Source organism: Methylobacterium sp. E-012, from assembly GCF_057836545.1.
Genome location: NZ_JBYQEY010000001.1, coordinates 3827602 through 3883260, shown reverse-complemented (window position 1 = coordinate 3883260; position 55659 = coordinate 3827602). Strand labels below are relative to the sequence as shown.

At 66.2% G+C, this 55659-nt stretch carries 53 protein-coding genes, 1 tRNA gene and 3 pseudogenes (1 of these 57 only partly in view); 25 read left to right on the top strand and 32 right to left on the bottom strand.

The window, feature by feature from the left end; genetic code table 11:
- A protein-coding gene (locus AC3IF1_RS18800; RefSeq protein WP_489218828.1) for an FAD-binding protein crosses the window boundary here: on the bottom strand, positions 1-1429 show its 5' portion. The gene continues 215 nt to the left of window position 1, outside the view; 1429 of the gene's 1644 nt are visible here — the first part of the coding sequence; its start codon is at positions 1427-1429; its stop codon lies off the left edge, out of view.
- 107 nt (positions 1430-1536) lie between these two features.
- Here AC3IF1_RS18800 and gcvA point away from each other — a divergent pair, with 107 nt between their 5' ends.
- Positions 1537-2454 carry a transcriptional regulator GcvA gene (gene gcvA, locus AC3IF1_RS18795; RefSeq protein WP_489218827.1) on the top strand — a complete coding sequence of 306 codons (918 nt, stop codon included), beginning with the start codon at positions 1537-1539 and terminating at the stop codon, positions 2452-2454.
- Positions 2455-2641: 187 nt separating this feature from the next.
- Here gcvA and AC3IF1_RS18790 read toward each other — a convergent pair.
- A pseudogene (locus AC3IF1_RS18790) lies at positions 2642-2977 on the bottom strand (transposase); the annotation flags it as partial.
- Between AC3IF1_RS18790 and AC3IF1_RS18785 the strand changes: the two are divergent.
- Positions 2882-3151: pseudogene (locus AC3IF1_RS18785) on the top strand (DNA polymerase ligase N-terminal domain-containing protein); the annotation flags it as partial. The pseudogenes AC3IF1_RS18790 and AC3IF1_RS18785 overlap by 96 nt on opposite strands.
- 1437 nt (positions 3152-4588) lie before the next feature.
- Here the strand turns inward: AC3IF1_RS18785 and AC3IF1_RS18780 are convergent.
- The 3 genes from AC3IF1_RS18780 to AC3IF1_RS18770 all read right to left on the bottom strand — a co-directional run bounded on the left by AC3IF1_RS18780 (position 4589) and on the right by AC3IF1_RS18770 (position 5961).
- Positions 4589-4837: a hypothetical protein gene (locus AC3IF1_RS18780; RefSeq protein WP_489218826.1), complete on the bottom strand. Its 249-nt coding sequence runs from the start codon at positions 4835-4837 to the stop codon at positions 4589-4591.
- On the bottom strand, positions 4834-4971 hold the full coding sequence (locus AC3IF1_RS18775; protein WP_489218825.1) for a DUF2958 domain-containing protein: 138 nt from the start codon (positions 4969-4971) through the stop codon (positions 4834-4836). The genes AC3IF1_RS18780 and AC3IF1_RS18775 overlap by 4 nt, the downstream gene beginning before the upstream one ends.
- A 621-nt stretch (positions 4972-5592) precedes the next feature.
- Positions 5593-5961: an MFS transporter gene (locus tag AC3IF1_RS18770; RefSeq protein ID WP_489218824.1), complete on the bottom strand. Its 369-nt coding sequence runs from the start codon at positions 5959-5961 to the stop codon at positions 5593-5595.
- Positions 5962-6132: 171 nt separating this feature from the next.
- Between AC3IF1_RS18770 and AC3IF1_RS18765 the strand changes: the two genes are divergently transcribed.
- Positions 6133-7094 (top strand): IS630 family transposase gene (locus AC3IF1_RS18765; RefSeq protein ID WP_243969804.1). Its coding sequence is split into 2 segments (ribosomal slippage): positions 6133-6484 and positions 6484-7094, totalling 963 coding nucleotides; the frame shifts between segments, so codons are not numbered across the junction.
- On the opposite strand, the gene AC3IF1_RS18760 is transcribed toward AC3IF1_RS18765, so the two are convergent.
- Together AC3IF1_RS18760 and AC3IF1_RS18755 are read right to left on the bottom strand one after the other, a co-directional pair.
- Positions 7064-8299, bottom strand: coding sequence for an MFS transporter (locus AC3IF1_RS18760; protein ID WP_489218823.1), 1236 nt, complete (start codon positions 8297-8299; stop codon positions 7064-7066). The genes AC3IF1_RS18765 and AC3IF1_RS18760 overlap by 31 nt on opposite strands.
- Before the next feature lie 105 nt (positions 8300-8404).
- Positions 8405-9328, bottom strand: coding sequence for a LysR family transcriptional regulator (locus AC3IF1_RS18755; protein WP_489218822.1), 924 nt, complete (start codon positions 9326-9328; stop codon positions 8405-8407).
- A 123-nt stretch (positions 9329-9451) separates the two neighbouring features.
- On the opposite strand from AC3IF1_RS18755, the gene AC3IF1_RS18750 reads away from it, so the two are divergent.
- From AC3IF1_RS18750 to AC3IF1_RS18740, 3 genes are read left to right on the top strand one after another with little or no spacing between them, the layout of a single operon-like run.
- Positions 9452-10159 (top strand): haloacid dehalogenase type II, encoded by a 708-nt coding sequence (locus tag AC3IF1_RS18750; RefSeq protein ID WP_489218821.1) that lies wholly within the window; start codon positions 9452-9454, stop codon positions 10157-10159.
- Positions 10146-11366 carry a CaiB/BaiF CoA transferase family protein gene (locus AC3IF1_RS18745; protein ID WP_489218820.1) on the top strand — a complete coding sequence of 407 codons (1221 nt, stop codon included), beginning with the start codon at positions 10146-10148 and terminating at the stop codon, positions 11364-11366. The genes AC3IF1_RS18750 and AC3IF1_RS18745 overlap by 14 nt, the downstream gene beginning before the upstream one ends.
- A 44-nt stretch (positions 11367-11410) precedes the next feature.
- The gene (locus AC3IF1_RS18740) at positions 11411-11812 is read left to right on the top strand and encodes a PaaI family thioesterase (RefSeq protein WP_489218819.1); all 402 of its coding nucleotides are present in this window, start codon (positions 11411-11413) and stop codon (positions 11810-11812) included.
- Between the two features lie 462 nt (positions 11813-12274).
- Here AC3IF1_RS18740 and AC3IF1_RS18735 read toward each other — a convergent pair whose 3' ends face one another.
- From AC3IF1_RS18735 to AC3IF1_RS18695, 9 genes are all read right to left on the bottom strand, one after another.
- Entirely contained in the window at positions 12275-13435 is a 1161-nt protein-coding gene (locus AC3IF1_RS18735; protein WP_489218818.1) for a CaiB/BaiF CoA transferase family protein, read from the bottom strand.
- A 26-nt stretch (positions 13436-13461) separates the two neighbouring features.
- Positions 13462-14700: an acyl-CoA dehydrogenase gene (locus tag AC3IF1_RS18730; protein ID WP_489218817.1), complete on the bottom strand. Its 1239-nt coding sequence runs from the start codon at positions 14698-14700 to the stop codon at positions 13462-13464.
- A 112-nt stretch (positions 14701-14812) separates the two neighbouring features.
- Positions 14813-16072: a CaiB/BaiF CoA transferase family protein gene (locus tag AC3IF1_RS18725; RefSeq protein WP_489218816.1), complete on the bottom strand. Its 1260-nt coding sequence runs from the start codon at positions 16070-16072 to the stop codon at positions 14813-14815.
- The gene (locus tag AC3IF1_RS18720) at positions 16062-16787 is read right to left on the bottom strand and encodes a glutathione S-transferase family protein (protein ID WP_489220417.1); all 726 of its coding nucleotides are present in this window, start codon (positions 16785-16787) and stop codon (positions 16062-16064) included. Before AC3IF1_RS18720 ends, AC3IF1_RS18725 begins: the two co-directional genes overlap by 11 nt.
- Before the next feature lie 17 nt (positions 16788-16804).
- Positions 16805-17419, bottom strand: coding sequence for a 2-hydroxychromene-2-carboxylate isomerase (locus AC3IF1_RS18715; RefSeq protein ID WP_489218815.1), 615 nt, complete (start codon positions 17417-17419; stop codon positions 16805-16807).
- A 186-nt stretch (positions 17420-17605) separates the two neighbouring features.
- Positions 17606-18883 carry a TRAP transporter large permease gene (locus AC3IF1_RS18710; RefSeq protein ID WP_489218814.1) on the bottom strand — a complete coding sequence of 426 codons (1278 nt, stop codon included), beginning with the start codon at positions 18881-18883 and terminating at the stop codon, positions 17606-17608.
- Positions 18884-18890: 7 nt separating this feature from the next.
- A complete protein-coding gene (locus AC3IF1_RS18705) occupies positions 18891-19454 on the bottom strand; it encodes a TRAP transporter small permease (RefSeq protein ID WP_489218813.1) in 564 nt (187 codons plus the stop codon).
- On the bottom strand, positions 19444-20478 hold the full coding sequence (gene dctP, locus AC3IF1_RS18700; RefSeq protein ID WP_489218811.1) for a TRAP transporter substrate-binding protein DctP: 1035 nt from the start codon (positions 20476-20478) through the stop codon (positions 19444-19446). The genes AC3IF1_RS18705 and dctP overlap by 11 nt, the downstream gene beginning before the upstream one ends.
- A gap of 112 nt (positions 20479-20590) precedes the next feature.
- Positions 20591-21832 carry a CaiB/BaiF CoA transferase family protein gene (locus AC3IF1_RS18695; protein ID WP_489218810.1) on the bottom strand — a complete coding sequence of 414 codons (1242 nt, stop codon included), beginning with the start codon at positions 21830-21832 and terminating at the stop codon, positions 20591-20593.
- 126 nt (positions 21833-21958) lie between these two features.
- On the opposite strand from AC3IF1_RS18695, the gene AC3IF1_RS18690 reads away from it, so the two are divergent.
- The gene (locus AC3IF1_RS18690; RefSeq protein ID WP_489218809.1) at positions 21959-22912 is read left to right on the top strand and encodes a LysR family transcriptional regulator; all 954 of its coding nucleotides are present in this window, start codon (positions 21959-21961) and stop codon (positions 22910-22912) included.
- 186 nt (positions 22913-23098) lie between these two features.
- Here the strand turns inward: AC3IF1_RS18690 and AC3IF1_RS18685 are convergent, their stop codons facing one another.
- A complete protein-coding gene (locus AC3IF1_RS18685) occupies positions 23099-23392 on the bottom strand; it encodes a hypothetical protein (protein ID WP_489218808.1) in 294 nt (97 codons plus the stop codon).
- A 69-nt stretch (positions 23393-23461) separates the two neighbouring features.
- Positions 23462-23635 carry a hypothetical protein gene (locus AC3IF1_RS18680; RefSeq protein WP_489218807.1) on the bottom strand — a complete coding sequence of 58 codons (174 nt, stop codon included), beginning with the start codon at positions 23633-23635 and terminating at the stop codon, positions 23462-23464.
- A gap of 220 nt (positions 23636-23855) precedes the next feature.
- On the opposite strand from AC3IF1_RS18680, the gene AC3IF1_RS18675 reads away from it, so the two are divergent.
- The 7 genes from AC3IF1_RS18675 (at position 23856) to AC3IF1_RS18645 (ending at position 30313) form a co-directional block, all read left to right on the top strand.
- Positions 23856-24971, top strand: a complete 1116-nt coding sequence (locus AC3IF1_RS18675) for an XRE family transcriptional regulator (protein ID WP_489218805.1) — start codon at positions 23856-23858, stop codon at positions 24969-24971.
- A gap of 34 nt (positions 24972-25005) precedes the next feature.
- On the top strand, positions 25006-25353 hold the full coding sequence (locus AC3IF1_RS18670; RefSeq protein WP_489218804.1) for a hypothetical protein: 348 nt from the start codon (positions 25006-25008) through the stop codon (positions 25351-25353).
- Positions 25354-25495: 142 nt separating this feature from the next.
- Entirely contained in the window at positions 25496-26848 is a 1353-nt protein-coding gene (locus tag AC3IF1_RS18665; RefSeq protein ID WP_244039999.1) for a transposase, read from the top strand.
- Between the two features lie 210 nt (positions 26849-27058).
- Positions 27059-28117, top strand: coding sequence for a hypothetical protein (locus AC3IF1_RS18660; protein WP_489218803.1), 1059 nt, complete (start codon positions 27059-27061; stop codon positions 28115-28117).
- A gap of 234 nt (positions 28118-28351) precedes the next feature.
- Positions 28352-29032 (top strand): hypothetical protein, encoded by a 681-nt coding sequence (locus tag AC3IF1_RS18655; RefSeq protein WP_489218802.1) that lies wholly within the window; start codon positions 28352-28354, stop codon positions 29030-29032.
- Between the two features lie 12 nt (positions 29033-29044).
- Entirely contained in the window at positions 29045-29413 is a 369-nt protein-coding gene (locus AC3IF1_RS18650; protein WP_489218801.1) for a DUF3768 domain-containing protein, read from the top strand.
- Between the two features lie 186 nt (positions 29414-29599).
- Complete coding sequence (locus AC3IF1_RS18645) at positions 29600-30313, top strand: hypothetical protein (protein ID WP_489218800.1); 714 nt, start codon at positions 29600-29602, stop codon at positions 30311-30313.
- Positions 30314-30807: 494 nt separating this feature from the next.
- Here the strand turns inward: AC3IF1_RS18645 and AC3IF1_RS18640 are convergent, their stop codons facing one another.
- Positions 30808-31590 (bottom strand): hypothetical protein, encoded by a 783-nt coding sequence (locus AC3IF1_RS18640; protein WP_489218799.1) that lies wholly within the window; start codon positions 31588-31590, stop codon positions 30808-30810.
- A gap of 41 nt (positions 31591-31631) precedes the next feature.
- A complete protein-coding gene (locus tag AC3IF1_RS18635) occupies positions 31632-31997 on the bottom strand; it encodes a hypothetical protein (protein WP_489218797.1) in 366 nt (121 codons plus the stop codon).
- A gap of 166 nt (positions 31998-32163) precedes the next feature.
- Here AC3IF1_RS18635 and AC3IF1_RS18630 point away from each other — a divergent pair, with 166 nt between their 5' ends.
- Both AC3IF1_RS18630 and AC3IF1_RS18625 read left to right on the top strand, forming a co-directional pair.
- Positions 32164-32424, top strand: coding sequence for a helix-turn-helix transcriptional regulator (locus AC3IF1_RS18630; protein ID WP_489218796.1), 261 nt, complete (start codon positions 32164-32166; stop codon positions 32422-32424).
- A 357-nt stretch (positions 32425-32781) separates the two neighbouring features.
- Complete coding sequence (locus AC3IF1_RS18625; RefSeq protein WP_489218795.1) at positions 32782-33174, top strand: VOC family protein; 393 nt, start codon at positions 32782-32784, stop codon at positions 33172-33174.
- Positions 33175-33437: 263 nt separating this feature from the next.
- On the opposite strand, the gene AC3IF1_RS18620 is transcribed toward AC3IF1_RS18625, so the two are convergent.
- The 8 genes and pseudogenes from AC3IF1_RS18620 to AC3IF1_RS18585 all read right to left on the bottom strand — a co-directional run.
- A complete protein-coding gene (locus AC3IF1_RS18620) occupies positions 33438-33560 on the bottom strand; it encodes a hypothetical protein (protein ID WP_279600345.1) in 123 nt (40 codons plus the stop codon).
- A 281-nt stretch (positions 33561-33841) separates the two neighbouring features.
- Positions 33842-34375: a hypothetical protein gene (locus AC3IF1_RS18615; protein ID WP_243941882.1), complete on the bottom strand. Its 534-nt coding sequence runs from the start codon at positions 34373-34375 to the stop codon at positions 33842-33844.
- A 45-nt stretch (positions 34376-34420) separates the two neighbouring features.
- Entirely contained in the window at positions 34421-35197 is a 777-nt protein-coding gene (locus AC3IF1_RS18610) for a hypothetical protein (protein WP_489218794.1), read from the bottom strand.
- A 560-nt stretch (positions 35198-35757) separates the two neighbouring features.
- Positions 35758-36621 (bottom strand): hypothetical protein, encoded by an 864-nt coding sequence (locus tag AC3IF1_RS18605; RefSeq protein ID WP_489218793.1) that lies wholly within the window; start codon positions 36619-36621, stop codon positions 35758-35760.
- 141 nt (positions 36622-36762) lie between these two features.
- The gene (locus AC3IF1_RS18600) at positions 36763-37947 is read right to left on the bottom strand and encodes a tyrosine-type recombinase/integrase (protein ID WP_489218792.1); all 1185 of its coding nucleotides are present in this window, start codon (positions 37945-37947) and stop codon (positions 36763-36765) included.
- Positions 37948-38089: 142 nt separating this feature from the next.
- A tRNA-Sec gene (locus AC3IF1_RS18595) sits at positions 38090-38182 on the bottom strand.
- Positions 38183-38349: 167 nt separating this feature from the next.
- Positions 38350-39048 (bottom strand): Gfo/Idh/MocA family oxidoreductase, encoded by a 699-nt coding sequence (locus AC3IF1_RS18590; protein WP_489218791.1) that lies wholly within the window; start codon positions 39046-39048, stop codon positions 38350-38352.
- Between the two features lie 79 nt (positions 39049-39127).
- Positions 39128-39415: pseudogene (locus AC3IF1_RS18585) on the bottom strand (Gfo/Idh/MocA family oxidoreductase); the annotation flags it as partial.
- A gap of 196 nt (positions 39416-39611) precedes the next feature.
- Between AC3IF1_RS18585 and AC3IF1_RS18580 the strand changes: the two are divergent.
- The 6 genes from AC3IF1_RS18580 to AC3IF1_RS18555 all read left to right on the top strand — a co-directional run bounded on the left by AC3IF1_RS18580 (position 39612) and on the right by AC3IF1_RS18555 (position 47463).
- Positions 39612-41990 carry a sensor histidine kinase NtrY-like gene (locus tag AC3IF1_RS18580; protein WP_489218790.1) on the top strand — a complete coding sequence of 793 codons (2379 nt, stop codon included), beginning with the start codon at positions 39612-39614 and terminating at the stop codon, positions 41988-41990.
- Positions 41987-43351 carry a nitrogen assimilation response regulator NtrX gene (ntrX, locus tag AC3IF1_RS18575; protein WP_243973246.1) on the top strand — a complete coding sequence of 455 codons (1365 nt, stop codon included), beginning with the start codon at positions 41987-41989 and terminating at the stop codon, positions 43349-43351. Before AC3IF1_RS18580 ends, ntrX begins: the two co-directional genes overlap by 4 nt.
- Before the next feature lie 196 nt (positions 43352-43547).
- A complete protein-coding gene (gene hfq / locus AC3IF1_RS18570; protein ID WP_007563033.1) occupies positions 43548-43799 on the top strand; it encodes an RNA chaperone Hfq in 252 nt (83 codons plus the stop codon).
- A 519-nt stretch (positions 43800-44318) separates the two neighbouring features.
- The gene (hflX, locus tag AC3IF1_RS18565; protein ID WP_489218789.1) at positions 44319-45731 is read left to right on the top strand and encodes a GTPase HflX; all 1413 of its coding nucleotides are present in this window, start codon (positions 44319-44321) and stop codon (positions 45729-45731) included.
- Positions 45731-47056 carry an adenylate/guanylate cyclase domain-containing protein gene (locus AC3IF1_RS18560; RefSeq protein WP_489218787.1) on the top strand — a complete coding sequence of 442 codons (1326 nt, stop codon included), beginning with the start codon at positions 45731-45733 and terminating at the stop codon, positions 47054-47056. The genes hflX and AC3IF1_RS18560 overlap by 1 nt, the downstream gene beginning before the upstream one ends.
- A 179-nt stretch (positions 47057-47235) precedes the next feature.
- On the top strand, positions 47236-47463 hold the full coding sequence (locus AC3IF1_RS18555) for a hypothetical protein (protein ID WP_243973252.1): 228 nt from the start codon (positions 47236-47238) through the stop codon (positions 47461-47463).
- 94 nt (positions 47464-47557) lie between these two features.
- Here AC3IF1_RS18555 and AC3IF1_RS18550 read toward each other — a convergent pair whose 3' ends face one another.
- A complete protein-coding gene (locus AC3IF1_RS18550; protein WP_489218785.1) occupies positions 47558-49804 on the bottom strand; it encodes a TonB-dependent siderophore receptor in 2247 nt (748 codons plus the stop codon).
- Positions 49805-50052: 248 nt separating this feature from the next.
- On the bottom strand, positions 50053-51348 hold the full coding sequence (locus AC3IF1_RS18545; RefSeq protein WP_489218783.1) for an alpha/beta hydrolase: 1296 nt from the start codon (positions 51346-51348) through the stop codon (positions 50053-50055).
- Between the two features lie 295 nt (positions 51349-51643).
- Here AC3IF1_RS18545 and AC3IF1_RS18540 point away from each other — a divergent pair, with 295 nt between their 5' ends.
- On the top strand, positions 51644-51817 hold the full coding sequence (locus tag AC3IF1_RS18540) for a hypothetical protein (protein ID WP_489218782.1): 174 nt from the start codon (positions 51644-51646) through the stop codon (positions 51815-51817).
- 30 nt (positions 51818-51847) lie between these two features.
- Here the strand turns inward: AC3IF1_RS18540 and AC3IF1_RS18535 are convergent, their stop codons facing one another.
- Together AC3IF1_RS18535 and AC3IF1_RS18530 are read right to left on the bottom strand one after the other, a co-directional pair.
- A complete protein-coding gene (locus AC3IF1_RS18535; RefSeq protein ID WP_489218781.1) occupies positions 51848-53485 on the bottom strand; it encodes an acyl-CoA synthetase in 1638 nt (545 codons plus the stop codon).
- 186 nt (positions 53486-53671) lie between these two features.
- On the bottom strand, positions 53672-54232 hold the full coding sequence (locus AC3IF1_RS18530) for a PAS domain-containing protein (protein WP_243973260.1): 561 nt from the start codon (positions 54230-54232) through the stop codon (positions 53672-53674).
- A 371-nt stretch (positions 54233-54603) separates the two neighbouring features.
- Between AC3IF1_RS18530 and AC3IF1_RS18525 the strand changes: the two genes are divergently transcribed.
- Together AC3IF1_RS18525 and AC3IF1_RS18520 are read left to right on the top strand one after the other, a co-directional pair.
- Positions 54604-55251, top strand: coding sequence for a ParA family protein (locus AC3IF1_RS18525; RefSeq protein ID WP_243973262.1), 648 nt, complete (start codon positions 54604-54606; stop codon positions 55249-55251).
- Positions 55235-55561 carry a ribbon-helix-helix domain-containing protein gene (locus tag AC3IF1_RS18520; protein WP_243973264.1) on the top strand — a complete coding sequence of 109 codons (327 nt, stop codon included), beginning with the start codon at positions 55235-55237 and terminating at the stop codon, positions 55559-55561. Before AC3IF1_RS18525 ends, AC3IF1_RS18520 begins: the two co-directional genes overlap by 17 nt.
- Positions 55562-55659 lie beyond the last annotated feature (98 nt).

The window sequence follows — 55659 nt, the reverse complement described above, 5'->3', positions numbered from 1 at the left end:
GTATCGCGAGGGGCCCCTCGATATCGCGCGCGAGCCCGCGCAGGGCCGTGAGGCCGGCCGCGAGGGTCGCCTCCCGGCGCCAGATCGCGGCGGCGGACGAGACCGACCGGCACACCGCGGCTTTCGCCTCGACGGGATCAATGTCGCCACGCTGTCCGCTCAACGCGCGAAGCTGTTCGATCGCCCCGCGCAGGGCCAGCGCGCGGCTCGACCGCTCAGCGGGCAGGAGACCCGCCGCCGCGCCGCGCCCGGCGACGGCGCCGAGGACGATGGTGTCGGAGCAGCCGTTGCCGGCGATGCGGCTCGCCCCGTGCAATCCGCCGACCGCCTCGCCGCCCGCGTAGAGGCCCGGCACCCCGCACGACCCGGTCTCGTCGATGAAGATCCCACCCATCTGGCTGTGGGCCGCGGGGCGGACCCGCGGACCCTGCTCGCGCGGGTCAAGGCCGGCGGCGCGTAGGCGGCGGCAATGCGAGACGTAGCTCTCGAGCTGCGCCGGCGGCACTGGGCGGGTGTCGAACAGAACCGTGCCGTCCGGGAAGCCGCGGCCGGCGTCGATTTCGGTCTGGATGCACAGCGACATGCGCGCCTTCTCGATGTGGCGCTCGCCGTGCTCGGGGTTGTACCTGAACATGAACCGGTCGCCCTGCGCGTTCAGCAGGTGCGCGCCCGCCCCCAGCATCGCGGTCGGCATCTCCATGCCCGCACACCCGACGGGATGCACCGTGACGACCGGCTCGAACTGGACGAACTCCATATCAATCAACCGTGCGCCCGCCTGCAAGGCCAGGCCGTAGGCGCCCGCCGAAACGTCCGCTGGATAGGTGCTGTCGTCGAACAGACGACCTATGCCGCCCGCGGCCAGGACCACGGCCCGCGCGTGCACGGCCGTCAGATTCTGCTTCTGTGGATGCCACAGCAGTGCGCCTGTCACGGTCGCCCCGTGCCGGAGCAGCGTCAGCGCCTTCCATCCCGAAAGCGTCCGGATTCCGTCGCGCTGTACCTGACGGGCCAGCGCATCGATGATCGCTCGGCCGGTACCCTCGGCGACATACACCGAGCGGGGGACTCGATTCCCCGAGAGGTGCCGCAGTTGCACGCGATCCCCATCGCGCGCGAAGGACACACCGAGTTCGCAGAGCTCGCGAAACCCGCTCGTCGCCTCCTCGGCGACGAGACTCACCAAGCGGCGATCGTTCAGTCCGTACCCACCCCTGACCATATCCTCGGCGTAGATGGCCGGCGTATCGCCCGCATCGGGATCGAGCGGCACGTTGCAGCCGATCACGTAGGGGGACGCGCCCCGGGCTGGGTAGGCGATCGTGACCGCGGCACCCTGTTTGTGCGCGGCCAGCGCGGCCCGATGGCCGGCCATTCCGCCACCGAGGACGAGGACGTCTGTCTCGATCTGATCGATGTCCTCGTCCATCAACGTGGCGCCCCCCTCCGCGCGGTTCCCGCGTCGTCCGTTTCAGCCTGAAGCAGCTACCGATGGAGGGCAAACGATACTATCTTATGTGCTCATGACTTTTGCTCATGGCTACGGTGGGGATGACCTGGACACTGCCCTCTCTCTCCGCGTTGCGCGTGTTCGAAGCCGCGGGACGCCACATGAGTTTCACGCGCGCCGCGATGGAGCTCCACATCACCCAGAGCGCGGTGAGCCGGCAGATCCGCACGCTCGAAGATCACCTCGGCGTGCATCTGTTCGAGCGTTCCGTGCGCGGTATCGCGCTCACGCTCGCCGGCGAAGCCTACCTCAGGGACATCCGCGGTTCCCTAAACCGCATCCAAGAGGCGACGCTCAAGCTGCTGACGGAGCCGATGGGCGGCATGCTGAATGTCGCCACGCCCCCAGCTTTCGGGATGAGATGGCTGATCCCGCGGCTCGACCGCTTCCGCCGTGCCAATTCCGACATCCTCATCACGCTCGTGACACGGAGCAGCATCTTCGATTTCGCTCAAGAGAGGCTAGATGCGGCGATCCATTACGGACACAACGACTGGCCTGGTGTGACATCCGAGCCTTTGGTCGGCTCTCAAGTTGTGCTCATCGCGGCTCCACGGTACCTGTATAGTATCGGCGGAATTGATGACCCTTCTGATCTGGCGCGTGCTACCCTGCTTCAGCACATTCGCAAGCCTGATAGTTGGCGCCTCTTGCTGGAGGCGATCACCGCGCAGCATGTAAATGCTTGGGCTGGTCCGCGCTTCGAACACTTCTACATGATCATTCAGGCGGCCATCGCCGGCCTCGGGATTGGCCTAGTTCCTCGTGTAATAGCAGCGGACGATATCGAAGCCGGTCAACTCGTTGTTCCATTCGAGACCGAATATGTTAGTGATCAGAACTATTGCCTCGTTTACCCAGATAGCAAAGCTAACGACGTGCGGTTGAACCGTTTCCGAAGCTGGCTTGCTGAGGAGGCTCAAAATTATAATCTATGTATTTGATTTTATGTGACAAATCGACAGACGAAGGCATTCTCTCGGTAATATGTGATGGCCGATTTCTACTGTCACGAGGCGGATACCACCTCCAATGTCGTTCTGACGTCCGCGGTAATGTGCGTCCTGTCAATTGGTGGCTACTTCGTTGTAGCTGCAAGACTAAGCTGCATCTTATACTTATCCTCATTTATCAGGACCCATGTGCCCATTGGCGAAGTCCGATGGATATGATGCGCCAGAGCTGGGCGATGAGCTTTTTCCAGGCATCGCAGCAGGGATCGAGGATGTCGGCGTGGGATTTGAAGATCTGGTTGCCGAGCCAGTTGTCGCGCAGGAACTGCCAGAGGTTCTCGACCGGGTTGAGTTCGGGTGACCGAGCCGGAAGGGGCAACAGGGTGATGTTGTCCGGGACGGCGCGTTTCTTGGTGGTGTGCCAGCCGGCCTGGTCGAGCAGGAGCACGGCGTGGGCACCGGGAGCAACGGTCGTGGCGATCTCTTCGAGGTGGTGGGCCATCGCCTCGGTGGACCGAGCCTGGTGGCCGCCGACAAGCGTCTGGCCGTCGAGACGGAGGACCATCCGCTCGATTACCTGCGCTGGGAGGGTGCGATCCCGAAGGGCCAGTACGGCGGCGGTACCATGATCGTCTGGGACACCGGACAGTGGGAACCGGTCGGGGACCTCGCGGCCGGATTGGCGAAAGGTCACGTCGAGTTCGTCCTCCACGGTCAGCGGCTCAAGGGCCGCTGGCATCTCGTGAGGATGAAAGGCCGCGGCAGCGAGAAGAAGGAGCCGTGGCTGCTGCTGAAGGCCGAGGACGAGCATGCGCGCGTGAAGGGCGTCGCAGACATTCTCACGGAACACGACACCTCGGTCCTCTCGGGCCGCACCAACCGTGACCTCGCGTCAGGCGGACCAGTCAGGGCCGATCACGAAGCTCGTGCACAGGTCGCGGCCACTCGAGCCGCCTCACGCCGAGAGTTGCCCTCGATAAACACGAACTGCCGAACGGCCGCGTAAACTTCCACGGCGAACATCCCCGGCTCCTCTCGAAAGGGAAGCCTCTCCACTGGCCGGCTTTTACGCCGCCCGCATCAGCACGACGCCGACGCTCCAGTGGATGGTTTTGTCACCGCCCTACACAGCGGTCGAAGCGCTTGCCGCGCCGCGGCGGTGTCAGGCGCGCCACGGCGTTCCACAGTTCCGCATCCGGTCGCTTGCGACTTTCGACGACGGCAAATGCCCCCGGGGGTTCGGCGATGATCGAGAGGATGAAAGGGCCGTTCGGGGCGGTCGTGAGGGAGGTGGGACGCTGGGGCAATGTTATGCACTCCGAACCCCGCCGCCCACCGAATGGCGGGGTTTCTGCGGGGCGCGGTGATATAGCTGGCGGCGACCTCGAGGCTGCAGGCTGAAGAGGGGCTAAGGTTGAAGCGTTGGGGCGCCGCCGGTGCGGCGGGGTCTGCACCAGCACTTTGCCTCGGTCTCAGCTGACATCGAGGCAGCGCAGCCCGGACCGAGACCGTGTACGCAGAAGCCCTGATTGTGGATCGAGCGCGTCTGCACAGGAACGCGGGCCGATCAGATCAGATCAAATGAGGCCGGTCCGGCGTGCCTACAAGAGATGGGGGCGGACATGAAGTCTCGCACGCGCGAGCGGGGCGTCTGCATAGCGGGACGGGCTGCATCTCGATCGCGACGGAGGATTGCTGCCACGCTGCGCCTGCGGTCCGCGTCAATCGCCGCGAGGCGACCCGCAGCGTCACCGAGGGCGCGGTCGCCGGGATTAGCTCGGATGAGCTGCAGCGGTGGAAGCTCGGCTATAGTGGCGGCGCGGGCGTAGGTGCGCAGGTCGAGTTGTATCGGTGTAGGTAGACTGTTCAGCGACATAACAGGGTTGACGGACACGGACGGGTCGCGGTCGACGGACCTTTTGTGGATCGCGTGGCATCCGCGACGAACACATCCACACACCGGCTTACCGGGGACACATCAACTACTGCCTATACTGTAAATATGCCGAAAAGCAGCCGGACGACAGCCGCCGGAATAACCAATCGTAGCAACAGGTAGAGCGTTTCAAGCGCGGCCATCAGATCGCTCACGGCCGCGCTTTCAACCGAACAAGTCTGCTGGGCGTCAGATCACGCCGAGGCGGCACAGCCAGGAGGGGTGCCCGTGCTCGCAGGTGCCGTCCGGCTCGACGCGGCAGCCGTCGCTCGCCTCGGCGCAGGCGTCGACGATGAAGCCTGCGAGTATGATGAAGGGTGGCTCCGGTACCGTCGGCTCGGGCCAGTGCAGACCAGTGACGGGGTCGTGGGTCAGGTGCGGTACCGCTTCATCTTCGGGGTCGAGACCAGGTGCTGGTACGAAATGCGGATGCGTCATGCCGTAATCCTTCCCGCAGTTCGGGCCGCTCTGGCGTAGGCCGACAGTAGCTGACCGGCTACGAAGTGCCGATCGCGTTCGACCGTTAGTCGCTGACAGCCGCGTAGGCGTGCGAGTTCGTCGAGGTCATCCATACCCAATGCCGGCGCCAGCTTACTGGACGCCACCGGTGCTGGGCCCTTCCGCTCATACGCGTCAACTGATCCGCGCTCAGTTGAAGCGTGTTGCGGCACGCCGGTCAGAGCTCGGTCTGTATGATTAGTTGTCACGCCAGAACCGGGCGGGGTAATATGTCGAGATCCCGCCCGGGCGCTATCTGCGTAGCGACGCGCTGAAGTGCTGGCAGTGCTGCGTGCCTTACTGGCAGAAGCCAATCGGTTCTGAACTGTACATGACATACCAGCCGTCGGTCTGCATCCTGTTTGAAGTGCAGAGGCCGCTGCTCAGCTGACGAATTCAGGGAAAGATCTCAATACATTGCGTGCCGCTTTCCGGTCGCCGTGTGACTGTGGGGCGTCCGATGGTCAGCTCCCCATTCCGCCGGTCCGAAACCGCTCCACGAACATTGCGAAACGTAGCTGTCGTATCAGTAATCGTACGAGTCGGCCTGCTCGAACCTAACGTGCTTGAGATAGCTCTTCCGGCGGATGTGGCTTTGAACGCCACACCATGGTCGAGTCATGGTCCCCGGATAGAGGCATGTCGATCTTCAGCGGTTAAAACTGCCATGGACGCATAAGCAGAAGCTGTACAATTTAGTCTTTAGCAAATATATTAATACTGTGCGTCTCTCGGATGAAGATGGCGCCGATCAAGCACGAGATGGCAGCTACCGCAACCGGGTACCAAAGGCCCGCGAAAGCGTCACCGGTTTCTGCGACGACAGCGAAGCAAATTGCTGGGAGAAAGCCGCCGAAGTAGCCGTTACCGATATGGTAGGGGAATGACATGGCAGAGTATCTGATCCGCGTTGGGAACATCTCCACGAGGGCCGCCGAAATCGGTCCAAGCGTCATGGCGCCATAAGCCATCAGTATTGTAAGCAACAGGATGATTATCGGCTTATTGATCGCGGCAGGATCGGCGTGAGCGGGGTAGCCAACATCGGCGAGTGCCGTCTGCAACCGGGCGGCAAACGCTTGCTCCAGCCGCTTCGCCTCGACTGGTGGCTGGTCGGCGAGCGCAGGAACTTCGACAGTGGCTGCTCCGACTTTGACGTTCGCAGAGTTAGAGCTGTTCCCGGAGGCGTTGCGACGGAGCCGGGGTTGCCGCGTTGACCGGTTAAGGAGGCGGCAATGCCATCACCTTTATCAGTCGATCTGCGCGAGCGCGTTGTAGCGGCCGTGACCGAGGGCGCGTCTTTCCATCGAGCGGCGGCCCGGTTTGATGTGAGCGTGTCGAGTGCAAGCCGATGGTCGGCCCGGTTCGCGCAGGAAGGTCACGTCGCGCCCAACCCCACGCACAGCGGCGACCGCCTCTCGGGCATCGAAGCGCAGGCCGATCTGATCCTGTCCACCTACGAGGCCCGGCCCGAGATCTTCCTGCGCGAGTTGCGCGATGTCCTGGCCGCGCGGGGCGTGACGACCAGCACGAGCGGGCTGTCGCGCTTCTTCGCCCGCCACGGCATCAGCCGTAAAAAGGGGCTGTCTACGCGGCTGAGCAGGAGCGCGCGGATGTGAAAGCCGAGCGCCAAGCCTGGTTCGATGCCATGCCCGATCTCGACCCCGACACGCTGGTCTTCCTCGACGAGACCGCGGCCGCCACCAACATGGCCCGCCGCTACGGACGCGCCCCCCGCGGCGAGCGCTGCCGGCTGCTCGTGCCGCAGGGGCATTACAAGACCACGACCGTCACCGCGGCGCTGCGCACCACCGGCCTGTGCGCGCTCAGCCTCATGGATGGCGCCACGAACGGCCAGCGCTTCCGCAGTTACGTCGCCGACAACCTCGTCCCGGTGCTGCAAGCCGGCGACACCGTGATCCTCGACAACCTGCAGGCCCACAAGGTCGCTGGCGTGCGCGAGGCGATCGAGGCGGTGGGTGCCCGGGTCCTCTACCTTCCGCCCTACAGTCCCGACTTCAATCCCATCGAGCAGATCTTCGCCAAGCTGAAGCAGATGCTCAGGACTGCTGCCGCCCGCACCGTGCCCGACCTCTGGGCAACCATCCGCGAAGCCTTCACCGGCTTTACCTCAGACGAGTGCCGCAACTGCCTCACAGCTGCCGGTTACGAAAATGACTTGGCCGTCGCTACATAGGCGGGAACAGCTCTAGAGGGAACGCTCATGAGAGTGTAGTTCGCTGCGCTCGCGGCCAGGACCTTCCGCGCGATGTCACAAGGGCTCGTGAAGCGTGCCGTACCGATGGGATTGAACTGCAGGGAGCAGGCGGCCGCATTCGTGACTAGGATGATGGATGTTCCTTGGCGCGCTGTGGCAAGGGCCGGATTGGCAAACACCATCAGCCCGTTGAAGATCGGGAAGATGGTCAGTGCCGCCAAGAACAAGCCTCCCAGGATGACCGGCTTGCGTCCGATCCGGTCAGAGAGGCGTCCGAACAACACGTACATCGGTATGCTGATCACCAGCGCGGAACCGACAAGCAGGTTGGTGGTGGCCGGATCGACCTTGAGTGTCTGAGTCAAGAAGAACAGCGAATAGAATAGCGCCGTAAACCACACCACCGCTTGGCCGGCGAGTAGACCGAACAACCCTTGCAGCACGAGCCTGACGTTACTCCATTGTCCGAAAGCTTCACGCAGGGGGGCTGGAGAGGTGCGGCCGGCTCCTTTCACCCGCTCGAACGCGGGCGACTCGGACATCGAGCGGCGGATGTAGACCGAGATGACCAGAAGCAGGGCTGAGAACAGGAACGGGATCCGCCAGCCCCACCAATCGAACCCTGTTCCGGAGATCTGCCGAGCGGTCGTCACGACAATGAGAGAAAGAAGCAGGCCGATGGTGGAGGTCGTCTGGACCCACGCCGTGTAGGAACCCCGCCTGTCCTGAGGTGCATGCTCGGCAACGTACGCGGCCGCGGCACCGTATTCCCCGCCGATCGCAAATCCCTGGACCATGCGTAGCAGGATGAGGAGCGCCGGGGCCAAAACGCCGATCTGTCCGAAGGTCGGCAGGGCGCCGATAAGCACCGTCGCTCCGCCCATTAAAACCACGGTGAGCATGAAAGTGCGCTTACGTCCCTTCTGATCACCCATGCGTCCGAACACCAGCGCCCCGATCGGCCGAACGATGAAGCCCGCCGCAAACGTCAAAAGCGCGAAGATGAAACCGGTGTTGGCGTCGAGGCCGGTGAAGAAGTTGCTGGCGATAGTCGCCGCGAGTGCGGCAAATACGAAGAAATCGTACCATTCTAGGGCCGCGCCGACACAGGCGGCGAGCACGACCTGGCGCTCGGCGTGACCAATGGGGGCGGTAGCATCGCTAGCCAAGCTGTCGGCCGTCATACCGTCCTCCCTTTTCCTCCGGCTACTCTTGCGGTGGCCGGTTCCCGGAAAACTAGGAGGCTAAGGGGGGAGGTCCGGGCCCCCTAATCGTTTAATGGTATGTTGTCATTGACCGGCTGAATAAGCGCTCGGCGCTGCCGCCGCCGCTCTCAGTCGCTGTTTCAGCCAGCGTATCGCGTCATTGCCTTCATTTCGGCGGTGCCAGTAGATCGTCCAATCGAAGGGAGTAGATGGAAGCGGCAGGTCGCGTATTGTCAGCGCACCTCCCGTAATCGCGAGTGCGAATAGCCGCGGCATGACGGAAATCAGGTTTGAACGCTCGAGTACGTAGGGCACGAGCATCCAGTGCGGCAGATTAAGTACAACGTTGCGTGTTTTGCCGAGCCGCGACAGCACGTCGTCGGCGAAGCGGAGGTCGGTCGGCGACATCGACACCTTGAGATGCTTTGCGGCGAGAAACGTGTCGGGCGTCAATTCGACGAGTGCCGCTGGGTGCTCGGTGCGCATCACGCACACCATGCGGTCCTCCATCAGCGGTTCGGACTGGATCGAGGCCGCATGCTCAAGTCCCATACTAACTGCGAGATCGATCTCTTCGCGTTCCAGTGCGTCCGTGGTTCGCTGCGGCGACAGGTGAACGACGTCGAAGCGGATCGCCGAGGAACTCCCGGCGAGATCCTCAATGAGCGCAGGCAGCAGCAGTCGGCCGAGAAGGTCTGACAGACGGATCACAAAACGACGGTCTGACGAGATTGGGTTGAAGCGCGTGTCACCTTCCAACACGCGCTCGATAGAGCGTAGTACCTGCCGCACAGGCTCGGCAAGTTCACGCGCCCGCGGTGTAGCCTGCATGCCCTGCGGCGTGCGCACTAGCAGTTCATCCTTGAAAACGTGCCGCAGACGCGACAGCGCGTTGCTCATCGCTGGCTGGCTGAGACCGACCTTCTCAGCGGCACGTGTGACGTGAACTTCGCTGAGCAGAGCGTCGAGCGCCACCAGCAGGTTGAGGTCAACCGACCGTATGTTCATGCCCTCCAGTCTCCTTTCCTGGGTCATTCAGCCGGTGAATGTGAGCAGATCAAAAACCCATTTTACCGATCGCTCGAAATGCGGGCCTGATGGAGGCGGACAGAAATTTCGGGAGGATGAAGGATGGCAACGGACGCGGAGGCTCTGAAGACCAAGATCAAGGTTTGTATGTTCGATCAGTACGGCACGGTGGTCGATATGCAGGGCGGCCTCGTCAAGGTCGCGACCCCTTACCTCCAGAAAAAGGGCTGGACAGGCAAACCCAATTCCTTCGTGACTTGGTGGCGACGCACACACTTCGAGAACTCGATGATCGATGCCCTGCTCCATCGCAAGCACACACCCTACCGAGAAATCGGTTTTGCAGCGGTGTGCAGCGTGCTCGATCGCGCGAAGATCTCATACACCGACGACGAGGTGCGAGAGCTGGTTGCCGCAATCGAGAGGCTCGAGTGCTTCCCGGAGGTGCCGGAGGCACTGGCGCGTCTGCAGACCCGCTACAAGCTTGTGGTCCTCTCCAACGGTGACGCCGACATGCTGGAAACGGCGAAGCGCCACCACAACATGCCGTTTGACCAAGTCATCTCGGTTGCCGAGGCGAACGCGTTCAAGCCGCACATCGCGACCTACCGCAAGGCGGCCGAACTCGCGGGCGTTACCATGGACGAGGTGCTGTTCGTCGCCAACCACGAGTTTGATTGTGTCGGCGCCAAAGCAGCGGGCATGCACACTGCTTTCATCAACCGCCGCAATCGTCCATTCGTCAGGACTCCCTATCGACCGGACCTCACCGTACCCACCATGGCGGACTTGGCCGATGCAATGGTCTGACGCCAAGCCGCTCGAAGGCATCAGGGTGCTCGACCTGTGCCGGGTTGTCTCCGGTCCGTTCGCCACCATGCAGCTCGGCGACTTTGGCGCCGATGTGCTTAAAGTTGAAGAGCCGGTGCACGGAGACGAGTCCCGAACCTACGGTCCACCGTTCTGCGGCGGGGAGAGTGCCTACTTCCTGTCGATCAACCGCAACAAGCGCAGTTGCATCCTCGATTTGAAGTCCGAGGCCGGCCGGGATCTGGCGCTTCGGCTCGCCGCCGTCGCCGATGTCGTCATCGAGAATTTCCGGCCCGGCACGATGGAACGGTTGGGGCTCGGTTATGAAATCCTTACCGAGTCGAACCCGCGGCTGATCTACTGCGGCATCTCCGGCTTCGGCCGCGGCGGACCAGAGTCAGAGCGTCCGGGCTACGACCTCATCGTGCAGGGCGAGTCGGGCGTCATGGACATCACGGGCGAACCGGATGGCCCGCCGACAAAGGTTGGCACTTCGATCGCCGACTTGATCACGGGCCTATACGCTGCACAGGCCGTGTTGGCCGGTTTGGCGCAACGCGCCCGCACGGGCCAAGGTGGCCGAGTCGACGTATCTATGCTCGACGCCATGGCCTCGCTTCTCACTTTTAACGCGGGCATGTACTTCGCCACCGGTCAGAGCCCCAAGCGGCGGGGCAACGCCCATCCGACGATCAGCCCCTACGAGACATTTTTAGCCTCGGATGGATGGTTCAATGTCGGTGTGGCCAACGATCGTTTCTGGGCGGCTTTCACCCACGTGATCGGACGCCCGGACCTCCTCGCTGATCCCCGGTTCGGCAAGGCGACCGACCGCGTCGTTAACCGCCCGGCGCTGAAATCCATTCTCGACCCGCTGTTCGCTGCGCACGACCGCGATCATTGGACCGGTGTGCTGGGGGCAGCTGGTATCCCGTGCGGCGCCATCCGCACAGTGGGTGAAGTCTGCGAGAGCGAGCAGCTTGCGAGCCGCGGCGTCGCCCGAACGGTCGAGCATCCCCATGCCGGCCCAGTGCGTTACCTCGCGAGCGCGATCCGCTTTGACGACCGGCCGCCGCCCGACGCAGCACCTCCCCCGATGCTCGGTGAGCACACGAGGGAGGTCTTAGCTCGGTGGCTGTCGCTTGAGGATGCTGAGCAGGCGGTCTTCGCCGATCGAGGCGCATTCGGCGGGAAGGCTGGACTATGACAACGCTAGACGACCGCATTGAGTGTGCTCGGATAGGTGAGGCTATGCTCGCCCGCGCAGTGGGGGACCCTCGTCAGGAGTTCGGCTCCTTCTTCCTGTCGCGCCTTCTCGGCTTTGAGGTGAGCTACGGCGACGCGACATGCTCAGTGAGTTTTTCTGTCGAGCCGCCATTGTTCAATCCGCAAGGCACGTTGCACGGTGGTATACTTGCAACTGCGCTCGACATTTCTATGGGGCACCTACTCAACCATTTGAGCGGCCCTGGCGCGACGTTAGAGATGAAAGTGCAATACCTCGCGCCAATCACGACTGGTCAGGTCCGCTGTGAGGCTTCGGTGCTGCGGACTGGCCGCAGCGTTTCGTTCCTTCAAGCCTTTGCATTTCGCGAGGATGATGTCCTCGCCGCTCATGCGACAGCGACTTGGAAGCTTCTGAAGAGCGTTTAAGCATGCGATCTGCCATTGCGGCTGCGCGCCACTTCGAGACGCGGGTTCACTCCAAATAGCGGACGTTCGGCTTGGCGCCCACTTCGGTCATTCAGCCCGTTCAGGAGAATGCTCCGAAGCGGACGTAGCAATGGTCGAGGTCGCGAGCCTGGATTGCCATCACCGGACTTTTGCCAACGCGTTTCGGGTAGTCCACAGGCGATGCGGAAGCGGACCTCGATGTGGGTAATCGATACCTGGGGGCCAATCCCTGTGCAGGATTGCCGTTCAGCCGACCGGATCCTGAGCGCTGGCTCGGTCCGCCAGGGCTGATGAAGAAGCGGACCTCGAAGCACACTGGGCCAAGTTCTGCGGGCACCTGCCAGTTTAGATCCTGCGGTTGCAGGCCGGAAATACGGCGCTGTTTGGCCAAGCAGACTCAGAACGGTGCGTTGGGTCGATCGCGCCGTCCGTCAGTTGCGCTCAGGGGTCCATTCGAAACCGACACTGGCCGTCACCTAGCATCGGTGCCGTACGATCAAGGGCCAAGGAACTGCGGGAGAAGACGAGCGGGGTACGTAAGCCAGGGATACCCCCGGGTGCGACGACGAGCCCCCGCGCCGCGGCCTGCGGCTCGCGGAGAGCCTCCGCCACGGTGTTGATAGAGCCGCCGGGTACGCCCGTGGCCTCAAGTGCCGCGATGAGGTCGGCGCGGCTCCGATCTCGGGTCCGCGCAGCGATCTGCGCGCAGAGGATATCGCGGTGAAGGACCCGACCCGCATTGGTCGCGTAGGCGGGATCGAGGGCGAGGCCGTCGAGGTCAAGCACGCGGCACAGAGCCACGAATTGCCGATCGTTGCCACAAGCGATGATGAGGTGGCCGTCGGACGCCGGGAACAGTTGATATGGAACGATATTGGGATGGGCGTTGCCCATCCGGTGCGGCATCTGTCCGCCCGCAAGATAATTCATCGCTTGATTGGCGAGCACTGCGACGCCGGTATCGAATAGCGACAGGTCCACGTGCTGACCACGTCCCGACCGGGCTCGCTCGGCCAGCGCCGCCTGAATCCCGATGACCCCGTACAGGCCGGTCAGGACGTCGATCCAGGCGACACCGACTTTTTGCGGCTCGCGGTCCGACTCGCCGGTGAGGTCCATGATCCCGGACAGTCCTTGGATCAGGAAGTCGTAGCCTGGCTGCGCGGCGCGCGGCCCGGTTTGGCCAAAGCCGGTGACGGACGCGTAGATGACCCGCGGATTGATCTCGGAGACTCCCGGATAGTCGAGGCCGAAACGGGCCAAGCCTCCGACTTTGAAATTCTCCACCACGACGTCGGCCCGCGCGATCAGTTCCTTGAGACGAGTGAGATCCGCGGTATTCGAGAGATCGCAGGTGACCGAGGTCTTGCCACGGTTCGCCGCGTGGAAATACGCGGCGACCGGGATCGACTCGCCGTCCTTCCCCATACGCTCGATGAACGGGGGGCCCCAGTGACGGGTATCGTCGCCCTCTGGGCTCTCGACCTTGATGACCTCGGCGCCGAGATCGGCCAGCGTCTGTCCGATCCACGGTCCGGCCAAGATGCGCGCCAATTCAACCACCTTCAGTCCCCGCAGCGGCGGGTGGGTGTCGTCGCTCACGGCCATGCTCCGTCCCCGACCAGTCCTCAGAAGAATGCCTGCAGCCCCGTCTGAGCCCGGCCCAGGATCAGAGCGTGGACGTCGTGGGTGCCCTCGTAGGTGTTGACCGTCTCGAGGTTCTGGGCATGGCGCATCACGTGGTACTCGCCCATGATGCCGTTGCCGCCGTGCATGTCGCGGGCGGTCCGGGCGATGTCGAGCGCCTTACCGCAATTGTTGCGTTTGACCAGCGAGATCATCTCGGGCGCCATCCGGCCCTCGTCCATCAGCCGCCCGACCCGCAGCGAGGCCTGGAGGCCCAGCGTGATCTCGGTCTGCATGTCGGCGAGCTTCTTCTGGACCAGCTGGGTCTGTGCCAGCGGCCGCCCGAACTGCTTGCGCTCCAGCGTGTAGTTCCGCGCGCGGTGCCAGCAATCCTCGGCGGCGCCCATCGCCCCCCACGAGATGCCGTAACGGGCCCGGTTCAGGCAGCCGAACGGCCCCTTTAGGCCGGAGACGTTCGGCAGCAGCGCATCCTCGCCGACCTCGATGCCCTCCATGACGATCTCGCCGGTGGTGGAGGCGCGCAAGCTGAGCTTGCCCTTGAGGGTCGGCGCCGAGAGGCCCTTCATGCCCTTCTCCAGGACGAAGCCGCGGATGGCCCCGTCATGCGCCTCGGACTTCGCCCAGACCACGAACACGTCGGCGAACGGCGCGTTCGAGATCCACATCTTGGCGCCCGAGATCCGGTAGCCGCCGTCGATCTTCTCGGCCTTGGTCTTCATGCCGGCCGGGTCCGAGCCGGCATCCGGCTCTGTGAGGCCGAAGCAGCCGATCCACTCCCCCGAGGCGAGCTTCGGCAGGAACTTCTGCCGCTGCTCCTCGGAGCCGTAGGCGTGGATCGGGTACATCACCAGGGAGGATTGCACGCTCATCATCGAGCGGTAGCCGGAATCCACCGCCTCGACCGCCCGCGCCACGAGCCCGTAGGCGACGTAGGAGGCGCCGGCGCAGCCGTATTCCTCGGGCAGGGTTACGGCGAGAAGGCCGAGCGCGCCCATCTTCCGGAACAGGCCGGGATCGGTCTTCTCGGTAGCGTAGGCCTCGACGATCCCCGGCAGCAGCTGCTCCTGGGCGAAGCTCTGGGCGACGTCGCGGATCGCCCGCTCGTCTTCGGTGAGCTGGTCCTCCAGCAGGAACGGGTCTTCCCAGACGAAGCGCGTCGAAGGCGACTTCACCGTGGCGGGTTCATACGTCTCCGCCGCCTTCCACGGGTTGGCATCCATGGTGGCTTCTCCTTCGCCGATTGTCGTCGTAGTTGGTCTTGAACGGGTACGGGAGGCAGGCGCACGGATCGAGCCGAGCGTCTGCGCCGTGTGGCGGATCGTTTAGAACTGGTCAGGAGGCGACGTCCAAGAGCTTGTCGCGCACCACGATCCCAGCATCGTAGAGGCCGGCGATCTCCTCCTCGGACAAGCCGGCGACCTCGCGCAGCACGTTCTCGTTGTGCTCGCCCAGGAGATCGGCCTTGATGTCCGGGTTGGTGGGCCATGCCGAGAACCGGGCGGGCGGCCCCGGTATATCGAAGGCGCCCAGGTGCCGGTCGTCGACGGTGCGGACGCTGCCGCGCTCGCGCATATGTGGATGGTTCATGGCCTCGTGGACGGTCAGGACCGGCGCGCAGGGCACACGGTGGCGTTCGAGCGCGGCGACTGCGGCGTCGCGGGACGGGAATCGGCTCAGCCAACCTTCCAGGATATGACGCATGTCCTCCTTGTGGTCGCGCCGCGCCTGGGGCGAGGCGAAGCGCGGGTCCGTCTCCAGCTCCGGCATCCCCATCGCCGCCACGAGCTGCCGCCACTGGTGCGGCAGGACCATGATCGCGACGAAGGCGTCGTCCGCATAGCGGAAGACGCCCGTCGGCCCCCCGTCCGGGTGCAGCGACCCGCTGCGTGCCGGGGCCCCCCCGGACCCACGAAGCGAGACCCGCGGCAAATTGATCTCCTGCATGTGTAGGTAAGCATCGATCAATGCTGCCTCGATATACTGTCCTTCCCCCGTGCGCTCCCGGTGCAGGAGCGCGAAACCCACCGCCATGGCCGCGGCCACGCCGGTATAGCTGTCGCCGATCGCCATCGCGAATTGGATCGGCGGGCGGTCGGGCTCGCCGAACAAGCCCGTCGCCCCAGCATATGCTGCGGCCATGTAGTCGAACCCGGGAACTTGGCTGAGCGGCCCGCGCTGCCCGGCCATCGAGATCGAGCACATGACTAGCCCGGGATTTAGGGCCTTGAGATCCTCGTAGGCCAAGCCGTAGCGCGCCATGACGCCGGGGGCGAAGTTCTCCACCACGACGTCGACGTTCGGAACCATGCGCCGGACCACGTCCTGCGCTTGCGGGCTGCGCAAGTCGAGCGCGAGGCTCTTCTTCGAGTGGTTGTGTTGCACATAATGCGTGGACAGGGTCGAGCCCTTGTGCAGCGGATCGCGCGGCTTCAAGCCGCTCGACCGGCCGCGATCGCCGCCGGGAGCGAGCTCGACCTTGATGACCTCGGCCCCAGCCTCGGCTAGCAGGCGGGTGCAGGTCGGGCCGGCCACAATCTGCGTGATGTCCAGCACGCGGTAACCGGTCAGCATCGGGCGCTTATCAGGCGTCATCGGAGGCCCCCTCGGATCCCTTTTGCGATTTATCGGCCGGAGAGCGTTTCTGTCCCTGGCCGAACAAGGTGTTCCAGGCCTCCCCCTCGGGCTTGCGCCGGTTGCGCTCCAGGCGCTCCGACAGGACGGCGAGGCCGCGCTGGACGGCCGGGCGCCCCTTGACAGCATCGTACCAGCGCCGAATGTTCGGGTAGTTGGCCAGGTCCTGACCCTGCCATCGATAGGGCCTGATCCACGGGAAGACGGCGATGTCGGCGATTGAGTAGTCGCCGGCGAGGTACTCCGCCTCGCCGAGCCTCTCCTCCAACACGCCATACAGGCGCGTGGCCTCCCGGGTGTAGCGATCGACCGCGTACGGGATGGGTTCGGGGGCGTAGCGCCGGAAATGGTGGGCCTGCCCCAGCATCGGGCCGATCCCGCCCATCTGGAACATCAGCCACTGCAGAACGTCGTAACGCCGCCGCGGCTCCGCTGGGAGGAGCGGCCCTCCGTCCTTGTCGGCGAGGTAGATCAGAATCGCACCAGACTCGAACAGCGCGATCGGCGCGCCGCCCGGACCGTCGGGATCCAGGATCGCCGGAATCTTGCCGTTCGGGCTGATCCGCAGGAACTCGGGGGCGAACTGCTCGCCCTTGCCGATGTGGACTGGCACCGCACGATAGGGGACGCCCAGTTCCTCCAAGAGGATCGTGACCTTATAGCCGTTCGGCGTCATCCAGAAATAGACGTCGATCACAGCTGCCGCTCCAAACCCTTCTCCTTCAGGCGCATCTCCAGGAGGCCGATGCGGTCGTACCCCCAGAATTTCTCGCCATCGAGGACCATGATCGGCACGCCGAAGATCTCGTCAGTCGCCGACTCCTCCTGGATCCGCTCGTATTCCGCCAACCCCTCCCCAGCGAGGAAGTCACGGAACGCCGCCTCATCCAGGCCGAGTCGCGTCAGCACGCCCGCGATCGCGTCCGCCTCGTCGGCGGCGAGCTCGCGTTTGAAGAACGCCTCGTAGACCGTACGGCCGTACTCGACGAGCTTGCCGTGGCGCTCGGCGAACAGGCTGCCGATCAGGGCCGGCGTCGTGTCGAAGATCTTGAGCGGACCGCGCAACATGAGCCCCCCGCGCAGGTTCGCCCAGCGACGAGCGTCCATGTAAGAATACTTGACTTTGTACTCGGAATAGACGCTGCGCTGACCTTTGCCCTTGAGCCTCAGCTGAAAGGGCTTCCAAGAAATCTTTACCTGGTACCGTGACTCCAGGTCCATAACGGGATCGAAGGCGAGATACGCGTACGGACTCTTGAAATCAGTGTACAGTTTGATCTCGTGCAGCTTCTCGATCTCATCGGACATCACTTCCTCCTGAAAATGGACGCAGATCACTTCGTGGTCGTGGTGATGTATGGATTTGTCATCAGGCGGCGCCGCGATCGATTGGTGTTCGCAGCCGAACAGTAGGCTTCGAGGAACGACTTTAGTGCCGTCCGCTGCTATTGCAATTTGCTTTCAATGAAACGGATTGATGCGATTTCTGCATGCTCAGCCGAGCACGGCGTTGGGCAGCCACAGCGTCATGGCCGGCACGTAGGTGATCAGGATCAGAACCAGGATCAGCAGGACCAGGAAAGGCAGGATGCCCTGAATCACTTCGCCGATCCGGGCGGACGATATGGTCGAGAGGACGAACAGGTTGAGACCGACGGGCGGGTGAATCAGCCCGATCTCCATGTTGTGCGTGAAGATGATCGAGAAGTGGACCGGATCGACGCCCAGCGGCTTCAGGGCCGGTGCCAGGATCGGCAGCACTAGGAGGAGCGTCGCCGTCACCTCCAGGAAGCAGCCGAGGACGAGGAGCAGCAGGTTGATGACGAGCAGGAATTGCCAAGTCGCTAACTGATGATCGAGCGTCCAGCGCACGAGCTGCGCCGGGATCCCCGACTGCGTCATCCAATGGCCGAAGGCGAGCGCGGTGACGATGATGAGCATAATGCTGGCCGCGCTTCGGATCGCGTCGGCGACGACGCCGAGCGTCTGCGATGGCTTGAAGCCGCGGTAGACGAGCAGGCTGACGAGCATCGCGACGACCGCGGAGATCGCCGCGGCTTCCGTCACGGTGACGAGGCCGCCGTAGATTCCGACCAGCACGACCACCGGCACCGCGAGAGCCGGCAGCGCGCGTACCGTCACGCGGAGGCGCTCCCTCCAGGGCAGCGCAGGTTCTACCGGGAAGTTGCGGCGGCGCGCGTCGTACCAGACCCAGGCGAAGAAGACCGCGGCCTGCAGCAGTCCAGGCACGATGCCCGCGAGAAACAGGCGCGGCACCGACTGCTCCGCCACGATGCCGTACAGAATGAGCGGAAGGCTCGGCGGGATGACGATTCCGATCGTGCCCGAGGCGCCGATCACGCCCAGTGCGAAGGAGCGGGGATAGCCGCGCTCGATCATCGCCGGCAGCAGGATGGTCCCCATGGCGAAGGCGGTGGCGACCGAGGAGCCACAGATCGCCGCGAACAGGGTGCAGGCGACCACCGTGACGAGGCCGAGCGACCCGCGCACGCCGCCGAGCCAGGCGGTGGCGAGGTCGACCAGCGCCTTGGCCACGCCGCCCTGGCGCATGAAGGCCGCCGCCATCACGAAGAGGGGCAGCGCCATCAGCGTCGTCGAGTTGACTCGGTCAACGATGACCTGCGCGACCCCGACGAGGGGTTCGCCAGACAGCCAGAACAGGACGGCGCTGCATAACCCTAGGACGAGGAAGATCGGCGTCCCCGCCGCGAGCAGGCCGAAGAACAGGACGAAGAAGGCGAGCGTGATCATCCGCGTCTTACCGATCGTGGCCAGAAGGCGCGTCGATGGGCATCTCGTGGGCGGCAACGTGCCCGACCGTCATCCGATCGGGGTCGTAGCGCCACGCGAAGCGGGCGAGGCGGATGGCGTATCCGATGGCCATGGACGCGGCGCCGGCCGGCAAGGCCAAGTAGTAGAGCCACATCGGGAACTCGATGCCGCTGGAACTGCGCTCGTCGAGCAGCCAGCCTGTCTCGAAGACCTGCCAGCCGTACCAGGCAAGCCCCGCGCAGAAGGCGATTCCGACGACGCAGTTGAACAGTTCGAGGATCCGCTGCCGCCGGGGCGGCAGGAGATGGAGGAGCACGTCGGAGCGCACGTGTCCGTCGGTGCGCACGAGTTCACCTGCGGCGATCATCACGGCCCAGACCACGAGGTAGACGATCGCCTCCTCGGCCCAGCTGATCGCGTGGGCCGGCGCCGCGTAGCGCCCGAAAACCTGCAACAAGGCGATCGCCAGCGCGGCGGCGCCGAGCAGGCCGATGACGCCCCGCTCTATCCAAGCCAGCGCGTTCCGCCGGGGGGCAGGCTCAGGCAGCATCGCCAACCACCGCCTTGATGGCGGCCAGGAGATCCGGGGAGACCTTGACGCCGGCGGTCGCCCCGCCCGGCTCGGCGAGCATGCGTTTGCGCGTGACGGCGATCTCTTCCGCACTCGGGGCTGCGAAGGCGACCCTGTGCGCCAGCATGGTCTCGCGCGCCCGATCCTGCGCCGCCGCCATGTCGACGCGCCACTGGCCGATGCCGTCGGCCCAAACGGTGGTCATCTTCGCCTGCAGGTCGGGCGTCAGCCTGTTCCAGAACGCGAGGCTGACGAGGGGGATGTACTCGCCAACGAACTGATGGTCCTCCAGGGCATAGCCGATGCCCGACTCCCAGAACTGACCGCTGGCGATCGTCTCGTTGGTGGTGGCGATTCCGTCGAACGTCCCTTGGGACAGCGCGAGCGGTACGTCGGGCAGCGCCGTAGTGTTGGGGACCGCGCCGAAGAACCGGGCCCGCCAAGCCTGCCCTGCGCCGCCTGCGTTGCGGATCTTGAGGCCCTGCAGATCCACGAGCGATTTCAGTGGCTTGCGGGTGGTGTACCAGTTGAAGAACCCGAGATCGAGCCACGGCCCGAGGACCTGGACCTGCAGCTTCTTCGAGATTTCACCAGCCAGCAGCCGACCCGGCGATCCGTCGATGACACGGTGCACCTCCTCCAGGGTGCGGCCGTAGAGCGAGGGGATCTGGAAGAAGTCTGCGTCGGGAATGAAGCCCGTGAGCGTCCAGCTCCCCGGCACCGCCATATCGACCTGGCCCTGAAGAAGAGCCTTCGAGACCGCGAGATCGGGATAGAGCTGACCGCTCTCGAAGAGCTCCACCCGGACTGCGCCGGCCGCCGCCTCTTCGAACCGTTTGAGGAAGATCCGCACGCCGGCGTTGCGCGTGTGCGAGGGGACCGTATCAAGGGAGCAGCGCAGGCGCAGCGGCTCGGCCGCCGATGCCCGCCGCACGGCGGGAATCGCGAGCGGCAGCCCGAGACCGGCCGCCACGAGCCTGCGGCGCGTCATCGTCGCGTTCATATTCTGGCCCTCCCCATGCGCGCGGTAGACCGCGCTGATATCCGGAGCCGTACCCAGCCTCGATGGGCTCGGAGCGGCTCTCACCCGTACCGTCTCCTACGCGGCGTGCTCGTCAGATCACGCCGCGCCGCCTCAGGTCGTCGAGCTCGTCCGCGCGCAGGCCGAGACCGCGGCCCAGGATCTCGGCGTTGTGCTCCGCGATGGCTGGCGCGGCGCCGTAGCCGACCGCGGCTGCGCTGAACTTGATGGGGAAGCCCGGCGCGAGGACGTTACCGTCCGTGTCGCAGTCCGGGTGCCGTAGAGGCACGAGCATCTCGCGATGGCGCAGGTGGGGCCACGCCGCCAGGGCGTCGGCCGAGCGGACCGCGCTGCAGGGGATGTCGCGCCCGTTCAGGCGTTCAAGAGCTTCGGCACTCGTCAGGGCTGCCGTCCAGAGCGAGACCAGTTCATCGACGACCGCGTTGTTCGCGAGGCGCCAGGAAAGGCTCATGTATTGCGCCGATGTCAGCAGGTCCTCGCGGTGGATCACCTTCAGCAACGCGACCCAGTCCCGGGGGGTCGCAGCGCCGAGGGCCACAGTACCGTCAAGCGTCGGATAGGTGTTGAACGGGGAGAAACGAGCAATTCGGTTGCCCTGGCGCAGGTTGAGTCCGAGGCGGTGATAGATGTCGAACGGCTCGTCCATCATCAGCGACACGAGGCAGTCGACCATCGACACGTCGATGGACTGACCGCGGCCGGTGCGCTCTCGCTGCAGCAAGGCGGCCAAGATCCCCGACAGGGCGAACGTGCCGGCGATGCCGTCGGAGAGGGAGGAGCCGGTCTTCGAGGGCGGCGAGTCGGGCGAGCCGGTTATGCTCATGATGCCGCAAGCCGCCTGCACCATGAGGTCGAAGGCCTTACGCGGCGCGTCCGGCCCGGTCGCGCCGTAGCCGGTGATGCGGCAATGGACCAGGCGGGGGTTGCGCTCCCGCAGGGCGTCCCACGCGATGCCAAGCCGTTCCGTCACGCCCACCCTGAAGTTCTCGACGAGGACGTCTGCCCCATCGACGAGCCGCAACAGGAGTTCGCGACCCTCGGGTGCTTTGAGGTTTAGCGTGATCGCCTTCTTCCCACGCGCGCGCTTGAGGTAGGCGATGCCGAGATCGTCCGGCGTCTGGCGTTCGAGCGAGACGCCGTGGGGGCCGAGCAGCGGGGGCGCGGATGCCGTCGGATCGCCGGCGGGTTCATCGATGCGGATCACCTCCGCGCCGAGGCCGGCTAGGAACAAGGTGGCCTGTGGACCAGAGAGAAACCGCGTCAGGTCGAGAACGCGAACGCCGTCCAAGATGGCGACATGACCAGCGTCGTCCAACGCGCGTCCTCCCTCGGCGATCGGTTGCCCCGACTTACCGGCGACGAGACTTCCCCAGAAGGCCGGGCTATGTCAATAAACTAGAAATACCATTGATTGATGCGAAGTTCGCATAGGTGTTCGCTCATGGACGAGTTGCCGGATCTGACTGTGAAGCAGCTTCGCGCGGTGGTGACGCTGAGCAAGAGCGGCAAGTTCACGGCCGCGGCAGCGGAACTGGGCATCTCGCAGCCCGGTTTGAGCCGGCTCATCCAGCAGACCGAGGAGCTTCTAGGTGTTGCGCTATTCCTCAGAGGGACGCGCACCGTGGCCCAGACGGAGGCCGGACGCGCGTTCATCCCAACAGCGGAGAAGACCTTGGACGAGCTCGTCCAGCAAGTCCGCAACGTCCGTACGCTGGACGGGGAACTCCGCGGTCAGATCGTAGTATCGTCGCTGATGTCGATCTCGCATCATGTGCTGCCGATCGCACTGTCCAAGTTCCGCACGCGTTATCCCAAGATGCATATCCGCATACGGGAGGGTTTGCAGAGCAGCGTTTTGGAGGACGTCCGCAGCGGTGTCGCGGATTTTGGCGTCGGAAGTCCGCCCACGTCGCGGCACGGCATCGACGTGCAATCATTGATCGACGAGAGTTGCTACGCGATCTTGCCGCGTTCACATCCGCTCTCGCAGTCTGCAGTCGTGACGCTCGGCGACCTCAGTCGAGATACGTTCGTATCCATGCCAACCGATTCCGGCCTGCGGCGCCTCGTGGACGCCGCAGCAGCTGCGCAGGGCGTGACGCTGGACCACGGCATCGTCATCAACCAATATCAATCGCTGTTCGACTTTGTGACCAACGGTCTCGGCGTCTCCATCGTCCCTGCATCTGCCCTGTCTCCCTCCCGCGAACCGGCTCTTGGCGTATGCCGCCTGCGGCCGCAAATTCAACGACAGGTCGGCATCCTTCACCGAGCAGAGAGGCCTCTATCCGTGAATTCGAACGAGTTCCTCAAGATATTCCAGCCGATGTTCGTCGAGGCAGCAGAGCGCCCCGTCGGCGGCCCTAGTCGATCAAAATTAGAGCCTGAGCTCTGAGCTGCGCTTGCAATGTTTTGTAGCAGCGTCCCGAGAAGGCTGATTCTGTGGAGCGCTCCGCCCCGAAGCTATTTCCGGAAGCCTTCGAGTCGAGGAGATCAGCATCTTTGGCCGGCACGTCCGATCTTCGAACAAGGCATGAGGTGAGTTGGGCTGCCGAACCGATACGAAGGCCAAATGTCTACTTTAGGACGTCAGCCGCTCCGCAGCAGAACAGCCGCTTTCCGCCGATTGTGTTGAAGAACTCCGAGGCGGCGCTTCAAATGTCGCCTGAGGCACCACGCTGGAGAATATTCGTGTTAAGCCGACCACATAATCCTGCGATGACGGGCTGTTCTCGGCCATGAGATAGTAGGATTTTCTCCAACCAGCGCGCTTCACCGCGTTGCGTTGGCACTGCCCAGAGTTTTTCAACAAAATCGGCCATGTCCGGTCTTCCTGGCCGGTGCCGTCCGAGAAGACGACGATGTTCTTGGGCATGACGCAACTCGCCTCTCGGTGCTGCTCGGGCGGCGGACCCGGACAATGCCCGGGTCCGCCGCGATGGTCTCAGCGCTCCTTGCGGACACCCTTGAACGGGGTCCCGTCTTTCTTGCCGTCCATGAACCGGCCGGTGTCGGAGTCCCGCTTCGTCCAGGTATCCGTCTTCGGGTTGTGGACCTGGGAGCGGTCCCTGACCGCTCCGTTGCGGTGGCCGTCGCCGGCGGGGGGATTGGTAGCCATCATCGTCTCCGTCGAATGCACCGGGGCATCGCCACCGGTCCTGGGATACGTCAGGATGCATCCGCTTTTTCGGGGCCGATGGCCCCGGGGCGGCCGAGGGGTCCTGACGCGGAGCCCTCGGTCCGAGGAAGGGATGCGGCATAGGGACTGAACGCCGACGCAGCCTCGTGGGTTTCGTTAATATCTTGCAAACTGGCATCTTGCAAGATAGGCCGAGCGGATGGGGCACAACATGACACCAGCATCGACCGGCACCCGACTGAAGGCGCTTCGCGAGCGACGCGGTCTGTCGCAGGAGCAGCTCGCCCAGACGTTCGGATTCAAGAACCATCAGACCGTCGCCCAGATCGAGGGCGGGCAACGGAAGCTGTCCGCAGAGGAACTCGTCGTCGCCGTCCAGACGTTCGGGGTCGATCTGGACTATTTCACAAACCCCTTCCTGATCGTCGGGGAGGCTCGGTTCTCCTGGCGCCGTCGAACCGAGCTCGAAGCGACCGAGCTCGACGCGTTCGAGAGCAAGGCTGGTGAGTGGATCGGGGCGTATCGCGAACTCTGCGTGACGACCGGCCGTGGCCTATCGCCCATCGTGCATCGGCTGAATTTGACCCGCTTCGACAGCTACGAAGCCGCCGAAGCCGCAGGCGAGGGCGTCGCCGCCTTCCTCGAACTTGGACCGGTCCCGTCGCGCAACCTCGCCGAGGCGATGCAGGAGAAGCTCTCCACGCTGGTGCTGATGGTCGACGCCCAGAACGGCATCTCCGGGGCGTCGTGCCTGGTGCGCGACCTGGGCGCCGTTCTGGTCAATCGGAACGAGTCCGTCGGGCGTCGCAACTTCGATCTCGCGCATGAGCTTTTCCACGTCCTCACCTGGGACGCGATGCCCCCTGACCGGCTCGACGACGGGGTCGGTTCCGGCAAGATCCAGAAGCGGATCGAGACGATGGCGGAAAAGTTCGCCTCCGCGCTGCTGATGCCCCGGGACGTGCTCGGCCGTCATCACGAGGCGTCGGTCGACTATGGATGGTTGAACCGGACGGCGACCGCGCTCGGCGTTTCTTCGGTGGCGCTGAAGTGGCGGCTGGTCAATCTCGGACTGATGGACGCCGATACCGCTAGGACCTTCGACGACAGGCTATTGTGGAACAACGGATCGCCGGGCGGGATGGACGACGGGTTGCCGCCGCTCTTCGGGAGGCAGTTCATGACGGTCATGGCCGCCGGCATCGAGAAGGGACAGGTCTCGGTGCGTCGCGTGGCCAAGCTGCTCGCAGTGAGCATCGACGGGCTCGGGGAGCTTTTCGACGTCCACGGCATTCCGCGCCCGTTCGACATGTGAGGCGTGATTGCCGGTTCATCGCGGGCCCGTCCTGATGGATGCGAACTCGGTCATCGAGGCGCATCGCGTGGGTGCCTGGGGGGCGCTCGCGTCCCGCTACCACCTCGTCATGGTCGACAAGTGCATCGACGAGACCCAGACCGGTCATCAGCAGCGCAACCCCGAGGAGACCATCGATCAGGCCGCCACGGTGGGCATCCTGGCCGCGAGCTTGCCGCTGGGGACGGCAATGGGCGCCTGCGCCCTCTGCGCCTACGGGGTCGCCTTCTGCGCGGCGCTGCTCATGCCAGAAACGGCCGGAACGGATCTCCACGACCAGAGTGGCGGGCAGGCATCAGCAATCGGTCAAACTCAACACGCATCGCGCGTCGTGTCGGCCTAGATCTGCAACCGAGCGGCCGCGTCTCAACCTTGGGGGCTGAAAGCCGCTGGTCCGCTTTCGGCCGATTCTGTTGAAAAACTCGGGTGTTGCAGCGGTTGTGATGAGGTGATTCACTCTTGTCGAGAGACGGAGATCGAAGCAGATGATGGGACCTCGGCAAGTCGAGCAGGGTGCCTTGTTCTACGAGTTCTCGCTCGACACTCACGTTCCCGCCGACCATCTGCTTCGCTCCATCGACCGCTTCGTCGACCTTGCCGGCCTGCGCCAGGAGCTAGCCCCGTTCTACGCTTCGACGGGCCGCCCCTCCGTCGATCCCGAGTTGATGATCCGCATGCTGATCGTCGGCTACTGCCTCGGCATCCGCTCGGAGCGCCGGCTGTGCGACGAGGTCCACCTCAACCTCGCCTACCGCTGGTTCTGCCGGCTCGGACTCGACGGCCGGGTGCCGGATCATTCCACCTTCTCCAAGAACCGCCATGGCCGCTTCCGCGACAGTGACCTCCTGCGTCGTCTGTTCGAGACTGTGCTCGCTCGCTGCATCGCCGAGGGCCTCGTGGGTGGCGAAGGCTTTGCCGTCGATGGCAGCCTGATCAGAGCCGATGCCAATCGGCAGAAGGGGGTCGAAGGCTCTGCCGGCCTGCCGCCTGAGGTCGTGAGCCGCGCCGCTCAGGAGTACCTCGCCGTCCTCGACGAGGCCGCCTTCGGGGCCGCAACGCCGGTGCCGCCCAAGTTCATCTCGCCCGCCGATCCGGCCGCGCGCTGGACCGGAGCGCACGGCGGGCAGGCGTTCTTCGCCTACACAGCCAACTATCTGATCGACCTCGACCACGCGATCATCGTCGACGTCGAGGCGACCACGGCCATCCGGCAAGCCGAGGTCACAGCGGCTAAACGCATGATCGCGCGTTCGCGCGAGCGCTTCGACCTCTATCCGGCCCGGCTTGCCGGCGACAGCGGTTACGGTTCGGCCGCGATGCTGGGCTGGCTCGTCTACGAGCAGGGCATCGAGCCGCATATCAGCGTGTTCGACAAGTCGGCCCGCACCGACGGCACCTTCTCACGCGCCGACTTTACCTACGACCAGCCGGGCGACGTCTACCGCTGCCCGGCGGGCCAGGTGCTGACCACGACCGGCACCCTGGTCAATGACGGGGCGACGCTGCTGTACCGCGCGAGCAAGTTCGACTGCGCGCCATGCCCGTTGAAGGCGCGGTGCTGCCCGAACGAGGCGGTGCGCAAGGTTCCGCGCTCGATCTACGAGGGCGCACGGGACATGGCCCGCGACATCGCGCGCTCCGAGGAAGGCAAAACCTCGCGGCGCGAGCGCAAGAAGGTTGAGATGCTGTTTGCCCACCTCAAGCGTATCCTGAAGCTGGACCGCCTCCGGCTGCGAGGGCCGAACGGAGCAAGAGACGAGTTCCACCTCGCAGCCGCCGCCCAGAACCTGAGGAAGCTCGCAAAGCTCCTCCCGATCCCGCAGCCGAGCCCGGCCTGACCGGCTGGCGACACCCAGCTCGAGGGCGGGGGCTCATCCCGCCCCTCTCCGATCTCGGCCGCCAACGAGTTTTTCAACGAAATCGGCCATAACCGGTCATTCGGCACCGCACCGCCTGCCATCAAAAACTTTCGCGGTGATCGCCTGCCAGAATTTGATTCAAGTTTCCGATCGGCCATTGCGCCGGCAAAAATGACTATAAATTAGAAGTTGTTTGACAGGCTTATTGCGGCAATTGATAAAGTTGCCAGCATGAAGCTAATTTATAGCGATGCAAATCAATCTAGCACAGATCTATGGGCTCATCTTTATCGCGTGGTTGAACCTGCGCTTGCCCTCGCTCCGGCCACCTTTCTAAACCACCTAGAGGACCATCAAAAATCAAACGGTGTTTCGCAAGCAGTCGCGACTTACGACAGCGCTCCGATCTTCGACTGGATGATGAGCCTCGTGCCGCTTCAGGGTATCTCCGATCAGATCGCATCCCGCTACGCCGAACAGCATGGCGGGGTGACAAACGCCGAAATCCAGGCGGCCTTGTCGGTACCTCAGAGGTGCACACGCCTTACGAGCTACTGGCATTTCGCTGAGTGCGGGTATCGCAGGGTCGACCGGACCTGCGCCGAACCGGCTCACATCGACGCCTGCACCTTACCCCTCCCGAGGCTGAGGAAAGGATCGCTGAACCAGGCCGCCTACAGCCTCGCCCTCTTCATTCGCGATGTCTGCGACAACGACTTCGTCGGCTGGATCGATAAACGGCTCGCCGAGGCCGATCCCGGCCCTGGGGCACGGGAGCGTGCTCCGCGCATGCGGGAGGCCGTTCTCAGTCCCCTCTGCGAAATCTACGGCATCGGACCGAAGCTCTGGGCGATGATGCTGGCTGACCTTCTGCTCGGCGCCGACCAGAACCGGGAACGCTGGGTCACAGCTGGATCGTGGATGATCGCCGTCGACTCCCTCGTCCATAATTTCCTGCGTCGGACCGGCACCTTGGCGCGCTTCAACGCCGAACACGCCTTCGGGCCGGCCTGTACGTCGCCTGGCGGCTGCGCGGAGATCATCGAAGGCTTGGCCTGCAGGATCGATGCCCGGGCCTACAACCCGGACTTCCCAGCGACCTTCCCGCGTTTTGTTCAAGCAGCGCTGTGGGGCTTTTGCTCAGAAGCTGGTTGGGACATCTGCAACGGCAATCGCATCGACGATCGGGCCAGCTGTCAGCAGCGGCAGTGCCCAGCTTTCGAGGTCTGCGACCGTCGCCAGAACTGACGCGCGAACGCGCAACCCTGCTAAGCAGGTTGACAACAAGACTAAATTCCTATATGTGTTGTGGCGGGTGATGCGAAGCTGCCCAAACCCCGAGGCCATGATGATTCGACCGCCGCCCACTCGAAAGCCACAACATTGCCGGCAATGGTCACGGTCTGCATTGAGCCTCACCTACCCATCCACACCGAGCAAGGGGTCCCATCCGGGGCCCCTTTCGCATTTCAGGAACTTGCCATGATCGCGATCGTCACCAAGGCCGAAGAGCAGTCGACGAATCCCGACCCAGCGAGGGGCCCCGACATCGACGCTCAGGCGGAAACCCCGGCTGCCAAGCCCACGCCAGCGCTGATTGTGTTCGGCGCCGATAAGGATGGGAAACCGCACGCCTCCTGGTTCGCCGAGCCCGACGCTGCCCTCGCAATGAAGGCCGCGGAGGTGATGAACATGTGGACGCTGCCGCTCAGTACCGAGGCGCATCGAACCCTTGCGACAGAGCTTCCCCAGGGCCGGGTGTTCGCCTCGGGGCGGGCCTTCGTGCCTTTCGTCAAAAAGGGCGTGTACGACCGCTTAAGTGCCTTGGCTGGGCCTGCCGAGGCACAGTCAACAGCGGCAGGCAAAACCGTTGCGCAGGGGCCAACTACGGCGACGGGCGATGTAGGCGACCAAACCTCGAAAGCGACCGCAACCGGCGAAGCCCGATATCCGCGGAGCTGGGCCGGCGTCGCGATCGGCAGCCTCGTGCTGATCTCTGAAGGCGAGCAGGACGGCTGGTACGAGGCCGAGGTGATCGAGGCGAAGACCGGCGGGATCTACACCCTACGCTGGCGCGACTGGCCGGACCTGCCCCTCCTCGTGCGCCGGCGCGAGCATATGGCCCTGCTGCACCCCAACACCGCAGCGATCGAAGCGGCCTGAGGGGGATCGGTTATGTACACCCAGATCCATAACGCTGGGTCGAACCCCGCGGCGGCTGACCCTGTCGCGCGGGTGCGGGCCCTGAACGATGCATTCCGGCGCAGCTTCGCCGGGGGGCAGGTCGTTGAAACCCCGGGGGTGGTCGACCTGCGCGAGGCCGACCGCATCGCCCTGTTGCTGGCCGTGCGCCGCTTCGATCGCTTCGACGCCGAAAACGATCCTCACGGCGAGCACGACTTCGGCGCGGTCGAGGTCGGGGGCGAGCAGTTCTTCTGGAAGATCGACGCCTACGACCGGGCACAGCTCGGTCATTCGCCGGACCCAACCGACCCCGCGGTGACGACCCGCGTGCTGACCATCATGCGCGCCGATGAGTACTGACGTGGCCCCCCTCTGCAAGGTGCCGCGGGTGACCCGAAGCGATCTGCCTCATGCCAGTGACGCCATACGCCCGCAGCCGCGGGGCGAGGCCGAGCTCGATGCCGACACCGAGTGGGACGCGGACCGGCCGGCCGATGACGACGGCGACTGGTCCGGCTGTGCCCGTGACGGCGACCGTGAGGGAGGTTGAAGGTGCGTCCCAGCCCTCCCGACGGAATCAGGTTTGTCACCGCAGTTCTCACCACCGAACCCGATGCGGTGGACGGACAAGCGGTATCGCTGGGCCCGTCACCGACACGACGACGCCTGCTCGCCCTGATCGCCATGCTGCCAGCGACCAGTCCATTTGGCAGCACAAGAAAAGCCATGTCGCGGTCAGAAGTCCTACTGCGACCAGACTCGACACCTCGTCTGTTCGCCGCCTTCCAAGCCCGTCTGGCGGAGCACGAGCAGGCTCTACGGCATTGTGACCGCCTCAAAGGACGGCTGGTGTCCGAGATTGGCTACCTGCGGGTGCGATTGCCAACGCGGTCCGAAGTGCCGGTCCGCTACGCGATCAATACCGATACCCTTGATCGGCATGCCCCGTCCGGACGGCGGCGCGAGCGGATGCAGCAGGTACTCAAGCAACGGCAGAAGCGATGGGTCGAGGCCGCGCAAGCTTGCGGGCTCACGCAGGCCCAGGCGCGGGAGGAAATCCTGTTCCGCGGCGTCCGGGCCGCGGCCGATACCCTGTACGCGATGCCGGCGACGACGCCGAGGGGAATCCTACTCAAGCTACTCGTGCTCTTGAGTTTGGAGGAGCCCGGTGAGTCATTCCGCGAAGCGTCGCCCTGGCGCGAGCTGCGTTTCGTCCTCGCAGACCTCAACATTATGGCCGCCGGCGGCAAAAACTCATGATTTTGTGAGGGGGGGGGGGGGGGGGGGGGGGGGGCGGGTTGCTGTACCGGTTCGGTAGCGGCAAACGCCCGTGCTCCCGCCAGAGATAGCTCCGAGGCCCCCGTTTCGAAGGACAGCCTCCGGCTTCGATCCTGCCGCTCGCAATCAGTAGCAGTGAGTGGTGCAGGTCCGATTGTTACCATTGCCGGAGCAATGCGTCGTACAGGTTCGTGCCGAGGCGGGAACGCTGATCGCCAGTAGCGAGAGCGCACCCATAACGATGATGATCTTAGTCATTTCCGCTTCCTATTTAACTTTAGAACAGCTGTAGTTTGATAGTAATAAATTGCAAGTTTTCAATGTTACTCAGAACTGCAGAAAGCCACTCTCTCATATAATCATCGTTGCTGCGGGCGTGGTCGTCGTAGAGCTGAGCGGCCGGCGCTCGGTTCGGCAGCGACGATTTCCATTAGCCTGATACGTCGTTTGAATGACGCGCGCCCGGCCTTGCTTGCCTAAGGCTCGTCGCCAAGCTCGCGCAGTCCAGTGACAGTGATCCGCACGGTAGACTCGGTGAGGTCCCCGACTGTGGTGTCGACACCTATGAGTTGGCGTGTGCCGTTCCGACGGAATACGAAGGTGCAGCTGGCGCCGGTCAGTGCCTCACTCTCGCACAGGGCCTCGGGCCAAGTATCGCATAGCCCTTCGAGCAACGGCGTGCATCGCTGCGTCACCGACTCCGGGACTGTGACGGCGCTGTAACCCCGCTGGAGCAGCGAAGCGCGGACCAAGCCGTAACTCTGCATCCAGTAGGCTCCGGCCACCGCATCAAGCGGTGATGGCGGGCGCGGCTTGACCGGCACATCCTTGCCCTCGAGCCCGGCATCGAGCCACAGCTTATTGAGGAACTGTGGCTGGTCGAAGCCGCAAACCACCTGCTTGGGCTCGTTGCCGGTGTAGACCCGATATCGATCCTCACCCACGGGTTCGATGAAGACGCTCTCGAGATCGACGTATTGCACGGGCCGCAAGCGTTCGGCGTAGGCGTGTTCGACGAAGGAAGCAGCCTTATCCTTACCCTTCACGGTCGTGAGTGCCTTACCCTCCGCGCGCAGATCGTCGAAGGTTTGCATCGCCTCAGGCCATGCTTTGCAGTCCGGCGACTTGGCGTAGGCGGCCTTGTCGCCGTTAAAGTAGAAGACGTGGTTGAGTTCGAGCGTGTGCGGCGATGCCTGCCCGAACTGAGCTGAGGCGGGGCCTGATCCCGCAAGGGCGGAACCGACGAAGCCGGCCGCCAACACAGCTATCGAAACGCGTGAGCGAGGGGAGCGGGGCGGCATCACGGGCTCACCCCCGTTCCGCCGATGGGGGATTTGCGCCGGCGCTGCTCGCGCACGCCAAGGTAGGCCATGGCGGCAAGGGCGAGGGCGACGAAACCCCAGATCCGCAGGTCATGAAAGCCCGAGCTGCTGCCGACGATAATGCCGAGCGGGGCGGCGATCAGGAACATGGCGACCGAAGCCCGCGGCAGGCCGAGGGCGAAGGCCGAGCCGAGCAGGTAAAGCAGAGCGACGAGGACACCGACGGCTCCGCCCGCGCTGATTGCCTGATCCTTGGCCATGCCGCCACCCAGGCTGACGGCACAGGATTGCAGGCCGACGGCGAGGGACAAGCACAGTCCGATGATCAGCACGGCGATGCGCATGGTTGGTCCTTGGCTGCGCTGATGGGGATCGGAGTTCTGGCAATTGAGCTTTGAAGATACCGAAGTCGCCGATGGGAGCGGTCAGGCGACAGGCGAAACCTGACGTCCGATTCATGTCGAATATATTCGGTGTTTTTAAGCTGGGCAAGGTGATGCCAGTGCCGGCATGGAAGGCCGAGCGCGCGTCGCCTGGAACCTGCGGCGTCTGCGGGTTGAGCGCGGCATTACCCAGGAAGGTCTGGCGGTCGATGCCGGCGTGGACCGCACCTACGTCAGCGGCATCGAACGGCGCGAATTTAACCCGAGCGTGGATCTGCTCGATCGCTTGGCGACGGCTTTGGCGGTCGACATCCTCGACCTGCTGGCAGTGCCGGCGCGCGATGAGACTGCACCGTCACCCCTGCCGGCGGGACGAAAGCGGCGTTGATCAGACCCTGCACGGGATGCACGCGATGCACGGGCTTTTGCGAGGGTGGGTAGGGGGGCAGACATCGGCGGGGTGCAGTTGCCCAACCCCATTAACCAGCTCCTCGCTACCCTCAAACCCGCCTCTGATCGGCTCAACCGGGTCGAAGACGCCAGCAACGAGGGTCTTGGTGGTTGTCTGCCTTTAAGTCTCGTCATGGTCGATGGGACGCATATGGCCAAGCTCGGCTGGGGCGGCGTGGCAAGTATAGGTGCTCGGGCCGGCTGAACCTCGGCCCTAACTCCGTCGATCGGTTCGTCGACGGTTTCAGACCCGTCCTTTATGCCGTTGCCTACGGGGACTGATTGGAGTTGGGACTTGCGATTCAACCACGTCGCCACCCGGGTGAACCCGGCTCATTTCCAGACCGTCGTGGACATGTTCGCCCGGCAGCTGGGGTTTGTGGAGCTGCGGCGCACCGAACGCGCCGTGTGGTTGCGGCAACCCGGGGCCAACGTCGACCTGCAGCTCAGCCGTAGCGACACCGGGCACCGAGATCATGACCGGGAGCGCTCGCAGATCTCATTCCTCAGTGACACACCGGAAGCCGACCTCGCCCGGCTGGCCTCGTGGTTCACAGCGAGGGGGCTGCCAGCTCATGTCGGTGCCTACTCTGATCGCGAGTTCTACCTGGACGTGCCGGCAGCTTTCGTCGATTTCGTCGTCGAGGCGATGCTGCCTGAACTCGCCGATTACGATCTCGCGACATGATGATCGCCTGTCCTGTATGGTAGTTGCGATGTTCCCGCGGAGCATCAGAGGCGATACCAACCGGACGTGTAAGGGGCCTTCGCATAGCGCTGCAGTGATCGCGCTCTAACCAGGCAAACAGCATGAGCAGCACCGGGCGGAACTGACCCTTTGCGGACCTCCCGCCCCGCCTATTCGAATGTCCGCTTGGAAGGCGAAGCAGCCCTGGAAGCTGGTACTACGCCTAGGACCAGACGGACCTGGTCTTGAACCGCGGACTGGACCTATGAGGCCACGGGCATGTGCATCACGCGCGCCGGCGTGTTCTCGTCGGCTAGCTTGCGCAGGGTCCGCGTGTCCTCGGGCGTCCAGGGTTGCCCGGACTTCGGCAGTGTATTCGCCATCATGCTCTCCTGCGTTTCCTCACGCCGCGGCCTTCACGGCCGGCAGCCGGTGGAAGGGTTCGAACTCCGGGGCGACCTCCCCGAAGAAGTGACGGCGCAGGTCGGGGAGTTGCTCATGCGCGCGAGCAGGTTGATGAGGTAGGCCTTGCGGTGTGCCAAGCGCTGATCAACGAACATGCGCATCTCCATCGAGATGGGCGGCGCGCCAATCTCCATAATTGAAGCCATTTATGGGGGTGCGGCCGAACGTCGTCAAGGGTCCGTTTATCACGAACCCCGGCGGCTTAGGCGATACGCTGGTAGACGAACTCGACGCCGCCCGTATCGGCAACGCTTTCCCGCCGCAGCAGGAAGCCGCTCGACCAGAGCTGCTTGAGCTTCATGGAGGCGTTCGCCACCGTGACGTGGATCGCGTCCGCGATTTCGGCGGCACGTGCGTGCGACCGTGCCACGACGAAATCGAGTGCGGCCTTCGATCCGGCGCTGGGCTCGGAACCGATGAAACGATGACCCTTCGCATCGGCGACAACCAATGGCTGCTCGACACGTCGGGCTGCCGCGTCGACATTTTCCTCGATGTAGGGCGTGGCGATCTCGAACAGGTAGAACCCCTTCTCACCCTTGTAGCGGCGGGCGAGCTGAACGACCGTCTCGGACGCGAAGGAGTAGTCGACCTGCTTCACGCCCTTGAAGGAGATTGGGAAAATTGTCTGGTCGGGATTGCGTTCGACATGCTCGACGAGCTTCGAGAAAACCGGTCGACCCATCTCCCGGCCCCAGCCCTCGGACTTGGGCATCATATCGCGAAGCACGATCATCGGAGCACCTGGTTCATGTCCGTCATTTAAGCGGTGATGATGGCGTCAGACAAGAGACAGCTCGAAAGCGATGTGAGTTCCGGCGAGCTTCGGTAACTCCGATGATAGGATGGCGGTGTTTGGAATGTACGCCTCCCCCGAGGGCACCAGCGTCACCGCTTGCGACCTCAGCCGCACATCGAGCGTAGCTCGATATTTGATTGCTTTGGTCGCGCACCCCTTCAGGCCATTTCCGTGAGAGGGGTCGTCGAAACGCGACAAGCCATCGCGGAACATCTCCACGAGCAAGTCTACGTCCCGGACGTGGCGATAGCTCGGGTCTCGATCTTCCAAGGGGGGCCGGATGGTTTGCATCAGCCCACGCCCATTATCAGAGACCACGACACGCGCCTTGTTGGAGGCAGGGTACGATTGGAAGGCCGCATGCCCGGTCGCACCGTCGCCACCGTGCAGGTACACGTTCTCGATGAGCTCCGAGAGGATTGTCGACATCGCATCCTCGAATTGCGGAAAATCGGTCCTGGCCCCGCAGGTGGCGCCAATGGTCTCCTTCAGCTTAGAGATCAGGTCATGGGCATCGATCCCCGGGCGGATGGCACAGATTTCCACGAGGCCCCGATTGTTGCCTCCGAACACATACGCGCCGGACACGACAGGACGATCCGGCGACACCTCAACCTCAGGCGTGAGGTGATCGAAAAACCCCATCCGGTCGAGGTACCCCATCGCAGGGCCGTCTTCGAACACGAGCCGGACTGGGATGCCTTCCGCGATAATTTGGTTCGAATAGGCAAGGAGGCGAACGCAAGCGTCGAGCAGCATCTTGGTCCCGCTCGTCACCTGGAAGGTGACCGGCGCAGGGGAGGCGAAGGGATCTCCCCCCGAACGTACCGCCCTGTCGACATCACTCGCCCTGAGCCAATTCCCCCACAGTCGGATCAACATGCTCGACGGCGCTCTTGGAGACGAATCGGCGATGATGCCTGGGCGGCCGGGATACCGGCCTCTGACCCACGCCACAGCTACAACTAGGCGCTCAACCCAAGGTTCGTGAGGCTTTCGTCGATCACGAGCCCCTTCTCGGCCGCCCACTTATCAGCGGCCTCTCGCTGCCGGCGGAGGCTGTCGCCGTGCATCTGCTCCGGGTGCGGGAAGCGGATGTATGAGTATGCCATGGCCATGACGGCGACCGTATCGACGCCCAAAGGTTAGGGTCAACTTTATGGGGCACGACATGAGGACGTTGTGGTCGCCGGACCGACCATTCCATCTCAACGGCAGCTATCGGACTCCAAGCGGCCATTCAGGTGGTTTTGCCCGAAGGTCCGCTGATGGCGCATTCCAGAAGCGAGGTTGATCACAGCGCTCCGCCGTCGGCTCAGTCAGCGAGTCGAAGCTTCGCGCTTGGCCACCATTTGAAGACCTTTCAAGCGCCGTCGCAGCCCCACGATCTCAGCCCCCAACAGGCCGGTGATCGCGTAGCGGCGCTGTGCCTTCCGGGAGCCGTCCGGCCGCCGCGTCGTGATCGCTACCTCATGGATCAGCGCCCGTTGCCGTGCCTCAACCTTCGCTTGACGCGCCTCCGCGATGGCATTCGGCGGGGACACGGACACTCGCTTCGCCACTGCCCTCTGGCGCGCCCAGGCATGCAACCCCTCGCCTGGGATAGCTGCCAGCGCCTGAACCCGGCTCGGCAGCACCTTGGCAGATTCGAGGTGCTGAATCGCTCGGACGTCCCGGCTAATCAGCTTACGCGCCGCCAGCCGCTCGGCCGCAGTTTCACCGCCGTAAGAGACGAATCGCTCGACGATGAGGTGCAGGTCGTGAGTGGTCCGCGAGCGTTTGCGCCCGCTCAGGGTCTCAAGCTCGGCCATAATCGCGACATTTAGCGGGCTCGTGCTGATGCGGATATAGGTAGCGTAGGCCAGGGCGATGGCTTCGAGGTGCTGGGCGTCGGATGCCTTGCGGATGTTGAGACCGGCTCGCTGCAACCAGTCCGCGCTGCCAAGCGGCTGAGACCCATTACCCTTGGCTTGGTGCAGGAAGCGTTCGGCGTCGGCGGCCACGGCGTCGCGGCTGCCGGCCTCAGCGTTGGTTCGAAGTGACGCGGCCGGCTTGCTTGCAGGCTTTGCGGCCATCGACCCGTTAGTCGCTTTCACCGGATCGTTTCGACGCGGCGGCTCGGTCGAAGGGGAGGGGGGACGAAGTCGGTTAAACCGAAAGGCTGGAACCGTATCGTTGAGCATGGCCTGCATCCATCCCGAGTGAGTCACCGCGCTTCGAGTGAGGGCACGGCTTTGTCGGTATGAATTGGCGTGACCCCAAACAAAGCTCTGCCCGGCACCAATTAAATAAAACTGGAATTTAGAAAAATAAGCTTATTATTTTTATATTACTTCGCAAAAATTAGCCCAATCATCCATTAATTCGCGCCGCTTCTCGAACAAATCACCCCGCCTATAAGCTCGCTCGACCTTTGATTCGACGACGTGAGCTAGCGCCATCTCAACTACTTCGGATGGATAGTGCGTGATCTCGCTAGCCCAATCCCGGAACGAGGATCGAAAGCCGTGAACGGTCAGGTCGCTACGATCCATGCGCCGCAACAGCACCAGCATCGCCATGTTGCTAAGAGGACGACCATACCGGCCGCCGGGAAAGACAAATTCGCTGGCACACACCACGGCCATTTCGGTCAAAATGGCTTGCGTGGCAGCGGAGATGGGCACCCGATGCTCAACACCGCCCTTCATCCGTTCGGCTGGCACAGTCCAGGTTCCGGCCGCTAGGTCGAACTCGCACCACCGGGCACCGAGAGCCTCGCCTGTGCGAGCAGCTGTAAGAACCGTGAACTTTAAGAGCCGAGCCGCGATGCCCGGTTGCTCGGCAACACGCCTTAAGAATTCCGGCACCTCAGCGAAGGGCAGGGCAGGGTGGTGGGTGACGCGCTGAATTTTGGTTTTGCGGGGCAGGAGATTTTGAAGATGCCCTCGCCAACGCGCTGGGTTTTCACCAGCCCGGAAACCTCGGGCCTTTGCCCAATCGAGGATCGACTCGATTCTACCACGCACGCGAACAGCGGTTTCCGGCTTTGTGGTCCAGATCGGCTCGATCGCCTTGATAACGAGACCGGTGTCGATGGCTTGAACCGACAAATCACCGAATATGGGGTGCACGTAAGCTTCGAGGGTGGCGAGCCACTGAGCGCCGTGTTTCTCGTTCCGCCAACCCGCCTTGTGTGATTCGATGTAAGCTGCGGCGCACTGCCGAAACGTCATGGCACGCGCTGATTCGAGGGCCGCCGCTTGGCGCTGCTGACGGCGAGCTTCGATCGGATCGATACCCTCGTAGCAGAGCTTGCGGCACGTCAGAGCTTTGTCACGCGCTTCAGCCAACGAAAACGTGCCCGCCGAACCGAGGCCCATCTCACGCGATTTACCGCCCAGCGTGAACCGGAAGATCCAACTCTTGGCACCGTTGCCGGTAACTTGAAGCCACAAGCCACCCCCATCCCCGTACATGCCGGGGACCTTGAGCTTCGTAACTCCAAGGGCAGTCAGCTTACCCGGCACAGCATTCGCACCCACCCCGTTACCCACATCATAATTGTGGATTTGGCCAAACGCCAGCAGACACTCTCGGACGACTGATCCGATAAACCGCTTGGAGGTCAGGGGGTTAATGGACGAACGTGGACGTCGATGGATACGTCCTTGGCGGAAGCGGATGGGAATCGAACCCACCGTACGCTGTTGGCGTACCGCTGGTTTTGAAGACCAGGAGGGCCACCAGACCCCGTTCGCCTCCATAATCGGAGCTAGGGGCCGCGGCCGCCGGGGTCAAGGTCCCGGCCGCCACGTCCCGACGCGACGGCAGGGCCGCGTCCCGACGCGACGGCAGGGCCGCGCGCAAAGGTCGCGGCCGGCCGGATCCCGCCCCCGAATGCCCCGACCGTCGGGATCGACGCCGCCCGCTCAAGGCCCCCGCTCGTCCGGCGCCAGCGCCAGGCCGACCGACGCCCCGGTCCGGGCCGACGTGAGCGCCGCCTCGAGGCAGGCCATCACGCGAACGGCCTCCAGCGCCGCCGCGTCGTCGACCGGCCCCCGGGCGATCGTCTCGGCCACGCCCTGGTAGAATCGGCGCTGGTCCCCGGCCACGGCCGGCACACGCGTCACCCGCCCGGCCCCGTCATGGATCTCCAGCGCGTCCGGATCCGCGCCCCATCCCGGCGCCCCGGGGGCGAGGCCCGCCAGCAGCTGCCGTTCCTGGAGGTCCGGCCCGTGCTTGATCAGGCTGCCGGCCTCGCCGTGCACGCGGAAGCGGGGCGACCCGCCGGCGACGAGCATGCTGGCGTGCAGCACCACGCGCAGGCCCGGATAGTCCAGCACCACGTGGGCCCAGTCGTCGGACCGCGCCCCGGGCCGGAGCCGCGCCAGGGCGGCGGTCACCCGGTCGGGCAGGCCGAAGAGAAGGAGCGCCTGATCGAGGAGATGGGGCCCGAGATCGTACCAGATCCCGCTCCCGGGGCCGTCGCCCTCGCGCCACCGGTCGCGGACCTGGGGGCGGAACCGGTCGAGATGCGATTCGAAATGCCGGACCGGTCCGATCACGCCCCCGGCGATGGCTCTGCCGACGGTCAGGACATCGCTGTCCCAGCGCCGGTTGTGGAACACCGCGAGCAGCCTGCCCCGGCGCCGCGCCGCGTAGGGTGCGCGCCTCCGCGAGGTCGAGGGTGAAGGGCTTGTCGACCACCACGTGCTTGCCCGCCGCCAGGGCCGCCCGCGCCAGGGGGGCGTGGGTGTCGTTGGGGGTGGCGATCACCACGAGGTCGACCGCCGCCGCGGTGGCGACCGCCACGGGATCGGCGACGACCGCCAGACCGGGCAGGTCGGCCTCGACCCGGGCGGGATCGCGCGAGCCGACCATCCGGAGATCGAGGCCGGCGACGGCGCGGATCAGGGGCGCGTGGAAGGTCCGGCCGGCATAGCCGTAGCCGATCAGGCCGACCCGGATCGCGGCGGCGGGGGAAACGCCGGTCATGCCTCGGTCCTCCTCCGGCCCCGCCGCGCGGCCGGCCCCGGGTTACGCCCGGGGCCGGCCGAGTCGCCACCGGAAAATCCCGGCGCCGCGGCGTGGCGTGCGGTGGTGGACCCGCGATGAATTCAACTTGCGCGCGTCGTCACCGACGGGCCGAGTCGTATTAATTCCGCCACACTGTTGTGGCCCTGCACCAGTCATGCCGTTCCTGCAGCGCTCACCGACAGAGGAAGGCCCCGCGCCGGACCCGGAAGGGCCGGGCGAGGGGACGGGTCAGGACGCGGCGCTGGCGGAATCGCTGCGGCCGGGCCCCCGCGGTCCGGGCTGGGTCGGGGCCGCCGTGGTGGTCACCGCCCTGATCTCGGCGCTGGCGACCTTCCTGATCCTGGCCGGGGTGATCCGGGTGACGCCGACGCCCGCCTACGGCGTGACGCTGCTCGGCATCAACGCCGCCCTGGTGCTCGGCCTCGCCTTCATCATCGCCTGGGAGGCGCGGGTCTTCCTGCACGCCCGCAAGGCCAACGCCGCGGTGGCGCGGCTGCACACCCGCATCGTCGGCCTGTTCTCGCTGATCGCGATCCTGCCGACGATCCTGCTCGCGGTGGTCGCCTCCGTGACCATCGACCGCGGCCTGTCGCTCGGCTTCACCGACCGGGTCCGCGACGTGGTGCTGAAATCCGTGGAGGTGGCCGACGCCTACCAGGAGAACCAGTGTCAGAGCCTCGCCCGGGAGATCCGCATCCTGGCCGACGACCTCACCCGGGCGCGGCCGAACTTCGACGTGAACCGCGACTGGTTCCAGACCTTCCTGACGACCCGGGCGACCAATCTCGGCCTGCCGGTCGCCCAGATCATGCGCGGACCCACCGAGGTGGTGGCCCGGGCCAAGATCGACGTCCTCAAGACGAACCGCCTGCCCTCGGCGGCGGCCTTCGAGGACGCGGCGACCTCCGCCGACCCGATCTGCCTGCTGCCCACCGAGGGGCGGGTCTTCGCCGCCCTGGTGCGGATGCCCGCCTACGACGACGCCGTGCTGATGGTGCAGCGGGAGGTGAGCCAGCTCGCCATCGAGTTCCCCGGCGTGTCCCGGGCGGCGGCGGCCGAGTACCTGACCTACGATTCCCTGCGCCGCTCGATCCAGATCACCTTCGCGTCGGTGTTCCTGCTGATCGCCCTGATCGCGCTCCTGTCGGCGGTGTGGTTCGGCATGAACTTCGCCAACCGGTTCGTGGCCCCGATCCGGCGGCTGATCAACGCCGCCGACCAGGTCGCGTCGGGCAATTTCTACGCCCAGGTGCCGACCAGGAAGACCAGCGGCGACCTCGCCCATCTGGGCGAGGCCTTCAACAAGATGACCCAGGAACTGCGCCGCCAGCATGCCGGCCTGCTCGCGGCGAGCGACCTGATCGACACCCGCCGCCGGTTCACGGAGGCCGTGCTGTCGGGGGTCTCGCCCGGGGTGATCGGCCTCGACGCGTCGGGCTTCGTCACCATCGCCAACCCGGCCGCCGAGCGGATGCTCGACCTGGAGAGCGACGCCCTGGTCGGCCAGTCCCTGGCCCGGGCCGTGCCGGAACTCGCCCCGGTGCTCGCCGAGAGCGAGGCCCGCCCGCGCAGCCTCCAGCAGCAGCAGATCCAGCTCGCCCGGTCGCGGGGCGAGCGCACCATCACGGTGCGGGTGACGAGCGAGCAGGCGCAAGGCTCGTCCCGGGGCTCGGTGGTGACCCTCGACGACATCACCGACCTCGTCCAGGCGCAGCGCAGCTCCGCCTGGGGCGACGTCGCCCGCCGGATCGCCCACGAGATCAAGAACCCCCTGACGCCGATCCAGCTCTCGGCCGAGCGGATCCGGCGCAAGTACGGCAAGGTCATCACCGCCGACAAGGAGGTGTTCGACCAGTGCACCGCCACGATCGTGCGCCAGGTCGACGAGATCAAGCGCATGGTCGACGAGTTCTCGGCCTTCGCGCGGATGCCCAAGCCGGCGATCGCCCCGAACGACCTCACCGAGATCGCCAAGCAGAACCTGTTCATGATGCGGGTCGCGCATCCGGACATCGACTTCGCCTTCTCGGCCGAGACGGGCGCGGCGGAGGGCGGCGCGGCGAACTCGGAAAAGATCGTGGCGGCCTTCGACATCCGGCTGCTCAGCCAGGTGATCACCAACATCCTCAAGAACGCCGTCGAGGCGGTGGCCGAGGTGCCGGAGGCCGAGCTCGGCAAGGGCAAGATCGGCTTGAGCCTCGCCGTCGAGGACGGGTTCGCGGTGATCGCCGTCACCGACAACGGCAAGGGATTTCCCGCCGAGGGACGCCAGCGGCTGCTCGAGCCCTACATGACCACCCGCGAGGGCGGCACCGGGCTGGGGCTTGCCATCGTCAGCAAGGTGCTTGAGGAGCACGGCGGCGGGATCGAGCTGAACGACAATCCCGCCGGCCGCGGCGGCCAGGTGCGGATGCGGATCCCGCGCGAGCACGGGCCCGAGCCGGCCGGGGCGAACCCCGGCACCAGTCCCGTCACGACAGAGGAGAAGGGCGCCGCGCCGACGGCCCCCCGGATCGCGGAGATGCACGCATGAGCGCCGATATCCTGATCGTCGACGACGAGGCCGACATCCGCGACCTCGTGGCCGGGATCCTGGACGACGAGGGCCACCGCTGCCGCACGGCCGGCGGCTCGGACGAGGCGCTGGCCGCCATCGAGGCGCGCCGGCCCCACCTGGTGTTCCTCGACATCTGGCTGCAGGGCTCCCGGCTCGACGGCCTGCAGGTGCTCGACCTGATCAAGGCGGCCAATCCCGACCTGCCGGTGGTGATGATCTCCGGCCACGGCAACATCGAGACCGCGGTCTCGGCCATCAAGGCGGGGGCCTACGACTTCATCGAGAAGCCGTTCAAGGCCGACCGGCTGATCCTGGTGGCCGAGCGGGCGCTGGAGGCCTCGCGGCTGCGGCGCGAGGTCCGCGACCTGACGGCGCGCTCCGGCACCACCAACCGCATCGTCGGCGCCTCCCTGGCGATCAACCAGCTGCGCCAGACCCTCGACCGGGTGGCCCCGACCAACGCCCGGGTGATGATCACCGGGGCGCTGGGCTCGGGCAAGGAACTCGCCGCCCGCAGCCTGCACAAGGCCTCGGCCCGGTCGAACGGCCCGTTCGTGCTGCTCAACGCCGCCGCGATCCTGCCCGAGACCATGGAGGCGGAGCTGTTCGGGGTCGAGGGCGAGACCGGCCGGCGGGTCGGCGCCCTGGAGGAGGCCCATGGCGGCACCCTCTACCTCGACGAGGTCGCCGACATGCCGCGCGAGACCCAGAGCCGGATCCTGCGCGTCCTGGTCGACCAGAATTTTCAAAGGGTCGGCGGCACGACGCGGGTCCACGTGGATGTCCGGATCATCTCCTCGTCCTCCCGGGACCTGCAGGAGGAGATCGCGGCGGGCCGGTTCCGCGAGGACCTGTTCCACCGGCTCTCGGTGGTGCCGATCCGGGTGCCGGCCCTGTCCGAGCGCCGCGAGGACGTGCCCGAGCTGATCCAGTTCTTCATGGACAACATCTCGTCCCAGACCGGCCTGCCCAAGCGCCGGATCGCCGAGGACGCGATGGCGGTGCTGCAGTCGCACAACTGGCCGGGCAACGTCCGCCAGCTCAAGAACAACGTCGAGCGGCTGATGATCCTGACCCAGGCCGATCCGGAGCAGGAGGTCACCTCCGAGATGCTGCCCTCCGAGATCGGCGCCCTGGTGCCGACGACGCCGGGGGGCGCGGGCGGCGAGAAGCTGATGAGCCTCGCGCTCCGGGAGGCCCGGGAGATCTTCGAGCGCGAGTACCTCGTGGCGCAGATCGCCCGGTTCTCGGGCAACATCTCGCGCACCGCCGAGTTCATCGGCATGGAGCGCTCGGCCCTGCACCGGAAGTTGAAGTCCCTGGGTATCGGCCCGTGAGCGGGAGAGTCGGGCCGACGCGGTGAGAGTGGTGCCGATCCGTCACGGATGACGCCGAAGCGGGGGTTGCTTGCACCCACGCTTTCACCAAGTCATGGTGCTTGTATACAAAGCCGCGGGCGGGATGGTCGGTGATCCGGCCCGCGACATACCCATCCCGGGCGGATCGAGCCGGGACAACAAGAAGGCCAAGAAGATGGCGGGCGAACGCGCACAGAACCTTCAGGACACGTTTCTCAATCATGTCCGCAAGAACAAGATCCCGCTGACCATCTTCCTCGTCAACGGCGTCAAGCTCCAGGGCGTGGTGACCTGGTTCGACAACTTCTGCGTGCTGCTGCGCCGGGACGGGCATTCCCAGCTGGTCTACAAGCACGCGATCTCCACGATCATGCCGGGCCATCCGGTGCAGCTGTTCGAGCCGGACGAGACCGCCGAGAAGGCGTGATTTTCGCGGGAGGGCGGCACCGTCCCGAACCGCCCTGGGCTTGGACGGCGCGGGTCCGGTCTCCCGGGCGGGCCACGCGGTTCAAACATCGGCATTTGTATCGCTCCGGCTGGACTTCAGGCCCGCTCCGGAGCTGACACCCGCCCTGCCTCCCCCCTCTGCGTCAGCAGGGGGCGGGAGAGGGGCAGCGCGACGGTTCAGGATGGATCGAGCGGCGCGACATTTCCTACAGCGGCGTTCCCCTCTCCCGACCCCTGCTGACGCAGAGGGCGCCCATTGGGCCACCCGCCCCCGCAGAGGGGGGAGGGGGACGCACCTGGGGGCTGGCCGTTGGCCTCATCTGGAGGCGGCGTGTGAACGTCACAGCCTCTGCGGGGGGCGGGTGAGGGCCCCATCCCGCCGTGGGATATCTGCGGCGGTTCCCGGCCGGCATCTTGGCCGGGCCCGCCCGCATCCCCATTTCGTCGAATCCGACTTCTCGAACGAAGCCGCCGGCGTTCCGGCGGCGCTAAAGGCTGCATGAGCGAGACGCTGACGTCCGGCGAAGCCCGCCTCCAGGCGCAGGCCGCCCCCGAGGGCGAGATCGCCGCGGCGACCCACACCCTGGTGATCGGCCCCTACCTCGCGCGCGGCGCATCGGGGTCCGGGCACGGGCCGGCGGCGCCCACGCGCTCCGTGGAGGCGCGCCTCGACGAGGCCACCGGCCTGGCCGCCGCCATCGAGCTCGACGTCGTCGAGAGCCTCGCCGTCAGCCTGCCGCGGATCCGCCCCGCGACCTATCTCGGCAAGGGCCGGGTCGAGGAGATCGCCGGCCTGATCCGCGCCCGGGAGATCGGCCTCGTGGTGATGGACTGCGCCCTGTCGCCGGTGCAGCAGCGCAACCTGGAAAAGGAATGGGGCGCGAAGGTCATCGACCGCACCGGCCTGATCCTGGAGATCTTTGGCCGCCGCGCCTCGACCCGGGAGGGCACGCTCCAGGTCGAGCACGCGCACCTCGCCTACCAGAAGTCGCGCCTCGTCCGCTCCTGGACTCACCTGGAGCGCCAGCGCGGCGGCTTCGGCTTCCTGGGCGGCCCCGGCGAGACCCAGATCGAGGCCGACCGGCGCATGATCCAGGAACGCATGACCCGGATCGAGCGCGACCTCGACGCGGTGGTGCGGACCCGCGGCCTGCACCGGCAGAGCCGGGCGCGGGTGCCGTACCCGATCGTGGCGCTCGTCGGCTACACGAACGCCGGAAAGTCGAGCCTGTTCAACGCCCTGACCCGGGCCGAGGTCACCGCCAAGGACATGCTGTTCGCCACCCTCGACCCCACCGCCCGGGCGACCAAGCTGCCCCACGGCGAGACCGTGATCCTGTCCGACACGGTGGGCTTCATCTCCGACCTGCCGACGCCCCTGATCGCGGCCTTCCGGGCCACCCTGGAGGACGCCATCGAGGCCGACGTGCTGCTGCACGTGCGCGACGTCAGCCACGTCGATTCCGAGGCCCAGGCCGAGGATGTCGGCGAGGTGCTGCGGGAACTCGGCATCGAGACCAGTGCCGAGCGGATCATCGAGGTCTGGAACAAGGCCGACCTGCTCGACGACGACGAGCGCACCCGGCTGATGAATCTCAGCGGCCAGGGCAAGGTCCGCAACGACCGCGACAGCGCCGCGCCGGTCCTGGTCTCGGCGCTGACCGGGGAGGGGCTCGCCGCCCTCAACAGCCGGATCGAGGCGCGGATCGGGCGCCACCGGGCGAGCTTCGCCGTGGCGCTGCCGCCGGAGGACGGGGCGGCGCTGAACTGGCTCTACGAGAACGCCGAGATCCTCGACCGGCGCGCGGAGGCGGACGGCACGCTGCACCTCGCGGTGCGGATCGCCCCCGAGAAGGAGCCGCGCTTCCTCAACCGGTTCGCGGCGGCCCGGCGCCTCGACCGGGGCGGCTGATGGCCCCGGGCGGCGCCGAGAGGCCGCCGCTTCCCGCCCCGCTCCCCGCCCGGGCGCAGGCCGAGGGCCGGGCGGCCGCGGGTTCGGACGACGCGGCGGTGCTGCGTGCGATGCAGGCGGGCGGGGGCCTGCGCCTGCTCGGGCTGCGCGCCATCATCGTGCTGGTGCTGCTGATGGCGGCCCAGGCCTATGACGGCTCCCTGCACGCCCTCAGCCACTGGTTCATCCTCGGCCTCTATGGCTTCGGGACGGTCTGGTTCGGGCTCGGCGAGCGGAGCGGCGGCGCGCGCGCCACACGCTGCAGCTGGGCCGGCACCGGGCTGAATGCCGGGCTCGCGGTCTACGTGATCATCGAGCACATGCTGGCCGGGGGCGGGGCGGGCCTCGGCGCCGACGCGGTGAGCCGCCTGCCGGCCTTCCTGCTCCTGCTCCAGACCGGCCTGAGCATGCGGGTGGCGCAGACCCTGGTGTTCTGCGGGCTCGTGACCGCCTGCTGGAGTGCGGCCTTCCTGGCCGGCCTGATGCGGCCGGACCTGTTCCCGGGGCCCGACACGTTCCCGACCGCGCAGGTGACCGGGCTCGCCACCTTCGTGGCGGCGGGGCTCCTGGTGGTCGACGGCGTGAGCCGCCTGCGCGGGGCGGTGACCCGGGCGCTGCGGATGGAGCACGAACGGGCCCGGCTCGCCCGCTTCGTGCCGGATCCGGTCGCCCTCGATCTGGCCGCCGAGGAGGGCGGTTCGGCGCCGGGCGTCCACCGGCGCCACGCCTGCCTGATGATCCTCGACATCCGCGGCTTCTCCTGGCTCTCCCGGGAGCACCCGCCCGAGACCATGGTGGCGGCCCTGCTCGCCGTCCGGGCGGCCGCGCAGGCGGCGGTGGCCGAGCGGGGCGGCCTCGTGGACAAGTATATCGGCGATGCGGTGCTGGTGCAGTTCGTGGTCGGCCCGCCCGCCGCGCAGGCGCGGGCGGCGCTGGCCTGCGCCCTGTCGCTCCGCCGCCGGATCGCCGCCCTCAACGCGGCCCGGGCGGCGGAGGGGCTGTTCACCCTGCGGGTCGTGGTCGCCCTGCACGCGGGCGACCTCCTGGTCGGGGTGTTCGACGACGGGGTCCGGGCCGAGTACACGGTGCTGGGCCCGGCCATGAACGCCCTGTCGCGGATCGAGGCCCAGGCCAAGGCCGCCGAGATCGAGGTCGCCGCCTCGGGGGATTTTTTGGATCTGCTCCGGGGCGCCCTGCCGGCCGGCATTCGGGCCGTCCCGGTGCCGCAGGCGACCCTGCCCGAACCCCTCACCCTGTGGGCCATCGCGGCGGGTCCGGGGGCCTGATCCGGCCCTCCCCCCGGGCGGGTGAGGCGAGGCGGGGATCGGAGGAAGCGGTCGCGGCCGGGGCGACCCTGCGCCCTGTCACAGGATGCCGCGCCGCGATTCCGGGCCGCATCCGGAACCGGATCGCCCGCAACCCGTTCGGTCGGCGCGGCGCAGGGTCGCGGAGAGATACTCGTCCCATGAACAAGATCATCCTCGGCGCGACGCTCGCGCTCGGCCTCGTCCTCGGCACGGCGGCCCCGGTCCTGGCCGCCCCCGGCGACGGCCTCGACCGGAACGCCGCCGCCCAGGGCAACGGCAATTTCGGCGGCATGCACCGCAACGCCCGGATGCAGTCGGGGATGATGCGCCATCGCATGATGCACCGCCATCACCGCCACCACATGATGCGCCGGCACATGCGCTGACCGATTGGCCCCCGCCCGCTCCTCGGAGAGCGGCGGGCCGGGGGCCTCGACCGGGACCGGGCGCGGCTCTACCGCGGAGACGCGGTGACCCTTCTCACCACTTGTAGCTGACCTTCGCCAGGACGCGCCGGGCGTCGCCGTAGAAGCAGGAATTCTCCGCCTGACAGGAGGAGACGAAGCGCCGGTCGGCGAGGTTCGTGGCGTTCACCTGGAAGCGCCAGTTCTCGTAATCGTAGTGGACCTGCGCGTCGAACAGCACGTAGTCGGGCAACCGCAGGGTGTTGGCGACGTCGGCGAAGGAGCGCCCGATGTAGCGCACGCCGCCGCCGAAGCCGAAGCCGCGCCAGTCGCCGGCCGGGATCGTGTAGTCGAAGAACAGGTTGGCGAGGTTCTCCGGCGTGTTCACCGGGACGCGGCCGATCTGGTCGGCATTGCCCCGTACGCTGTTGATCCCGAACACCGTGTAGGAGGCGACCACGTTGAGGCCGTCGAGCACGTTGGCCACCAGCTGCGCCTCGAAGCCGGTGGAGCGCACTTCGCCGATCTGGGTCTGGAACAGGGTGTTGACCGGGTTCGGGGTCTGCACGTTGCTGCGGTGGATGTCGAAGCCGGCCAGCGTCAGGAAATAGCCCTGGCCCGGCGGCTCGAACTTCACGCCGCCCTCGATCTGGTCGCCCGTCTCGGGCTTGAAGGTCTGGCCGTTGATGTCGGTGCCGATCAGCGGCTGGAACGAGGTCGCATACATCACGTACGGCGCGAGGCCGAAGTCGAAATTGTAGATCGCGGCCGCCCGGTAGGTGAAGGCGCTGTCGTTGCGGCCGTTGGTGTTCGACGGGGTCAGCCGGTCGTAGACTGTGTTCTCGACGAAGTCCTGGCGGCCGCCGAGGATCAGGCTCAGCTCCGGCGTGAGCTTGATCTGGTCCTGGAAGTAGAGCCCGATCTGCTGGAACGAGTCCGCCTGGATCAGGTAGGGCGTGGCCGAGACCGTCTGCGGGCCGTAGATCGGCGCGAGGATATTGAGGTTCGGGCCGGGGAAGCCCGAGGCCTGGTTGTCGTGGATCTGGAAGTTCCGGTACTCGACGCCCATCAGGACATCGTGTCGGAAGAAGCCGTCGGAGAACTTGGCCTCGGCCTGGGTGTCGACGTCGAGCTGGGCGACCTTGGCGTGGTCGCGGAACAGGTAGCGGGCGAGCTGGGTCTGCTGGGCGTCGGCGTAGCCGAGCTGGCCGATATAGGAATTCTGGTTGCTCTCCGCGAAGGCGTAGCGGGCGTTCTGGCGCACCGCCCAGGTGTCGTCGAAGACGTGCTCGAACTCGTAGCCGATGGAGGCCTGGTCGCGCTGGAAGGTGTTGAAGCCGGCGTCACCCACGTTGAGGGAGCGCGGGATGCGCAGGCCCAGCACCGTGGGCTTCACCGTGCCGTAATAGGGCAGGAAGTTCGAGGTCACCGCCGTGTTGTCGTGCTGGACGCTCGACAGGATGGTGAGCTTGGTCGACCCGTCCGGCTTATAGGTGAAGGCCGGGGCGATGTAGTAGCTGTCGTCCGGCGCGCCCTGGACCTGTGTGCCGCCGTTGCGGGCATAGCCGGTCAGGCGGGTGAACCAATGGCCCTCCTGGTCGGCCGGGCCGCCGACGTCGAAGGCGGCGTAGCGCTGGTCGAAGGAACCGCCGCCGACCTCGATGGAGCCGAACGGGGTCTCGGTCGGGCGCTTGGTGACCTGGTTGATCAGGCCGCCGGGATTGCCGGCGCCGAACAGCACCGCGGCGGGGCCGCGCAGCACCTCGACCCGCTCCAGCCCGTAGGTGTCGACCCGGTAATAGGCGAAGCCGTAGTTCAGGAGCTGCAGGCCGTCCCGGTAGAGGCCGTAATCGCTGGCCACGAAGCCGCGCAGCTGGAAATAGTCGAGGCGCGTGTCGGCGCCGAAGGTGCCCGCATAGGTGCCGGCGACGTATTGCGTCGCCTGCTGCAGGGTCTGGGCGTTCTGGGTGTCGAGCTGCTGGCGGCCCACCACGGTGATCGATTGCGGGGTCTCGATCAGCGGCGTGTTGGTCTTGGTGGCGGTGGCCGAGCGCCTGGCCACGTAGCCGTCGACCGGGCCGGTCGGGCTCTCCACCGCCCGCGCGGTCGCGCCCGCCCGGGCCACGGGGACCGGCGCGCCGCCCCCCTGGCTCTCGACGCTCAGTTCCCCGAGCTGCACGCTGCTCCCGGCCGGCGAACCGACGCCGCGGCGGGGCGCGTCCTGGGCCAGGCTCGGCGCGGCCTGCGCCAGGACCGCGAACGAGGCACCGGCCAGCAGGGTGCGGGCGAGCGGGGTGCGGCAACGGGGGTGAGCAACTCTCATGGGACCTGGCCGGATGCGACGCCACGGGCAGCCGGCCGCGATCGCCGGGATGGCCCCCGCCGCCGATGCCGCGCTGTTTAGAATTGTGCTAAACTACTGTTTTGATTGGTCTTTCGTCTTCAAGACCTACGCGCAGCCATGCGCGGCCGCAAGCGGCCCTCGCGCATCGGGCGAGGGCTGTTGCGGTCGAGACACGCATCGGTGGCAAGCCGGGCCGGGCCCGGCGGGGCGGATAGGGGAGGGGCGGCCTACCGGACGCGCCCCGCGAGCCAGCCGGCCACGAGATCGGCCACGGCGTCGCTGTTGGTTTCCAGCATCATCATGTGGCCGTTGCCGCCCAGACCCCGGTCGGCCAGCGGGATCACGTCGGGCTTGGCGCCCGCCTGGGTCAGGAAGGCGGCCGTGCAGGCATCGTAGGGGGCGTGGAAGGAAGCCTCCGCGGTCACCAGCACGGTCGGGACCTTCGCGAGGTTCGGCAGGGTGCGGACGGGCTCGCCCTGGAGCCAGCAGCGCACCCGCCCCTCCGCCGCCTTGCTGTCGGGCCCCTTGTCGGGCCCCTTGTCGGGCCCCTTGGCCTCCTGCGCCACGATCAGGTCCTCGGGCGCCCTCACGGCCGGCGCGAAGGTCAGCGGCATGCGGGTCAGCCCGTAGGCGCGGGCGCGCCCGTCCCCGGCCTTCTCCCAGAACTCCTTGCCGCCGCGGAACTGCACGTCGAAGAAGGGCGGTCCGCTCGGCTCCACCGCCACATGCGCCTTCACGAGGTCCGGCCGGGCATCGGAGGCCGCCCAGCCGAACAGGGCCCCCTGGCCGTGGGTGAGCAGGATCGCCGGGCCGATCCGGTCGAGGAGCGCGATCAGGGCGGGATCGACCAGCTCCTCGGTCTGCTGGCTGTTGGCGAGGAACGGGACCTGGCTGGCGAAGAACTGGTCGAAGCCGGCATTGCCCTGCACGCCGGCCCCGCCCGGCCAGCGGGTGTGGAGCTTGGCCTGCGGGTACAGGTCGTAGACCTCCGGCGCCGTGTGGGTCCTCTCGAGGCTGCGCGTGCCGAGCCGGTCGTAGGGGCCGTAGACCTCCGGGTTGGTCCCCGAGCGCCCGCGCCCGACCTGATCGAGCACGTAGACCTGATAGCCCTTCTCGACGAAGCGCTGCACCCAGCCGGGCCGTCCGTCCGCGGTGGCGAGGAAGTTCACCCCGGTCTGGGCGAGCCCGTGGACCATCACCACCGGGTAGGGCTGGGTGACCCGCTCCGGGGTCCGCGACTGCACGAACATCTGGCCGATCATCACGGTCTTGTCGCCGAGCTTCGCGTAGCGGCCGCCGACGTAGAAATAGCCGGCCCGGGTCACGGGCTCGCCCGGGGCCGGGCCGGAGGCCAGCGATGCCGGCGTCGGGACCTTTCCTGGCTCGGGCACTTGCGTAGGCACTTGCGTAGGCACCTGCGCCGGCACCGTTTCCTGGGCGCGGGATGGCCCCGCGGTCAGGATCGCCGCCTGAAGGGCGAACCAGGCCGCGAGGGCGCCGTTCGCGATGCCGTTGCCGGCCATGCCGTCTCTCCCGGATGCACCCCGCTCCGCGCGGGGGGCTTATTGCGGGAAACGCAACGCTCGGCCACCTCGGAAAGCTGCACGGTCCCGGTCTTCGCGCCGCCGCCGCACCAGTGCCGGCGGGGCGCAGGCCGTCCGGGACCCGGCGAGCCCGAACGTGGGCGCATGCCAGGCGCGACCATGCGGCGCTGGCGGCGCGGGGCCGGCACGCCCACCTTGGGATAGTGCCGACGCCGTGATCGTGGGCGCCTCGCCCGGACCGTCCGCGGCGCGATTCAGCTAAGGACTCCCCGCCGTGGACCCCGCAACCGCCAAGACCCTGGTCTCCGCCGCCCTGGTCGCCTCGATCGCCCTGTTCAGCCTGGTGTCGTTCCAGGCGTTCTTCGCCCAGGTCCTGGCCGACCTGCGCGACGCCCGGGCCGTGCGCGTCCCGGTGCGCGCCGACCGCCGGGATCCCCCGCGGACCTGACCGGCCGGGCGGTTCCGGCGAGCCTCGGTCTCAGGCCTCCTCCTCCCGGGCCCGCGCGCGCAGGACGAACTTCTGCACCTTGCCGGTGGAGGTCTTGGGCAGCTCGCCGAACACCACGTGGCGGGGGAGCTTGTAGGATGCGAGCCGGCCCCGGCACCATTGGATCAGCTCGTCGGCGGTGGGCGTCGCCCCGGGCTTCAGCTCCACGAAGGCGCAGGGCGTCTCGCCCCATTTCGCATCGGGCTTGGCCACCACGGCGGCGCCCGCCACCGCCGGGTGCTTGAACAGGGCATCCTCGACCTCGATCGACGAGATGTTCTCGCCGCCCGAGATGATGATGTCCTTCGAGCGGTCCTTGAGCTGGATGTAGCCGTCCGGGTGCTTCACCCCGAGGTCGCCGGTGCGGAACCAGCCGCCTGTGAAGGCGGCCTGCGTGGCGGCCGGGTTCTTGAGGTATCCGCGCATCACCACGTTGCCGCGCATCATCACCTCGCCGATCGTCGTGCCGTCGGCCGGCACCGGCGCCAGCGTGTCCGGATCGCGCACGTCGAGGGCCTCCAGCACGGGATAGCGCACCCCCTGGCGGGCTTTTTTGGCCGCCCGCTGATCGGCCGCCAGGGCGTCCCAATCGGCGTGCCAGGCGTTGACCACCGCCGGGCCGTAGCTCTCGGTCAGCCCGTAGAGGTGGGTGACGTCGAACCCGGCCTCGGCCATGCCGGCGAGCACCGCCTCGGGGGGCGGGGCGGCGGCCGTGAAGAAGGCCACGCGCCGGGGCAGGTCCCGGCGCTCGGAATCGGCGGCATTGATCAGCATCTGCATGACGATCGGCGCGCCGCAGAGATGCGTGACCCCGTGCTCGGCCATCAGCCGGTAGAGCGCGTCCGCCCGCACTTGGCGCAGGCAGACATGGGTGCCGGCCACGATCGACAGGGTCCAGGGGAAGCACCAGCCGTTGCAGTGGAACATCGGCAGGGTCCAGAGATAGACCGGGTGCTGCCCGAGGCCGCCCGTGACGACGTTGCCGAGCGCCAGCAGCGCCGCGCCGCGGTGGTGGTAGACCACGCCCTTCGGGTCGCCCGTGGTGCCCGACGTGTAGTTCAGCGTGATCGCGTCCCACTCGTCGTCCGGGAGCTGCCAGTCGTGGTCCGGATCGCCGGCCGCCAGGAACGCTTCGTAGTCGGTCTCGCCGAGGCGTTCGCCCGGGCCGTCATAGACCGGATCATCGACGTCGATGACCAGGGGCTTGGTCTCCAGTCCCTCCAGGGCCGCGGCGGCGGTGCGGAAGAATTCGCGGTCTGTGATCAGCACCCTGGCCTCGCCGTGCTCCAGGCAGAAGCGGATCGCGGCGGCGTCGAGGCGGGTGTTGAGGGTGTTGAGCACGGCCCCGGTCATCGGCACGCCGTAGTGGCACTCGATCATCTCGGGGGTGTTGGCCAGCAGCGCCGCCACCGTGTCGCCGCGGCCGATCCCGCGCCGGGCCAGGGCCGAGGCGAGCCGCCGGGCCCGGGCGTAGAGGTCGCGATAGGGCCGCCGCAGGGCGCCGTGGATCACCGCGACCTGATCGGGGAACACCCGGGCCGCCCGGTCCAGGTAGAGCAGGGGGGTCAGCGGCTGGTGGTTGGCCGGCACGCGGTCGAGGTCGCGGTCGTAGATCGTGTCGCGGGCCATCCCGTCCTCCCCGGCAATTCGTTGTCGGGACAGTAGCTTGCCGGCGTCGACGGCTCCAGTCGTGGTTTCGAAAGGTCGAGACCTTTCGCGGGTCCAGGGCGGCGCCCTGGAGAACATCTCAGGGTCCAAGATCTCAGGGCTCCGCCCCCGAACCCCGCCAAAGGGCTCGCCCTTTGGAAACCCGCTTCAATGCCGCGATTCGTCCTCGGGCTCGGGCAGGAAGCGGGCGAGCTCGAAGCCGATCTCGATCATCAGGTGTTCGATCCGGTCGGTGAGCGCCGGCCGGTGCAGGGCGCGGGCGAGGTCGCGCAGGGCGATGATGTGCTCGGCCATCCGGTTCACCACGCGCTCGCTCTGCACGAGGTTGACCGCCTGCTCCTCCGTCCGGTCGATGGCGATGCCGCGCCCGCGCGTCGCCCGCCCGGTGGGATCGTGCTCGATCCGGCCGCGCATCAGCAGCGTGCGGATGCCGTCCCGGGTGTCCCGCGTGCGGAACTCCGCCTCCACGGAACCGCCGATCACCGCGGCCGCATGCAGGTAGCTCTCGATCCGGACGCGATCCTCGGGATGGGTGCGGTCCAGGAAGGTTTCGAGGGACACGCCACTCGCCGCAGCCGCCGGGTCCAGGCCGAGCAGGCCTGCGAAGGAGGCCGAGAGCTCCAGCTGCCCGGCCCAGTAGTCGTGGACCCACGTGCCGACCACGCCGGAGGCGTCGAGGACGGATTGCGGGATCGGGGCTTCGGCCATGCCATTCCTCGCGGGGATGTCCGACGTTCTTAAACTTGAGGTTATCAACCCCGCAGACTCCCCATGTCGGTTGTGCCCAAGCTACGGTATCGACGCCGACGTGGGAAGTCTGTTAACCCATTTCAGGCCAAAAATCTTAACCTGAAGTTTAGGATCTCTCGAGGTGCGCCGGTGCGATCTGCATGAGGCGGGCCAAACGCGCTCTTAACGCTCCGTTAACCATGTCGGCGCCACCGTGCCCGTGGGCCTCCTCGGGCTCCGGGATCGCGGCACCGGGCGATCCAGCCACCTGAGGTTGGCTCAAGCGGCGCCGTGACCGCGAGTCGCAGGCGCCCGGACGGATGCGCGGGGCCTTCTGGAGGACGCCCAGGATGAAAGCGATCACCTTCGTCACGCAGAAGGGCGGCAGCGGCAAGAGCACGCTGTGCATCTCCCTGGCGGTGGCCGCCCGGGAGGCGGGCCACACGGTCTGCATCCTGGAGATGGACCGCCAGGCCACGATCTCGGACTGGGCCGACCACCGGACCGTCGATGGCCCGGAGGTCGCGCAGATCGACGCCACCCAGATCGACGCCGTGATGGAGCGCCTGCGCGACTCGGCCTACGACTACGTGTTCATCGATACGCCCGGCGTCGATTCCACCGGCACGCTGTCGGCGATCCGCGCGGCGGATCTCTGCATCATCCCGTGCCGGCCGACGCCGGCCGACCTGCGCGCGTTCAAGCCGACCCTGGCGGCCGTCTACCGGCTGGAGAAGAAATTCGCCTTCGTGCTCAACCAGACCCCGCCGCGCTCCTACCGGGTCCGGGACGCCGCGGACGGGCTCGCCGTGCTCGGCATCCTGCCCGACGTGAACATCGTCGCGCGCGCCGACCACCAGGACGCGATCGGCCTCGGGCAGGGCGTCACCGAGTTCAACCCCAAGGGTCAGGCCGCCGGGGAGGTCCGCCGCCTCTGGTCCTGGATCGAGCGCCGCACGCAGTCCCTGAGGACGGGCCAGCATGTCCAAGCCGCCTAAGCTCAGCCTCGCGGCGATCGTCGCCTCGGCGAGCCCGCCGGCCCGATCCTCCGCGGCGCCGCGGCCGCAGGGCGCCGAGATCGTCGCCCTGACCCTGGCGCCCCCGGCGCCGAGACAAGCGGCCACGCTCAAGCAGCGCGCCCGCCAGATGTCGGTCTACCTGGAGCCGCCGGTCTACGATCAGGTCCGGGACCTCGCCTTCGCCGAGCGGACCAAGATGCACGCCCTGATCCTGGAGGGCCTCGACCTCCTGTTCAAGCAGCGCGGCGCCCGGTCGATCGCCCAGCTGACCGAGACCCGCTCCCGCTGAGGGCGGCTCCACATCCGTCCCGCCCCCTCTGCCGGCTGGGACGGTCCTACATCTTCATCGGAGGGAGGCAGGATCCGCGCGTCTCCCTCCCCCCTCTG

Coding starts and splice junctions, on each gene's coding strand:
- gcvA (WP_489218827.1), top strand. CDS start 1,537: ATGGCTACGGTGGGGATGACCTGGACACTGCCCTCTCTCTCCGCGTTG.
- AC3IF1_RS18780 (WP_489218826.1), bottom strand. CDS start 4,837: ATGACGCATCCGCATTTCGTACCAGCACCTGGTCTCGACCCCGAAGAT.
- AC3IF1_RS18775 (WP_489218825.1), bottom strand. CDS start 4,971: ATGGATGACCTCGACGAACTCGCACGCCTACGCGGCTGTCAGCGACTA.
- AC3IF1_RS18760 (WP_489218823.1), bottom strand. CDS start 8,299: ATGACGGCCGACAGCTTGGCTAGCGATGCTACCGCCCCCATTGGTCAC.
- AC3IF1_RS18755 (WP_489218822.1), bottom strand. CDS start 9,328: ATGAACATACGGTCGGTTGACCTCAACCTGCTGGTGGCGCTCGACGCT.
- AC3IF1_RS18750 (WP_489218821.1), top strand. CDS start 9,452: ATGGCAACGGACGCGGAGGCTCTGAAGACCAAGATCAAGGTTTGTATG.
- AC3IF1_RS18745 (WP_489218820.1), top strand. CDS start 10,146: ATGCAATGGTCTGACGCCAAGCCGCTCGAAGGCATCAGGGTGCTCGAC.
- AC3IF1_RS18740 (WP_489218819.1), top strand. CDS start 11,411: ATGCTCGCCCGCGCAGTGGGGGACCCTCGTCAGGAGTTCGGCTCCTTC.
- AC3IF1_RS18730 (WP_489218817.1), bottom strand. CDS start 14,700: ATGGATGCCAACCCGTGGAAGGCGGCGGAGACGTATGAACCCGCCACG.
- AC3IF1_RS18725 (WP_489218816.1), bottom strand. CDS start 16,072: ATGACGCCTGATAAGCGCCCGATGCTGACCGGTTACCGCGTGCTGGAC.
- AC3IF1_RS18720 (WP_489220417.1), bottom strand. CDS start 16,787: ATGACGCCGAACGGCTATAAGGTCACGATCCTCTTGGAGGAACTGGGC.
- AC3IF1_RS18715 (WP_489218815.1), bottom strand. CDS start 17,419: ATGTCCGATGAGATCGAGAAGCTGCACGAGATCAAACTGTACACTGAT.
- AC3IF1_RS18710 (WP_489218814.1), bottom strand. CDS start 18,883: ATGATCACGCTCGCCTTCTTCGTCCTGTTCTTCGGCCTGCTCGCGGCG.
- AC3IF1_RS18705 (WP_489218813.1), bottom strand. CDS start 19,454: ATGCTGCCTGAGCCTGCCCCCCGGCGGAACGCGCTGGCTTGGATAGAG.
- dctP (WP_489218811.1), bottom strand. CDS start 20,478: ATGAACGCGACGATGACGCGCCGCAGGCTCGTGGCGGCCGGTCTCGGG.
- AC3IF1_RS18690 (WP_489218809.1), top strand. CDS start 21,959: ATGGACGAGTTGCCGGATCTGACTGTGAAGCAGCTTCGCGCGGTGGTG.
- AC3IF1_RS18685 (WP_489218808.1), bottom strand. CDS start 23,392: ATGCCCAAGAACATCGTCGTCTTCTCGGACGGCACCGGCCAGGAAGAC.
- AC3IF1_RS18680 (WP_489218807.1), bottom strand. CDS start 23,635: ATGGCTACCAATCCCCCCGCCGGCGACGGCCACCGCAACGGAGCGGTC.
- AC3IF1_RS18675 (WP_489218805.1), top strand. CDS start 23,856: ATGGGGCACAACATGACACCAGCATCGACCGGCACCCGACTGAAGGCG.
- AC3IF1_RS18670 (WP_489218804.1), top strand. CDS start 25,006: ATGGATGCGAACTCGGTCATCGAGGCGCATCGCGTGGGTGCCTGGGGG.
- AC3IF1_RS18665 (WP_244039999.1), top strand. CDS start 25,496: ATGATGGGACCTCGGCAAGTCGAGCAGGGTGCCTTGTTCTACGAGTTC.
- AC3IF1_RS18655 (WP_489218802.1), top strand. CDS start 28,352: ATGATCGCGATCGTCACCAAGGCCGAAGAGCAGTCGACGAATCCCGAC.
- AC3IF1_RS18650 (WP_489218801.1), top strand. CDS start 29,045: ATGTACACCCAGATCCATAACGCTGGGTCGAACCCCGCGGCGGCTGAC.
- AC3IF1_RS18635 (WP_489218797.1), bottom strand. CDS start 31,997: ATGCGCATCGCCGTGCTGATCATCGGACTGTGCTTGTCCCTCGCCGTC.
- AC3IF1_RS18630 (WP_489218796.1), top strand. CDS start 32,164: ATGGAAGGCCGAGCGCGCGTCGCCTGGAACCTGCGGCGTCTGCGGGTT.
- AC3IF1_RS18620 (WP_279600345.1), bottom strand. CDS start 33,560: ATGATGGCGAATACACTGCCGAAGTCCGGGCAACCCTGGACGCCCGAG.
- AC3IF1_RS18615 (WP_243941882.1), bottom strand. CDS start 34,375: ATGATCGTGCTTCGCGATATGATGCCCAAGTCCGAGGGCTGGGGCCGG.
- AC3IF1_RS18610 (WP_489218794.1), bottom strand. CDS start 35,197: ATGCTGCTCGACGCTTGCGTTCGCCTCCTTGCCTATTCGAACCAAATT.
- AC3IF1_RS18605 (WP_489218793.1), bottom strand. CDS start 36,621: ATGCTCAACGATACGGTTCCAGCCTTTCGGTTTAACCGACTTCGTCCC.
- AC3IF1_RS18580 (WP_489218790.1), top strand. CDS start 39,612: ATGCCGTTCCTGCAGCGCTCACCGACAGAGGAAGGCCCCGCGCCGGAC.
- ntrX (WP_243973246.1), top strand. CDS start 41,987: ATGAGCGCCGATATCCTGATCGTCGACGACGAGGCCGACATCCGCGAC.
- hfq (WP_007563033.1), top strand. CDS start 43,548: ATGGCGGGCGAACGCGCACAGAACCTTCAGGACACGTTTCTCAATCAT.
- hflX (WP_489218789.1), top strand. CDS start 44,319: ATGAGCGAGACGCTGACGTCCGGCGAAGCCCGCCTCCAGGCGCAGGCC.
- AC3IF1_RS18560 (WP_489218787.1), top strand. CDS start 45,731: ATGGCCCCGGGCGGCGCCGAGAGGCCGCCGCTTCCCGCCCCGCTCCCC.
- AC3IF1_RS18555 (WP_243973252.1), top strand. CDS start 47,236: ATGAACAAGATCATCCTCGGCGCGACGCTCGCGCTCGGCCTCGTCCTC.
- AC3IF1_RS18550 (WP_489218785.1), bottom strand. CDS start 49,804: ATGAGAGTTGCTCACCCCCGTTGCCGCACCCCGCTCGCCCGCACCCTG.
- AC3IF1_RS18545 (WP_489218783.1), bottom strand. CDS start 51,348: ATGGCCGGCAACGGCATCGCGAACGGCGCCCTCGCGGCCTGGTTCGCC.
- AC3IF1_RS18535 (WP_489218781.1), bottom strand. CDS start 53,485: ATGGCCCGCGACACGATCTACGACCGCGACCTCGACCGCGTGCCGGCC.
- AC3IF1_RS18530 (WP_243973260.1), bottom strand. CDS start 54,232: ATGGCCGAAGCCCCGATCCCGCAATCCGTCCTCGACGCCTCCGGCGTG.
- AC3IF1_RS18525 (WP_243973262.1), top strand. CDS start 54,604: ATGAAAGCGATCACCTTCGTCACGCAGAAGGGCGGCAGCGGCAAGAGC.
- AC3IF1_RS18520 (WP_243973264.1), top strand. CDS start 55,235: ATGTCCAAGCCGCCTAAGCTCAGCCTCGCGGCGATCGTCGCCTCGGCG.